This window comes from Aeromonas sp. 603404, assembly GCF_049171775.1.
GTDB lineage: Bacteria > Pseudomonadota > Gammaproteobacteria > Enterobacterales > Aeromonadaceae > Aeromonas > Aeromonas veronii_A.
The window spans coordinates 56,827-114,497 of the sequence record NZ_JAAKPE010000016.1 but is presented as its reverse complement, the minus strand read 5'-3'; the positions used below and the strand labels follow the sequence as shown (position 1 = coordinate 114,497).

52 protein-coding genes (1 of these 52 running past the window's edge) are annotated in these 57,671 nt (G+C 59.2%); 21 read left to right on the top strand and 31 right to left on the bottom strand.

Features of this window, described 5'->3' with window-relative positions; translation table 11 throughout:
- A protein-coding gene (gene orn, locus G5306_RS18290; protein WP_216980192.1) for an oligoribonuclease crosses the window boundary here: on the bottom strand, positions 1-463 show its 5' portion. It extends 83 nt beyond the left edge of the window; only the first 463 of its 546 coding nucleotides appear in the window; the start codon lies at positions 461-463; the stop codon falls past the left edge of the window.
- A gap of 91 nt (positions 464-554) precedes the next feature.
- Here orn and rsgA point away from each other — a divergent pair, with 91 nt between their 5' ends.
- Genes rsgA through G5306_RS18265 form a run of 5 tightly spaced genes read left to right on the top strand, consistent with a single transcriptional unit; the run spans position 555 to position 3,388 of the window.
- Positions 555-1,589, top strand: coding sequence for a small ribosomal subunit biogenesis GTPase RsgA (gene rsgA / locus G5306_RS18285; protein ID WP_421313384.1), 1,035 nt, complete (start codon positions 555-557; stop codon positions 1,587-1,589).
- A gap of 28 nt (positions 1,590-1,617) precedes the next feature.
- Positions 1,618-2,490 carry an archaetidylserine decarboxylase gene (gene asd, locus G5306_RS18280; protein ID WP_064341070.1) on the top strand — a complete coding sequence of 291 codons (873 nt, stop codon included), beginning with the start codon at positions 1,618-1,620 and terminating at the stop codon, positions 2,488-2,490.
- Positions 2,487-2,756 carry a VF530 family DNA-binding protein gene (locus G5306_RS18275; protein ID WP_005349372.1) on the top strand — a complete coding sequence of 90 codons (270 nt, stop codon included), beginning with the start codon at positions 2,487-2,489 and terminating at the stop codon, positions 2,754-2,756. The genes asd and G5306_RS18275 overlap by 4 nt, the downstream gene beginning before the upstream one ends.
- A complete protein-coding gene (locus G5306_RS18270) occupies positions 2,746-2,997 on the top strand; it encodes a DUF2960 domain-containing protein (protein WP_421313382.1) in 252 nt (83 codons plus the stop codon). The genes G5306_RS18275 and G5306_RS18270 overlap by 11 nt, the downstream gene beginning before the upstream one ends.
- Position 2,998: 1 nt before the next feature.
- Positions 2,999-3,388, top strand: a complete 390-nt coding sequence (locus G5306_RS18265; RefSeq protein WP_421313380.1) for a hypothetical protein — start codon at positions 2,999-3,001, stop codon at positions 3,386-3,388.
- A 97-nt stretch (positions 3,389-3,485) separates the two neighbouring features.
- On the opposite strand, the gene G5306_RS18260 is transcribed toward G5306_RS18265, so the two are convergent.
- The 5 genes from G5306_RS18260 to gpt all read right to left on the bottom strand — a co-directional run bounded on the left by G5306_RS18260 (position 3,486) and on the right by gpt (position 8,382).
- Positions 3,486-4,739 carry a glutamate-5-semialdehyde dehydrogenase gene (locus tag G5306_RS18260; protein ID WP_421313378.1) on the bottom strand — a complete coding sequence of 418 codons (1,254 nt, stop codon included), beginning with the start codon at positions 4,737-4,739 and terminating at the stop codon, positions 3,486-3,488.
- Positions 4,740-4,773: 34 nt separating this feature from the next.
- Positions 4,774-5,877 carry a glutamate 5-kinase gene (gene proB / locus G5306_RS18255; protein WP_005338991.1) on the bottom strand — a complete coding sequence of 368 codons (1,104 nt, stop codon included), beginning with the start codon at positions 5,875-5,877 and terminating at the stop codon, positions 4,774-4,776.
- A 144-nt stretch (positions 5,878-6,021) separates the two neighbouring features.
- Positions 6,022-6,414, bottom strand: a complete 393-nt coding sequence (gene crl, locus G5306_RS18250) for a sigma factor-binding protein Crl (RefSeq protein ID WP_216952944.1) — start codon at positions 6,412-6,414, stop codon at positions 6,022-6,024.
- A 59-nt stretch (positions 6,415-6,473) separates the two neighbouring features.
- On the bottom strand, positions 6,474-7,742 hold the full coding sequence (frsA, locus tag G5306_RS18245) for an esterase FrsA (RefSeq protein ID WP_421313376.1): 1,269 nt from the start codon (positions 7,740-7,742) through the stop codon (positions 6,474-6,476).
- Between the two features lie 172 nt (positions 7,743-7,914).
- Positions 7,915-8,382, bottom strand: a complete 468-nt coding sequence (gene gpt, locus G5306_RS18240; RefSeq protein WP_231719514.1) for a xanthine phosphoribosyltransferase — start codon at positions 8,380-8,382, stop codon at positions 7,915-7,917.
- A 966-nt stretch (positions 8,383-9,348) separates the two neighbouring features.
- Here gpt and G5306_RS18235 point away from each other — a divergent pair.
- Entirely contained in the window at positions 9,349-10,800 is a 1,452-nt protein-coding gene (locus G5306_RS18235; RefSeq protein ID WP_071914473.1) for an aminoacyl-histidine dipeptidase, read from the top strand.
- 83 nt (positions 10,801-10,883) lie between these two features.
- Here the strand turns inward: G5306_RS18235 and djlA are convergent, their stop codons facing one another.
- From djlA to G5306_RS18220, 3 genes are read right to left on the bottom strand one after another with little or no spacing between them, the layout of a single operon-like run.
- Positions 10,884-11,717: a co-chaperone DjlA gene (gene djlA / locus G5306_RS18230; protein WP_421313374.1), complete on the bottom strand. Its 834-nt coding sequence runs from the start codon at positions 11,715-11,717 to the stop codon at positions 10,884-10,886.
- Between the two features lie 19 nt (positions 11,718-11,736).
- A complete protein-coding gene (gene murU / locus G5306_RS18225) occupies positions 11,737-12,405 on the bottom strand; it encodes an N-acetylmuramate alpha-1-phosphate uridylyltransferase MurU (RefSeq protein ID WP_421313372.1) in 669 nt (222 codons plus the stop codon).
- Entirely contained in the window at positions 12,402-13,412 is a 1,011-nt protein-coding gene (locus G5306_RS18220; protein WP_421313370.1) for an aminoglycoside phosphotransferase family protein, read from the bottom strand. Before G5306_RS18220 ends, murU begins: the two co-directional genes overlap by 4 nt.
- 174 nt (positions 13,413-13,586) lie before the next feature.
- Between G5306_RS18220 and lptD the strand changes: the two genes are divergently transcribed.
- The 6 genes from lptD to G5306_RS18190 are packed head-to-tail and all read left to right on the top strand — an operon-like array spanning position 13,587 to position 20,348.
- Complete coding sequence (gene lptD, locus G5306_RS18215; RefSeq protein WP_421313368.1) at positions 13,587-16,031, top strand: LPS assembly protein LptD; 2,445 nt, start codon at positions 13,587-13,589, stop codon at positions 16,029-16,031.
- Between the two features lie 26 nt (positions 16,032-16,057).
- Positions 16,058-17,356, top strand: coding sequence for a peptidylprolyl isomerase SurA (gene surA / locus G5306_RS18210; protein WP_151285924.1), 1,299 nt, complete (start codon positions 16,058-16,060; stop codon positions 17,354-17,356).
- Complete coding sequence (gene pdxA / locus G5306_RS18205; RefSeq protein WP_151285925.1) at positions 17,356-18,351, top strand: 4-hydroxythreonine-4-phosphate dehydrogenase PdxA; 996 nt, start codon at positions 17,356-17,358, stop codon at positions 18,349-18,351. The genes surA and pdxA overlap by 1 nt, the downstream gene beginning before the upstream one ends.
- Positions 18,341-19,153, top strand: coding sequence for a 16S rRNA (adenine(1518)-N(6)/adenine(1519)-N(6))-dimethyltransferase RsmA (rsmA, locus tag G5306_RS18200; RefSeq protein ID WP_005339016.1), 813 nt, complete (start codon positions 18,341-18,343; stop codon positions 19,151-19,153). Before pdxA ends, rsmA begins: the two co-directional genes overlap by 11 nt.
- Positions 19,154-19,157: 4 nt before the next feature.
- On the top strand, positions 19,158-19,520 hold the full coding sequence (gene apaG / locus G5306_RS18195) for a Co2+/Mg2+ efflux protein ApaG (protein WP_421313365.1): 363 nt from the start codon (positions 19,158-19,160) through the stop codon (positions 19,518-19,520).
- Positions 19,521-19,526: 6 nt separating this feature from the next.
- On the top strand, positions 19,527-20,348 hold the full coding sequence (locus G5306_RS18190; RefSeq protein WP_421313363.1) for a symmetrical bis(5'-nucleosyl)-tetraphosphatase: 822 nt from the start codon (positions 19,527-19,529) through the stop codon (positions 20,346-20,348).
- A gap of 119 nt (positions 20,349-20,467) precedes the next feature.
- Here the strand turns inward: G5306_RS18190 and G5306_RS18185 are convergent, their stop codons facing one another.
- Positions 20,468-20,968, bottom strand: a complete 501-nt coding sequence (locus G5306_RS18185) for a 2TM domain-containing protein (RefSeq protein WP_021231934.1) — start codon at positions 20,966-20,968, stop codon at positions 20,468-20,470.
- A gap of 226 nt (positions 20,969-21,194) precedes the next feature.
- Positions 21,195-22,184 carry a luciferase-like monooxygenase gene (locus G5306_RS18180; protein ID WP_421313361.1) on the bottom strand — a complete coding sequence of 330 codons (990 nt, stop codon included), beginning with the start codon at positions 22,182-22,184 and terminating at the stop codon, positions 21,195-21,197.
- 210 nt (positions 22,185-22,394) lie between these two features.
- Here G5306_RS18180 and G5306_RS18175 point away from each other — a divergent pair, with 210 nt between their 5' ends.
- Together G5306_RS18175 and G5306_RS18170 are read left to right on the top strand one after the other, a co-directional pair.
- Positions 22,395-25,286, top strand: a complete 2,892-nt coding sequence (locus tag G5306_RS18175; RefSeq protein ID WP_421313360.1) for an HD domain-containing phosphohydrolase — start codon at positions 22,395-22,397, stop codon at positions 25,284-25,286.
- A gap of 131 nt (positions 25,287-25,417) precedes the next feature.
- Positions 25,418-25,756 (top strand): hypothetical protein, encoded by a 339-nt coding sequence (locus tag G5306_RS18170; RefSeq protein ID WP_421313358.1) that lies wholly within the window; start codon positions 25,418-25,420, stop codon positions 25,754-25,756.
- Positions 25,757-25,840: 84 nt separating this feature from the next.
- Here the strand turns inward: G5306_RS18170 and G5306_RS18165 are convergent, their stop codons facing one another.
- The 4 genes from G5306_RS18165 to rplU form a co-directional block, all read right to left on the bottom strand.
- Positions 25,841-27,211: a YjiH family protein gene (locus G5306_RS18165; protein ID WP_421313356.1), complete on the bottom strand. Its 1,371-nt coding sequence runs from the start codon at positions 27,209-27,211 to the stop codon at positions 25,841-25,843.
- Between the two features lie 372 nt (positions 27,212-27,583).
- The gene (gene cgtA, locus G5306_RS18160) at positions 27,584-28,786 is read right to left on the bottom strand and encodes an Obg family GTPase CgtA (RefSeq protein ID WP_216952928.1); all 1,203 of its coding nucleotides are present in this window, start codon (positions 28,784-28,786) and stop codon (positions 27,584-27,586) included.
- 190 nt (positions 28,787-28,976) lie between these two features.
- Positions 28,977-29,234 (bottom strand): 50S ribosomal protein L27, encoded by a 258-nt coding sequence (rpmA, locus tag G5306_RS18155; RefSeq protein WP_005304202.1) that lies wholly within the window; start codon positions 29,232-29,234, stop codon positions 28,977-28,979.
- A gap of 17 nt (positions 29,235-29,251) precedes the next feature.
- Positions 29,252-29,563 carry a 50S ribosomal protein L21 gene (gene rplU / locus G5306_RS18150; protein ID WP_005304210.1) on the bottom strand — a complete coding sequence of 104 codons (312 nt, stop codon included), beginning with the start codon at positions 29,561-29,563 and terminating at the stop codon, positions 29,252-29,254.
- 242 nt (positions 29,564-29,805) lie between these two features.
- On the opposite strand from rplU, the gene ispB reads away from it, so the two are divergent.
- Positions 29,806-30,777 carry an octaprenyl diphosphate synthase gene (gene ispB / locus G5306_RS18145; protein WP_319919775.1) on the top strand — a complete coding sequence of 324 codons (972 nt, stop codon included), beginning with the start codon at positions 29,806-29,808 and terminating at the stop codon, positions 30,775-30,777.
- Between the two features lie 80 nt (positions 30,778-30,857).
- Here ispB and G5306_RS18140 read toward each other — a convergent pair whose 3' ends face one another.
- The 10 genes from G5306_RS18140 to G5306_RS18095 all read right to left on the bottom strand — a co-directional run bounded on the left by G5306_RS18140 (position 30,858) and on the right by G5306_RS18095 (position 41,814).
- Positions 30,858-31,046 carry a DUF2065 domain-containing protein gene (locus G5306_RS18140; RefSeq protein ID WP_005339036.1) on the bottom strand — a complete coding sequence of 63 codons (189 nt, stop codon included), beginning with the start codon at positions 31,044-31,046 and terminating at the stop codon, positions 30,858-30,860.
- Positions 31,047-31,151: 105 nt separating this feature from the next.
- On the bottom strand, positions 31,152-32,036 hold the full coding sequence (gene hflC / locus G5306_RS18135) for a protease modulator HflC (protein ID WP_319919774.1): 885 nt from the start codon (positions 32,034-32,036) through the stop codon (positions 31,152-31,154).
- Positions 32,037-32,039: 3 nt separating this feature from the next.
- Positions 32,040-33,188 carry an FtsH protease activity modulator HflK gene (hflK, locus tag G5306_RS18130; protein WP_319919773.1) on the bottom strand — a complete coding sequence of 383 codons (1,149 nt, stop codon included), beginning with the start codon at positions 33,186-33,188 and terminating at the stop codon, positions 32,040-32,042.
- 48 nt (positions 33,189-33,236) lie between these two features.
- Positions 33,237-34,523 (bottom strand): ribosome rescue GTPase HflX, encoded by a 1,287-nt coding sequence (gene hflX, locus G5306_RS18125; protein ID WP_227341990.1) that lies wholly within the window; start codon positions 34,521-34,523, stop codon positions 33,237-33,239.
- A gap of 63 nt (positions 34,524-34,586) precedes the next feature.
- Entirely contained in the window at positions 34,587-34,850 is a 264-nt protein-coding gene (gene hfq / locus G5306_RS18120; RefSeq protein WP_005339045.1) for an RNA chaperone Hfq, read from the bottom strand.
- 72 nt (positions 34,851-34,922) lie between these two features.
- Positions 34,923-35,852: a tRNA (adenosine(37)-N6)-dimethylallyltransferase MiaA gene (gene miaA / locus G5306_RS18115; RefSeq protein WP_421313354.1), complete on the bottom strand. Its 930-nt coding sequence runs from the start codon at positions 35,850-35,852 to the stop codon at positions 34,923-34,925.
- Positions 35,842-37,713 (bottom strand): DNA mismatch repair endonuclease MutL, encoded by a 1,872-nt coding sequence (mutL, locus tag G5306_RS18110; RefSeq protein ID WP_088870084.1) that lies wholly within the window; start codon positions 37,711-37,713, stop codon positions 35,842-35,844. The genes miaA and mutL overlap by 11 nt, the downstream gene beginning before the upstream one ends.
- Before the next feature lie 390 nt (positions 37,714-38,103).
- On the bottom strand, positions 38,104-39,795 hold the full coding sequence (locus G5306_RS18105) for an N-acetylmuramoyl-L-alanine amidase (protein ID WP_227341988.1): 1,692 nt from the start codon (positions 39,793-39,795) through the stop codon (positions 38,104-38,106).
- A gap of 23 nt (positions 39,796-39,818) precedes the next feature.
- Positions 39,819-40,292: a tRNA (adenosine(37)-N6)-threonylcarbamoyltransferase complex ATPase subunit type 1 TsaE gene (gene tsaE / locus G5306_RS18100; RefSeq protein WP_227341987.1), complete on the bottom strand. Its 474-nt coding sequence runs from the start codon at positions 40,290-40,292 to the stop codon at positions 39,819-39,821.
- 10 nt (positions 40,293-40,302) lie between these two features.
- Complete coding sequence (locus G5306_RS18095; protein ID WP_227341986.1) at positions 40,303-41,814, bottom strand: NAD(P)H-hydrate dehydratase; 1,512 nt, start codon at positions 41,812-41,814, stop codon at positions 40,303-40,305.
- A 60-nt stretch (positions 41,815-41,874) separates the two neighbouring features.
- On the opposite strand from G5306_RS18095, the gene queG reads away from it, so the two are divergent.
- Both queG and ppgK read left to right on the top strand, forming a co-directional pair.
- Positions 41,875-43,029 (top strand): tRNA epoxyqueuosine(34) reductase QueG, encoded by a 1,155-nt coding sequence (queG, locus tag G5306_RS18090; protein WP_064338721.1) that lies wholly within the window; start codon positions 41,875-41,877, stop codon positions 43,027-43,029.
- A 111-nt stretch (positions 43,030-43,140) separates the two neighbouring features.
- Entirely contained in the window at positions 43,141-43,881 is a 741-nt protein-coding gene (gene ppgK, locus G5306_RS18085; protein ID WP_421313351.1) for a polyphosphate--glucose phosphotransferase, read from the top strand.
- Between the two features lie 105 nt (positions 43,882-43,986).
- Here the strand turns inward: ppgK and G5306_RS18080 are convergent, their stop codons facing one another.
- Positions 43,987-44,442 (bottom strand): hypothetical protein, encoded by a 456-nt coding sequence (locus G5306_RS18080; protein WP_043822996.1) that lies wholly within the window; start codon positions 44,440-44,442, stop codon positions 43,987-43,989.
- 505 nt (positions 44,443-44,947) lie between these two features.
- Between G5306_RS18080 and metN the strand changes: the two genes are divergently transcribed.
- The 4 genes from metN to rfaH all read left to right on the top strand — a co-directional run bounded on the left by metN (position 44,948) and on the right by rfaH (position 48,048).
- Positions 44,948-45,991 carry a methionine ABC transporter ATP-binding protein MetN gene (gene metN, locus G5306_RS18075; RefSeq protein WP_005341087.1) on the top strand — a complete coding sequence of 348 codons (1,044 nt, stop codon included), beginning with the start codon at positions 44,948-44,950 and terminating at the stop codon, positions 45,989-45,991.
- Complete coding sequence (locus tag G5306_RS18070) at positions 45,972-46,625, top strand: methionine ABC transporter permease (RefSeq protein WP_005339070.1); 654 nt, start codon at positions 45,972-45,974, stop codon at positions 46,623-46,625. The genes metN and G5306_RS18070 overlap by 20 nt, the downstream gene beginning before the upstream one ends.
- Positions 46,626-46,650: 25 nt before the next feature.
- On the top strand, positions 46,651-47,451 hold the full coding sequence (gene metQ / locus G5306_RS18065; protein ID WP_005339072.1) for a methionine ABC transporter substrate-binding lipoprotein MetQ: 801 nt from the start codon (positions 46,651-46,653) through the stop codon (positions 47,449-47,451).
- Between the two features lie 96 nt (positions 47,452-47,547).
- The gene (gene rfaH / locus G5306_RS18060; RefSeq protein ID WP_005339074.1) at positions 47,548-48,048 is read left to right on the top strand and encodes a transcription/translation regulatory transformer protein RfaH; all 501 of its coding nucleotides are present in this window, start codon (positions 47,548-47,550) and stop codon (positions 48,046-48,048) included.
- A gap of 53 nt (positions 48,049-48,101) precedes the next feature.
- Here the strand turns inward: rfaH and G5306_RS18055 are convergent, their stop codons facing one another.
- The 5 genes from G5306_RS18055 to dgt all read right to left on the bottom strand — a co-directional run bounded on the left by G5306_RS18055 (position 48,102) and on the right by dgt (position 57,665).
- On the bottom strand, positions 48,102-50,078 hold the full coding sequence (locus G5306_RS18055) for a HAMP domain-containing methyl-accepting chemotaxis protein (RefSeq protein WP_421313349.1): 1,977 nt from the start codon (positions 50,076-50,078) through the stop codon (positions 48,102-48,104).
- Between the two features lie 39 nt (positions 50,079-50,117).
- Positions 50,118-51,329, bottom strand: coding sequence for an EAL domain-containing response regulator (locus G5306_RS18050; RefSeq protein ID WP_421313347.1), 1,212 nt, complete (start codon positions 51,327-51,329; stop codon positions 50,118-50,120).
- Positions 51,310-55,560, bottom strand: coding sequence for an ATP-binding protein (locus G5306_RS18045; protein WP_421313345.1), 4,251 nt, complete (start codon positions 55,558-55,560; stop codon positions 51,310-51,312). The genes G5306_RS18050 and G5306_RS18045 overlap by 20 nt, the downstream gene beginning before the upstream one ends.
- 221 nt (positions 55,561-55,781) lie before the next feature.
- Positions 55,782-55,985, bottom strand: a complete 204-nt coding sequence (locus G5306_RS18040) for a hypothetical protein (protein WP_245133436.1) — start codon at positions 55,983-55,985, stop codon at positions 55,782-55,784.
- 315 nt (positions 55,986-56,300) lie between these two features.
- Positions 56,301-57,665 (bottom strand): dGTPase, encoded by a 1,365-nt coding sequence (gene dgt / locus G5306_RS18035; RefSeq protein ID WP_421313343.1) that lies wholly within the window; start codon positions 57,663-57,665, stop codon positions 56,301-56,303.
- Positions 57,666-57,671 lie beyond the last annotated feature (6 nt).

Genomic DNA, 57,671 nt, shown 5'->3' with positions numbered 1-57,671 from the left:
TCTTCTTGAACTGATCCAGCAACTCCGGCTGCCAGCGGCGTACCAGCTCCTTGATGGTGCTGACGTCGACGTTGCGGTAGTGGAAGAAGGCTTCCAGATCAGCCATGTGCTTGACCATGAAGCGGCGATCCTGACCGATGCTGTTGCCGCACAGCGGGCTGGTGCGCTCCGGCACCCACTGGCGAATGAACGCGAGGGTCTCGGCAACGGCTTTCGCCTCGTCATGCTGGCTCGCCTTGACCCGGGCCACCAGACCACTGTTGGTATGGGTGTTGACGTTCCACTCGTCCATCTTGGCCAGCTCTTCGTCGCTCTGGTGAATGGCGATGACCGGCCCTTCGGCCAGCACGTTCAGGTCCTTGTCGGTGACTATGGTGGCAATCTCCAGTACCACGTTCTCTTCGGGGTCGAGACCCGTCATCTCCATGTCGATCCATACCAGGTTCTGCGCGCTGACTGTCATGATTACTCTCTCTGTTGGGAGGAATGGCGGAATTTTGCCAATTTGCATGTATCATACTGGCTTTGGATCTGTTCATAAACTGGCGAATCGAGTGGCAAAGAAAGCAAAACTCAATCTGGGTCAACAAAGACGCGTCCAGGCCAACCGCGAGCGTCGGCTGCAAAAAGAGCACACCACAGAGGTGGATGACACCCTGTTTGGCCCGGCCATCGAAGGGGTGGTGATCAGCCGTTTCGGTCAACACGCGGACGTGGAAGCGAGCGATGGCACCATCCACCGCAGCAACCTGCGGCGCAGCAGCATCAGCAGTCTGGTCTGTGGCGACAAGGTGGTGTGGCGTCCCGGCCTCAATGCCGCGACAGCGGGCGTCATCGAGGCGGTGCATCCGCGCCACTCGGTACTGACCCGGCCGGACTTCTACGACGGGGTCAAACCCATCGCCGCCAACATCGACCAGATCATCATCGTCTCGGCGGTGATGCCCGAGTTCTCCACCAACATCGTCGACCGCTATCTGGTGGCCGCCGAGGATGTGGAGATCCGCCCCCTCATCGTGCTGAACAAGGTCGACATGCTCGATGATGCCGCCAGAGCGCGCATCGAGAGCCAGCTCGAAACCTATCGCAAACTCAATTACGAAGTGCTGCTGGTGAGCTGCGAGAGCGGCGAAGGGCTCGATGAGCTGAAAGCCGCACTGACCGACAAGATCAGCATCTTCGTCGGCCAGTCCGGGGTCGGCAAGTCGTCCCTCACCAATGCCCTGATGCCGGGGCTGGATGTGCTCACCGGCGAGATCTCCGAGAACTCGGGGCTCGGCCAGCACACCACCACCACGGCGCGGCTCTACCACTTCCCGAGCGGTGGCGATCTCATCGACTCCCCCGGGATCCGCGAGTTCGCCCTCTGGCATCTGGAGGCCGACCGCATCACCTGGTGCTTCGTCGAATTCCGCGACTATCTGGGTGGCTGCAAGTTCCGCGACTGTACCCACAAGGACGATCCCGGCTGTGCCCTGCGCGCCGCGGTCGACGCGGGCGCCATCAGCGCTGATCGCTTCCACAACTATCACCGCATCCTGGAAACCATGCAGGAAACCCGTCACGGTCGCCAACAGGCGCGCCTGTGACCCTAATAAACCTACGTTGATGATGAACATGAGCATTACTGACAACCTGAAAATTGCCGGTCAATACTGTCTGCCCAAGCACGCCCTCTCCCGTCTGATCGGCAAATTTGCCGCTGCCGAAGCGGGCAACATCACCACCAAAGTGATCGAGGCTTTTATCAAGCAGTACAAGGTCGACATGAGCGAGGCGCTGCACGAGAGCCCGGCCCACTACAAGAGCTTCAACGAGTTCTTCACCCGCGAGCTCAAGCCCGGTATCCGCCCCGTGGTAGAAGATGCCATGACTCTGGCGCTGCCGGTGGATGGTACCGTCAGCCAGCTCGGCCCCATCCAGCAGGGTCGCATCATTCAGGCCAAGGGCCACGACTACAGCGCCCGCGAGCTGCTGGGCGGTTATGAGGATCTGGTGGCACCGTTCAAGGATGGCGACTTCGCCACCATCTACCTGGCGCCCAAGGATTATCACCGCATCCACATGCCGCTGGACGGCGTACTGGAGAGCATGGTGTTCGTGCCGGGGGATCTCTTCTCCGTCAACCCGCTCACCGCCGAGAACGTGCCCAACCTGTTTGCCCGCAACGAGCGGGTGGTCGCCACCTTCCGCACTCCGCACGGCCCCATGGCGCTGGTGCTGGTCGGTGCCACTATCGTGGCCAGCATCGAAACCATCTGGGCCGGCAACATTGCGCCGACCAAAGAGAAGAAGGTGGTGCGCTGGGACTACACCGGCGACGAGGCCATCACCCTGCAAAAAGGCGCCGAGATGGGGCTGTTCAAGCTGGGCAGTACTGTCGTCTGCCTGTTTGGTCCGGGCATGCTGGCCGGTTTCGAGCCCCATCTGGCCAACGGGGTCACCACCCGCATGGGTCAGCCCTTTGCCAAGCTGGCGGAGCAGGCATGAGCGAGCAACCGAACGCCTCGCAGAAGAACAACCCGCTGCACGGGCTGACGCTGGAGGCCATCGTCACCGCGCTGGTCGAGCACTATGGCTGGGAAGAGCTGGGGCAGCAGATCAATATCCGCTGCTTCACCGATAATCCCAGCATCAAGTCCAGCCTGAAGTTCTTGCGCAAGACCCCCTGGGCTCGGGAGAAGGTCGAAAGCCTCTACCTCTACGTCCAGCGCAAGCAAGCCAAATCGAAGAAGGAAGGGCAAGATGGCCTTTAAGATTACGTACACCTATAAAAAACAGGCCAAAGAGCTCGGCTATGCCAACGACAAGTTCCGCAGCATCTACGACGCCATCGCCGCAGCCGAAGGGCTGGATCTCTCCAGTTTTCACGCCATGGAGGCCCAGCTGGCTCAGGTTTGTCGCCGCGACAAGAAAAGCGTGAAGGATTATCAGGAGAACTACTTCAAAGAGTTGGGATTCTCCAACATCGTCATCGAACGGGATCTGCAGGAGTAACATGCGCACATTGACTCTGATGGCCGCCTCTCTGCTGCTGGCGGCATGCAGTACACCGGAACAACATCTGGTGGGCGGCGATCGCGACAGCCACGGCTGTATCGGCAGTGCGGGCTATCAGTGGTCAGCGCTGACTGGCAAATGTGTGCGCCTGTTTGAAGAGGGTATCCGGCTCAATCCAACCGATGCCAGCCAGACCAGCAGCGCCTTCGTGCTGTTCAACGCCGATCAGACGCAGGCCGAACTGCATCTGCCAAGCGGCGAGCTGCTTGCGCTGACCCGTCAGGGTGCGGAGGGCAACTGGTCGTGGCAGGGCAGCGGCTACACCCTCTTTATCTGGAAGGGTTATGTGCTCAAGCAAGGTGACAAGGCGCTCTGTCACGGGGAATAACCCCGAGGAATAGCGCACGGCGTGGTATCGGTGCGATGCACGCGAACAAAAATGCCGACCCTGTGGTCGGCATTTTTGTTTTTGCAACAGCCTGTTATCAGGCTCGGCTGAGGTAATCGGCCTGCCCTACCCACTTGTAGCTGGTGAGCTCGGTCAGCCCCATGGGGCCGCGAGCGTGCAGCATCTGGGTCGAGACCGCCACCTCGGCCCCCAAACCAAACTGGCCACCATCAGTGAAACGGGTGGAGGCGTTGACATAGACCGCCGCCGAACCGGCCCCATTGACGAAACGCTCGGCATTGCCCAGATCATTGGTCAGGATGGCATCGGAGTGGCCGGCGTTGTGCTCGCGCATATGGGCCAGCGCCTCGTTCACATCCGCCACCAACTTGACCCCCAGGGTCAGCCCGAGCCACTCGGTATCGAAATCCTCCGGCCCCGCCTCGCACAGGTTGTCGGCGCCCGCCAGCAGCGTCATGGCGTTGGCCGCGCCGACCAGCGTCACCTTGCGCTCGTTCATCAGAGCGACCAGCTGCGGCAGGAAAGTCGAAGCGACTTTCTCGTGTACCAACAGGGTATCGAGGGCGTTGCAGGCGGAGGGGCGCTGCACCTTGGCGTTGTCGATAACCGCCAGAGAGCGCACCAGATCGGCACTCTCGTCGACGAAGATGTGGCTGATGCCGAAACCGCCGATGATGACCGGAATCGAGCTGTTCTCCTTGCACATCTTGTGCAGGCCGGCACCGCCACGGGGGATGATCATGTCCACATAGCGGTCGAGGCGCAGTAGCTCGGCCACCAGCGCCCGATCCGGGTTGTCGATGTACTGCACCGCCGCCTCGGGCAGGCCGGAAGCCGCCAAGGCATGCTGGATCACCCGCACCAGCTCCAGATTGGAGTGGAAGGTCTCGCGCCCGCCACGCAATATGCTGGCGTTGCCGGTCTTGAGGCAGAGGCTGGCGATGTCGATGGTGACGTTGGGGCGCGCCTCGTAGATGACGCCGATAACCCCGATGGGCACCCGACGACGGGAGAGCCGCAGGCCATTTTCCAGCACCCGGCTATCCATTTCGGCGCCGACCGGATCGTCCAGCGTGATCACTTTGCGCACATCTGCCACGATACCGGCCAGCCGGGCCGGATTAAGCAGCAGGCGATCCAGCATAGCTTCTGACAAGCCCGCCTCACGGCCGGCGGCGATATCTTTCGCATTGGCGGCGAGGATCTGCTCGCTGCGCGCCTCCAGCTCGTCGGCGATGGCGGCCAGCGCCCGATTCTTCTGCGCCGTGCTGATGGTAGCCAGCTGATAGGCGGCTTCACGGGCCGCCTGCCCCATTTTCTCCAGACTCATCTCAGTTCCCTTTGTTCATGCCGTGCCGCCTTGATTAGAGCAGCACCATGTCGTCTCGATGGATGGCCACAGAGCCGTAGCCATAGCCCAATACCTGTTCAATCTGATCAGAGTGGACGCCGCGCAGCTTATCCAGCTCCAGATGATCGTAACGGCAGATGCCACGGGCCAGCTCGGCGCCCTTGGGATCAAGAATGCGCACCACATCGCCCCGAATAAAGTCGCCCTTGACGGCGACAATCCCCTTGGGCAGCAGGCTGGAGCCTTTATCCTTCATGGCGGCGACAGCCCCCTGATCCACATGCACTTCGCCGTGAGGGGGCGGGCCTGCCAGGATCCAGCTCTTGCGCCCTTCCAGCGGGGAGGCCAGCGCCGGGAACAGGGTGCCAATACGCTCGCCCTTGGCAAGACGGCCGATCACCTCCGGCATCTGGCCAGTCGCGATCACCACGTTGACACCAGCTCGACGGGCCACATCGGCGGCCTGCAGCTTGGTGGCCATGCCGCCGGTGCCGAGGCCGCTGACACTGTCACCCGCCAGCGAGCGCAGGGTATCATCGATAGTCTGCACCTCTTCAATAAGCTGGGCATCGGGATTGGTGCGCGGATCGGCGGTAAAGAGCCCCTTCTGATCTGTCAGCAGGATCAGCAGATCCGCATCCGCCAGAATGGCGGCCCGCGCGGAGAGGTTGTCGTTGTCGCCGACCTTGATCTCGGCAGTCGCCACCGCATCGTTTTCGTTGATGACCGGAATAATGCGGTGATCGAGCAAGGTGCGCATGGTGTCGCGGGCGTTGAGGTAGCGCTCCCGATCTTCCAGATCGGCGCGGGTCAGCAGCATCTGGCCGATATGCAGACCGTAGAGGTTGAACAGATCCTGCCATACCCGAATAAGCTGGGTCTGACCAACCGCCGCCAGCATCTGCTTGTTGGGAAGGGTTGGCGCCAGTGGCGGGTGACCCAGATGTTCACGCCCGGCGGCGATAGCTCCTGATGTGACAACCACGACCCGATGGCCGTGACGGTGCAAGGCCGCACACTGTCTGACCAGCTCGACCATATGGGCACGATTGAGCTGGGAAGACCCCCCTGTGAGCACGCTGGTGCCCAACTTGACGACTATGGTTCTGTTTTCCATGGGAGCATAAAGGCTAAAAAATAAGGAATATCTTTATACCCACGGCCATGGGGCCCTGCAAGGCAATTCCATAAAGGGTGATGAAAGGATGGGGCAAGAGTCTCCCTGCGAGCTCGTCACAACCTCTCGCAGGGCATCAGAGGCTCAGGCAGCCGTTACACTCAACTCGTTGGTCACCTGTTCGGCAGGCACTAGCTGACACTCGAGCGAGGCCAGTTTGTCACTGATCAATTTGTAGAAACGGTTGAGGGTCCGTTCCACCTCGACCTGGTGCTTCTTGGGGATCGGCTTGTCGAGCCACTCGCCATCGGCATTGTACAATCCGAACTGGTAATGGTAGCGGAACAGATGATCCTCCTGCTCCAGCACCAGCCACCAACCCCAGAACTCCCGCTTGTCTGGCGCCGGTTTGGCACTGACACAAACGGAAAGACTGTCGAAACGGTAACGCCCCTCTTCACAGAGATCCTCACGCAAATAGGGGCCAATGGCAGCAAACTGTCTCAGCAGTCGCTTGTAAGTCACTCTTTCAGACATGTTAACCTCCCTGTTAAACAAGCCGCGCCACCTCGGGATGGCGTCAGTCCTTCAGCGCATCAGATACATAGATGCTGTTTCAGCCACTCGACGATTTCGTCCAGCGCCTTGTCATACACCTCAAGCAAGGGCTGCTTGTCGAAGACGATGGCCTTGCCGTTACGACTGGCCGCCGCCAATGCCCGTACATCCTGCTCGGGACAGATGAAATCTCGTTTGTGTCCAATACTCAATATCGGCACAGAGGTGCGAGTCCCCAGTAATCCCTGCGTTTTCAGTGAAAATACCTGACACTTGGTACGCATGGTATCCCAATGAGCCGCATCAGCGCCCAACCGGTTGGCCAGGCTGTCCCGCATCATGCGCGGACACTTGGCAAACAGCTCCTGATTGGTAAACACCTGATTGACACCGGCGCCGACACAGACCACGGTGCGCAGCTTAAAGGGTTCGATAAAGGCCAGTCTGGCTGCGATATTACCCGCCAGACGCATTCCCACCATAGCGATACGCTGATGATCGACCCAGGCCACTTCGGAGAGATAGTGCAGCACAGCCTGATGAAGGCGGCTGGTATCCTGTACCAATGGCCAATGCTCGGCATAGCCGATGCCCGGCATGTCGAGGGAGAGCATACCGATGCCGTTGGGCTCGAGTCGCTTGAGATAGAAGTTGAGGAAATCGAGCTGCAGAGAGTCGATCCCCCCGCTGATGATCACCAGAGGCACCGGTTTGTCGGTGGTCGGCAGGTGGAGATAACCCTGAATATGCTTGCCGCGAAAGGGCACCTGGATCTCTTTGAGCGGCACCTTGAACAACCGGCCCGCCTCGCGATAGGCCATATTGCCAAGCAGCTGGGCCTGATCCGCCAGTTCATCATCCTTGAGATGGGGGTAGCTGGCGATGGAATAGTAGCGCACCGCCTTGAGCAGCTGTTTCAAGGCGCCAGCTGCATCCCCCTGCTCACGCAGTTCGCGCCCAAGCTTGAAGTAGTTACCAGCCACCTGGCTCCACTCATAGATCCAGTTGCCAGGCACATAGCCCTTGATGGTATCGAGATAGCAGTCATGGGTGCGTTCACCGGTCGCCATGGCGATGCGGGCCAGAGTCTGCTCAACCTCGACCGGGTCGGCCCCCTGCCAGGCCCAGGAGGGGCGGCGCAGCAGGCGATACCAGCTCTTTGACATGGAGCCGTCGATAAACATCTCGTCTGACTCTGCTTCGGCAATGTCCGCCGGGCTGGAGTTGGAGATCTCGGAAGTTTCCAGCACCTTCTTGACCCGGGTAAACAGCTTTTCGGTCAGATTGAGGTCGTCGTTCAAGTCCAAGATTGTGTCCTATTCATATCAGGCAATAGCTCATCTTAACCACTTTTACTGCCCATCAGCCACCCTGCAACAGATTGATACACAAAAAAACAGGGCTCCATCAAGGAGCCCTGTGAAACCATTCTTGCCGCGTGCGGCCAATTGACGCTCTGAACGTCACATCCCGATCCCGTTACTTTTCGTCGCAGATCGGTGTGGCGAACTCCAGCGCCATATCCCACGGTTGCTCGATCCAGGTGTCCTGCGGGATGGCAACTTCGAAATCATCCAGCAGCGGCTCACCCATCGGCTTGGCAAAAATGGCGATGAACTTGGCTTTCGGGTAGAGATCACGGATGGCCTTGGCAGTTGTGCCGGTGTCCACCAGATCTTCCACTACCAACCAGCCTTCGCCGTCACCGGCAGTGGTCGCACCCTTGACAACCACCAGCTCGCGCTGGTTGTCATGGTCATAGCTGGAGATGCAGAGGGTCTCTACGTTGCGGATGCCGAGTTCACGGGCCATCAGGGCTGCGGGTACCAGACCGCCGCGGCTGACCGCGATGATCCCTTTCCACTGGTTGGCAGGCAGTTGACGACGAGCCAGACGGCGAGCTTCACGTTGCAGGTTGTCCCACGACACATAAAACTTTTTCGGCATATTATCGATCTCGAATAGTTGTACAAAAACAATCACTTAAAATAATGGCATCCGAAAGTATCCCCTCGAATGCCAATAAATGGCGGCTCTTGTCCGGCTGAATTCAGATTGCACTTGTTCTGCCTGAGGGATGACCTCGGCAGCAAATCTGATAGCAGTGGAAGCAAGATGGACATATCCGGCGCTTGGGTCGATAAGAGTGCCAAAACCGCGGACAGGCTGTTGGGCCGATATGATAGCACCCTTTGCAGAGAAAATGCCTGGCAAACGTATGCCAAATTCAGGAAAAATTGGCCTCTTCATCTTCAAATGACCCAGCCAGAGAGTCGAATGGCCAATCTTGCGCCCCTCTCGTCAGCGACAATTGGCGCTCTTCGGCAAACGACAGATAAAAAAATAGCAGGGGGAGGATTTACCTCGCGCACCTGCTGCTTTGTTGTCTGCACCCAATCGGGTGACTTGCCCCTCAGGACAAGCTCGTCTTAGCGACGGCTGACGAAGGGGTTAGGGTAGCTGAACCCCTGGGTATAGAGAGATGGGGCGAACCAATAGGTAGAGTTGCTGCCTGGCATCTTGAATCTCCTGATTGCTTAACAAGTTACGTACCTTTATGCGGGCTCAAATCCTTGAACGAACACTCGGTTCCATGGAGGCGCACTTGCTTTGCTTCGGTTCCCTGGAGGCTTTCATCGTCATCCTGACGGGTGGCGAACCACGGGAGCTAATTTACCAGCCGGCACCGTAAATTCAATCTTTTTGTGAAGCCCGTCACATAAATTTCGTTTCTGCCAAACAGTGTCACCCGAGCCTGACAATTGCACTGCCCTGGTAGCCACCGGCAGCACAACCGCCCTGCGATTTGCGCTAACCGCTCACATTTTTCTGCGATTGACTGTATTATCGTTATCCACTTTCCAGGCCCACTGACGGGGCCTCTCTCATTCCGTGCTGGTAAGGAGTCCTGACGTGGCACAACTAAGTTCCTTGTCCCCCCAACTGATTTGGCATTTCTTCGAACAGATCTGCTCCATTCCCCACCCTTCCAAGCATGAAGCCAAGCTGAGTGCCTGGATCGTCCAGTGGGCGCAAGGGGAAGGTCTGGCGGTCAAACAGGATAACGTCGGCAACATCATCATCAAAAAACCGGCTACCCCGGGGATGGAAAACCGCAAGGGCGTGGTGTTGCAGGCCCACATCGACATGGTGCCGCAGGCCAACGCCGACACCAAACACGACTTCGCGACCGATCCCATCGATGCCTATGTTGATGGCGAATGGGTCACTGCCCGTGGCACTACTCTGGGTGCCGACAACGGCATCGGTATGGCCGGTTGCCTGGCTGTGCTGGCGGACAAGACCATCAAGCACGGCCCGCTGGAAGTGCTGCTGACCACCGACGAAGAGACCGGCATGACCGGCGCCTTCGGTCTGGAGGCGGGCTGGCTGGAAGGCGAGATCCTGCTCAACACCGACTCCGAAGAGGATGGCGAGGTCTATATGGGCTGCGCCGGTGGGGTAGATGCCAATATCCGTTTCCCGCTCGAGCTGGCTGATGCTGCGGAAGGCGAAGCCCTCGAGCTGGCCGTCAAAGGGCTGCGTGGCGGTCACTCCGGTTGCGACATCCATCGCGGTCGTGGCAACGCCAACAAGCTGCTGGTGCGTCTGCTCAAAGCAGCCGAGCCGCTCGGTATCCGTCTGGCCGAGATCCACGGCGGCACCCTGCGCAACGCCATCCCGCGCGAAGCCCGTGCCACCCTGCTGGTACCCGCTGCCAGCGTAAACGAGTTCAAGGCGCTGGTTGACCGCTATACCGGTATCTACCAGACCGAGCTGGCCGCCACCGAGCCGAACCTGACTCTGCTGGTCAACAGCGCCGCCAAACCGGCCAAGCTGATGAGCGTCTCCCTGCAGCAGCGCCTGCTGGATGCCCTGATGGCCTGCCCGAACGGCGTGATGCGCATGAGCGATGCCATGCCCGGCGTAACCGAAACCTCTACCAACCTGGGGGTCATCAAGACTCAGGATGGCGAAGTGTATGTCCAGTGCCTGATCCGCTCCCTGATCGACTCCGGTCGCGAGAGCATCGAGCAGATGACCCGCTCCCTGTTCACCCTGGCGGGTGCCAGCTGCGAATTCACCGGTGCCTATCCGGGTTGGGCGCCGAACGTGGACTCCCCCGTCATGGCGCTGGTGCGCAACAGCTACCAGACTCTGTTTGGCACCATGCCCAACGTGATGGTGATCCACGCCGGTCTCGAGTGCGGTCTGTTCAAGAGCGCCTATCCGGAGTGGGACATGGTCTCCTTCGGCCCGACCATCCGTGGTGCCCACTCCCCTGACGAGAAGGTACACATCCCGGCAGTCGAGCGTTTCTGGCAGCTGCTGGTGCACGTACTGGAAGCCATTCCGGCCAAGTAAGACGGCCCGGATAAAACAGGCAAAACAAAAGCCCCGCACTGCTGCGGGGCTTTTTATTGTCTGTTCCAGCCTGACTTTGGCGCTTAACGGATACCGCGGGCCTCGCGGATCCACTCCCAGGCTTGCTGGATCTCCTGGGTCTTCTCCTTGGCCATCTCCATCATCTCCGGCGGCAACCCCTTGGCGGCCAGCTTGTCCGGGTGATGCTTGCTCATCTCCTTGCGGTAGGCACGCTTGATATCCTGATCGCTGTCGCTCTCGCTCACCCCCAGCAGCTGGTAGGCATTCTTGAGGCGATCCGCCGAGGGAGGCGCCTGCCGATACTGCTGGCCACCCGCACCGCACCCCTGATACTGGCCATGGGCCTGATTGAAAAAGTTCATCTGCGCCTCGGCCATCGCCAGAATGCGGGCCAGCTCGATGCGACTGAAACCCAGCTCGTCAGCAATGGTGTGCAGGATGGCGCGTTCACCATCCTCTACCCGACCATCGGCAAAGGCGGCCTGCAGTTGTACTTCCAGAAAGAAGCGCAGGATATCGCGCTGGCCCTGGCTGGCTCGACGAAACTCGGCCAGGGTCTCGCGCAGCGGGAAACCGGCCTCCTTGCCCTGCCGAAACGAATCCTGCGCGCGGCTGCGCTGCTCGCCGGAGAGACGCATCCGATCCATCAGATTGGAGGCGACCCGGATCTCCTGCTCAGTCACCTGACCGCTCGATTTGGCGATATGGCCCATCACCGAGAAGGTGGCATGGAAGAAGACAGCCTGTTGCTCCTGAGTCGGGGTACGGCGAAACGCCCCCTGCAGCCCCATGCCGCGATCGAAACGGTGGCCAATCCAGAGACCAATCAGGGCACCGATGATGTTGCCGAGCAGAAAACCGAAGAAGGCGCCCAGCACCTTACCCCAAATACGCATGGTTCAAGACCTCTTGATGTTATTGAGCGCGGCGCTGAAGCTGTTCGTCCAGCTCGCGCAGACGGTCGACAGTGCCGATATCGCGCCACTCGCCAGCCAGCAGGCTGCCACCTACCAGACCCTGCGCCATCCACTCCCGCAGCAGGGGAGCCAATTTGCGGGCACCGGCAGGCAGACCGGCAAAGGCTGCGGGCTGATAGAGGCCGACGCCGCTGAACGTGAAGGCGGGGGTGTCTACGACCTTGCCAGCCTGCAGGGCGAAGTCCCCGGCCGGATGCTGGGGAGGGTTGGGCGCCAGCCAGAGGTGGGCCAAATGTTCACCCAGGGGCTGCTCAACCAGAGAGCGATAGTCGAGATCGAGCCAGGTATCGCCGTTGATCACCAGAAATGGCTCATCCCCCAACAGTGGCAGCGCCTGAATGATGCCGCCGGCCGTCTCCAGCGCACTCTCCTCGGCCGACCAGTGAATGGTCACACCAAACGCACTGCCATTCCCCAGGGTCTCGACCAGCTTGTGGCCGAGCCAGGCGTGGTTGATCACCAACTCGGTGACTCCGGCTGCTTTGAGCTTTTCGATATGGTGGACGATGAGCGGCTTGCCCCCGACAGCCAACAACGGCTTGGGTAGCAGGTCAGTCAGCGGGCGCATCCGCTCGCCACGGCCAGCGGCCAGGATCATCGCCTTCATGGTTTCACCCCGGCGTTGGCAATCCCCGGCAACACCACCTGCTCGAGCCACTGACCAAAACGGGCCAGTACCGGATAGGCGCTACCATGGCTGCGACAGACATCCACCACGTAGCCGAGGGTACGGGGAATATCCTTGAGATAGCCGGACTTGCCGTCGCGATGATAGAGCCGGGTGAAGATTCCCGCCGCTTTCAGATGGCGCTGCATCCCGGTCAGGTCGGTATCGCGGCGGAAACTGGCGTAGTCGCGCTCGCCAAGTAGTCCCGCCTGCTGCAGGGTGGCAAAGCCATGCTGCATCCCCTGCTCGATCACCGCGTCCGGCCAGCGCACATAGCAATCTTTCAGCAGGGAAACGAGGTCATAGGTGAGCGGCCCGATGACCATATCCTGAAAATCGATGATGGCGAGTTCGCTGGTATCAGGAGTGTCTCCGCCGCACACCATCAGGTTGCGACTGTGGAAATCTCTATGCATCACCCCCTGCGGCTGGGCCAGATTGCAGGCAGTGAGGCAAGCGAAGGTCTCGTCCAGCAGTTGCTGCTCTTCATGGCTCAGGCTCAGTTGCAGATGATGGCCCAGCAGCCACTCGGGGAAAATGCTGTTCTCCCGCGCCATAAATGCCGCATCGAAGGGTTCAAGCGCCAGTTCAACCGCCCCCAGGCGGGGCAGCAAATCAATCGCCTTGCCATACCAGGCCAGTACGTTGTGTTCGTTCAGGCAGCTGATCAGCTGAGTATCGCCCAGGTCACTCACCGCCAGCAGACCCTGTTCGTAGTCCACCGCCTTGACCTCTGGCGCCAACAGCTGACGCGCCTGCAAGGCCGCCGCGTTACGAACAAACTCATGATTTTTTTCGGTTTTCGGATTGGCATCCACCCAAACCAGACCACCACCGCGATAGTAGCGACGGAAGCTGGCATCACCGGAAATGAGGGTCAACTGAAGATTGGCATCACCGGAAATACGGCGTGCCCACTGCAATAGCAGGGAATCGCGATCGTGCATAAGTAGAGGACCAAGGTGGAAAGCAGCACTTGGCTGTTAGCCCTGGCCGCAATAATGCTTTATCATTGCCGGCTAACATAAAGCAATGACATGCAATGTCAACTCGATGAAACCTGTCGTAAAATGCATGCCTTGGATCAACCGTATCTATCACGGATTGCACGAGTCTTTCACATGACCAAATGGACACTGGGGTACCGCTATCCCATCGCCCTGACTATCAGCCTGGCCCCCGCACTCACCCCTATGATGGTGCAGGCGGCCCCGTTCGAAGCGCCGCCAGCCACCGGCATTCTTGATAGTCTCTGCTATGACTATGTTCCCAAGATAGAAAAGCCTTCATCGGATCAGGATGCCAATGCGCAGCCGGTCGAGGTTGATGCTGACCGTCTCGAGGCCAAACAGGGCGGCACCGCCGTCTATGAAGGGGACGTCAAGGTTCGTCAGGGTGTTCGCAAGTTTGACTCCGATTATGCACAGCTCGATCAGAAGAGCCGGGATGTCATCGCCATCGGCAACATCTATTACAACGACGGTCAGGTGACCGTCACCAGCGACAAGACCCTCAAATCCAACCTGGATACCAAAAACTCCGAGCTGGAGGAGGGCAAGTATCAGGTGCATGGCTCACCGGTGCGCGGCTTTGCCAAACGCGTGGTGATGACCAACAACAACCAGAACATCACCATGGAGGGGGCCCAGTACACCACCTGTCCCCCCGGTCAGGAAGTGTGGACCCTCAAGGCGGGCAGCATCGACATCGACCAGAAAGAGGTGTTCGGCGAAGCCTGGAACGCCAGCCTCTGGCTCTATGACTACCCGGTGTTCTACTTCCCCTATATCAACTTCCCCATCAAGGATGAGCGGAAGACCGGTCTGCTCTACCCGGGCTACAAGCAAAGCTCCAGCAACGGCATGGATATCACCCAGCCCTTCTACTGGAACATAGCTCCCAACTACGATGCCACCATCACCTCCCGTTTTATGGATAAACGCGGCCTGATGGAACAGGTGGAGTTCCGCTACATGCCGGACCCTGCCCACACCGGCACCCTCTATTTTGAAAATCTGGCGGATGACAAGCAGTACAGCCCGAGCAATCCGAGTCTGGCGGGCCTGTCCGATGGCCATCGCTACCTGATGAACGTCCGTCACGGCTCCGCCCTGATGGATGGCAGCCTGCGTTTTGGTATCGACTACACCCAGGTGCGCGACAAGGATTACAACTACTTCAACGACTTCAGCCCGCAAGTGGGCACTCAGGTCGACAGCCAGTTGCAGCAATCCTTTACCGCCGGCTATTACCAGCCTAACTGGAACCTCACCTCCGAGGTGCGCCGCTACCAGATCCTGAGCCCATATGCACTGCTGCCCCACGAGATGCTGCCGCGTATCGACTACAACTACTATCAGCAAGGCAAGTGGTTCGATCTGGCCTGGAACAGTGAACTAACCAAGTTTGGCTATGACAGTGGCAGTGCCGCCACTCTGCAAGCAGGTGAGCGCTATACCACCACCCGCCTGCATCTGGCGCCAACCCTGACCGTGCCCCTGGTGGATGCACCGGGTTACTACCTGACCAGTCAGTACAAGCTGATGTTTACCTCCTACAACCAGGAGGTACCCGATAATCTGGTTAGCCAGGACCGCAGCCGCTTCACCGATGCAGACAGCAAACAGCTGACCCTGAAAGAGGGCACCATTACCCGTACTCTGCCCTCCTTCCGCCTCAAGGGGGGCGTCAACTTCGATCGGCCGCTCGACTGGTATGATGGCAAGGGCACCCAGACCCTGGAGCCCGAGTTCCAGTACCTCTATATCCCTTACAAAAATCAGGACGAGATCGGGATCTACGACTCCACTACCACCCGTCAGGATTACTACAGCCTGTTCAGTGATCGCCGCTTTGCCGGTCTCGACCGCATTAGCGATGCCAACCGGGTCACCGTTGGCCTGACCAGCCGGGTCTATGACAATGTGGGGGATGAACGGTTGCGTCTGGCGGTGGCCCAGGCCTTCGAAATGACACCACCCAAGGTGCGCCTCTACCCTTCAAATCCGGAAAGCACCAACGCCCGCTCCCTGCTCTCGTTCGAGGGGGATGCCCGGATCACCGATGAGTGGTTTGCCCATGCAGGAACCCAGTACGATACCTCCGAGGGTGAATTTACGGCTGGCAACGGTGCAGTCGAGTACCGGACCGGCAAGCTGACCACTCAGGTCAACTACCGCTACATCAAGGATGGCAACCTGGACTATCGCTATCCGACCAACACGGCGCTGGCAGAAGATCTGAGCCAGGCGGGTCTGGTGATGATGGCGCCGATCGCCGATCAGTGGCAGATGTATGGCGGTTACTACCGTGACATCAAGCAGGATGTGAACATTGACCGCAAGATCGGTGTCAAATACGACTCCTGCTGCTGGAGCATCAACATGAGCCTGGAGTGGCACAATCAGCCGGACAACGTCACCCTGAAACCCACTTCGGAAAAAGTCATTGGTCTGCAGTTTGAAATGAAGGGACTTGGCAGCGTGGGTACAGGTGGCCGCAGCGTCACCCTGGATACCGAGCTGTTGCCCTATGTTCGCCCGTTTAATCTGAAAGGCCAGCAATGATGCTGGTCCAGCCTTGAGAGATGGATATGAAAAAGACCCTGATTGCCCTGCTGACCGCGGGAATGTTCGGTGCCATGAGCCAGGCCGCACTGGCTGCGCCCGAGCTGATGGACAAGGTGCTGGCCGTGGTCAACAAGGACGTGGTGCTGTCCAGCCAACAGGACGCACTGGTCAACAAGGTAAAACTCTCCGCCCAGGAGAGCGGCCAGTCCCTGCCTGACGATGCCACCCTGCGCAAACAGGCGCTGGATCGCCTGATTCAGGAGAGCCTGCAGTTGCAACTGGCGGAGCGCCAGGGGCTGAAGATCAGCGACACCCAGCTGGAACAGGCTATTCAGGGCATCGCTGCCGACAACAAGATGACCCTGGATCAGCTGCGGGCCCAGCTCGCCCGTGAAGGGATGACCTATGCCCAATATCGGGAAGAGGTTCGCCGCGAGATCCTGATGAACGAGGTGCGCCGCAACCAGGTGCGCCGCCGTATCAACATCTCCGAGCAGGAGGTGAAGCAGGTGGTGGAGATCCTGAAGAAACAGGGTCAACAGCAGAACGAATACCACGTCGGCCATATCCAGATTGCCCTGCCGGACAACCCCACTGCCGCCCAGCTGGATGCCGCCAAGAGCAAGATCGAGCGCATTCTGGCTGCCCTCAAGCAAGGTGCCGACTTCCGCAAACTGGCCATTGCCGAGAGTAACGGTCCCAAGGCGCTGGAAGGGGGCGACTGGGGCTGGATGAGCCCGCAAGAGATGCCGACCCTGATGGCGGAAGCGGTACAGGGCACCAAGAAGGGCGACATCGTCGGCCCGCTGCGCTCCGGCGCCGGCCTGCACATCGTCAAGGTGTTCGACACCAAGGGTCAGCAGCAAGTGATGCAGACCGAGGTGAAGGCCCGTCATATCCTGATCAAGCCCTCCATTATCCTGAGCGAAGAGAAAGCCAAGGGAATGCTGGATGGCATTCTGCACGACATCAAGAGCGGCAAGGCAAGCTTCGCCAGCATGGCGGAGAAGTACTCCGAAGATCCGGGCTCTGCGGTGCAGGGTGGCGAACTGGGCTGGTCTGATCCCAACGTCTATGTCCCCGAGTTCCGCGACATGGTCAACCGTCTGCAACCGGGCCAGATCAGTGCCCCGTTCCGTACCAGCCATGGCTGGCACATCGTGCAGGTGGAAGATCGCCGCAGCCAGGATGCGACCGACAAGGCTCAGGAACAGCGCGCCTACCAGCTGATCTACAATCGCCGCTTCGTGGAAGAGTCCCAGGCGTGGCTGGATGAGCTGCGTGACGAGGCCTACATCCAGATCGAAGGCGCCGGTAGCTGATGAGCTGCCGTCGCCTTGCCGTTACCCCGGGCGAACCGGCCGGGATCGGCCCGGATCTGGTGCTGCAGATTGCCCAGCAGGATTGGCCCCACCAGTTGGTGGTGATCGCCGATCCGGCGCTGCTGCGCGAGCGAGCGGCCCTACTGGGGCTGCCCATCGAGCTTGAGCCCTATGATGCCAGTCAACCGGCACAACCGCAGCGAGCCGGCACCCTGACGGTATGTTCTGTCTCTCTCGGCGCCCCCGTGGTGCCGGGCGAGCTGAACGAAGGCAATGGCGCCTATGTGCTGGCGACCCTGCAGCGTGCCTGCGATGGCAACATGAGCGGCGAATTTGCCGCCGTGGTGACCGGACCGGTGCACAAGGGGATCATCAACCAGGCCGGGGTCTCGTTCAGCGGCCACACCGAGTTCTTTGCCCAGCAATCCAACACCGCCGATGTGGTAATGATGCTGGCAACCGAGGGGCTGCGGGTCGCACTGGCGACTACCCATATTCCGCTGGCCTATGTAGCGATGGCCATCACCGAGGATCGCCTCGGCAAGGTGATCCGGATCCTCAACGAGGATCTCGCCACCAAGTTTGGCATCGCCAAACCCCGTATTTACGTCTGCGGCCTCAACCCCCACGCTGGGGAAGGTGGCCATCTCGGACGTGAAGAGATTGACGTGATCGAACCCGCCCTGGCCACCCTGCGCCAAGAAGGGATCGATCTGGTCGGCCCGTTGCCGGCCGACACCCTGTTCCAGGAGAAATACCTCAAGGATGCGGATGCGGTACTCGCCATGTACCACGACCAGGGGCTGCCTGTGCTCAAATACAAGGGCTTCGGCAGTTCGGTCAATATCACCCTGGGGCTTCCCTTCATCCGCACTTCGGTGGATCACGGCACCGCGCTGGATCTGGCAGGCAAGGACCTGGCCGATCCGGGCAGCCTTGTCACCGCGATTAACCACGCCATCAAGATGGTAGAGAAAAAAAGATATGAGCAGTAAGGTGCACATGGGCCACACGGCCCGTAAGCGTTTCGGTCAGAACTTCTTGCACGACCGGTATGTGATCGATCAAATCGTCGCCGCCATCAACCCGCAGCCGGGTCAGAATCTGGTAGAGATCGGTCCGGGTCTGGCCGCGCTGACCGAGCCGGTTGCCGCCCAGATGGACAAAATGACCGTGGTCGAGCTTGACCGGGACCTGGCAGCTCGCCTGCGCGAGCACCCGACACTCAAAGACAAGCTGACCGTCATCGAAGCGGACGCCATGCGTTTCGACTTCGGCACCCTGATGGGTGAAGGCAAGGGGCCGCTGCGTATCTTCGGCAACCTGCCCTACAACATCTCCACCCCGCTTATCTTCCACCTGTGCGAATTTGCCGACCGGGTTGAAGACATGCACTTCATGCTGCAAAAGGAAGTGGTGTTGCGTCTGGCCGCTGGCCCCGGCAGCAAAGCTTATGGCCGTCTGAGCGTGATGACCCAGTACTACTGCCAGGTGGTGCCTGTGCTGGAAGTGGGCCCGGGTGCCTTCAAACCAGCGCCAAAGGTGGACTCTGCCGTAGTTCGCCTGATCCCGCACAAGAACCCGACCATAGTCGCGAAAGACATTCGTTGTCTGAATCGCGTCTGTACCGAGGGCTTTGGCCAGCGTCGCAAGACCATCCGCAACAGCTTCTCCAACTTCATCACTGACGCCCAGCTGACCGAGCTTGGTATCGATGGCAACCTGCGCCCGGAGAATCTCTCCCTCGAGCAGTTTGTCATGATCGCCAACTGGCTGGCGGATCAGCAACAGGCCTGATCCTGTGGCACTCCCGCACATCGAGATCCGCCCATACCCCGTGTATGTGGCGGGCACCAAAGACCCTTACCAGTTTCACTATCTGATCGAGATTGAGAATCTGGGGCCCGGCCCGGTGCAACTGCTGCATCGGCGCTGGCTCATCACCGATGCCAATGGCAAGATGCTGGAAGTGGCAGGCTCGGGCGTGGTCGGGGAACAACCCGTCATTGCCGAAGGTGAGACCTACCGCTACCAGAGCGGCGTGCCGCTGGCGACCCCGCTCGGGGTGATGGAAGGGAGCTATACCCTGCAAGATGGCTCTGGTCAGCAGTTCGAGGCGCCTATCGCCCCCTTCACGCTGGCCATCCCCAATATTATCAACTGAGGTTTCATGGCGAACTGTTTTGTCGGTGACATCCAGGGCTGTTACGACGACTTGCGCCGTCTGCTGGATCTTGCCGCGTTCGATCCCGAAAATGACGTGCTCTGGCTCTGCGGCGATCTGGTCGCCCGCGGCCCGGACTCCCTCAATACCCTGCGTTTTGTCAAAGGGCTGGGCAACCGCGCCGTCACCGTGCTCGGCAACCACGACCTGCACCTGCTGGCGGTCGCCAATGGCGTTGCCCCACTCAAGAAGAAGGACAAGCTGCAGAGCCTGATGGATGCGCCGGATCGGGATGAACTGCTGGAGTGGCTGCGCCACCGCCCGCTGCTGGCGGAGCATCCGGATCTGCCCATCATGATGGTGCATGCCGGTATCTCCCCGGCGTGGGATGCCCGCACCGCCCGCAACTGTGCCCGCGAGGTAGAGAGCCTGTTGCGCGGCGATCAGTACCAGTGGCTGCTGCACAACATGTATGGCGACCAACCCGATGGCTGGAAAGATGATCTGGTCGGGATTGACCGCTACCGCTACATCATCAACACCTTCACCCGGATGCGCTTCTGCTACTTTGATGGCCGGCTCGACTTCAAATGCAAGAAGGGGCCCAAGGAGTCGACCCCGGGGCTGCGCCCCTGGTTCGAGCAGCGTGAACACCATGTGGATGACCCCATTCTGGTGTTCGGCCACTGGGCAGCCCTGATGGGCAACACCGGAAAAAGCGATATCAAGGGTCTGGATACCGGCTGCGTCTGGGGCAACAGCCTCACCCTGTGGCGCTACGAGGATGATGCTCTGATCGCCACCCCCTGCCCGGTTCACGCCAGCTAGGGAGTACGCAGCAATCAGGCGGTCGCAGTTGCACCGATTGCCACAACCCGCTCCAATAACAAAGCCCGGCAATCTGCCGGGCTTACTATTTTGTGTGCCCTGTTTTCCGGCGAATGAAGTTACAACTTGCGCCCCAGCCGCTTCTCAATCTGGCGCCGCTCCCACTCGGGGCCAAACAGCTTGAAGGGCTGAAACACCCGAACAGCATGGGAGGCAAGTCCCAGCCCCCAACCCAGGGTTGGCCACCAGGCCCAGATGTACTCCGGATTGCTCAGGTAGTTGATGACAAACAGCCCGCAGATCACCACCACGTAGCTGGCGACATGGTGATAGAAGCCCTTGAGCTCCTCCACATAGCGCATTGCCGCCCGCTCCTCTGCCGATACCTGCACCGCATCCTGACCCATAGTGTCACTTCCTCTCATCTCGCGCTCCTGTTGCTCTGATCCATCCAGTTGAGCCACATCGAGTTCAAAGACGGCGGCCAGGGCCTTGAGAGATTCCAGTCCGGGTTGCTGCCCCTGCTCGATCCGCTGGATAGTGCGGACACTCAAACCAGTCAACGTTGCCAACTGATCCTGAGACCAACCCCGCTGCAATCTCAACTTCCTGACGATCATCTCGAACTCCTTGTGGTAATTGACAGGGCCAGCATAGGGGCCGGAGGGTGGCAGGTGACACGACAACGGCCTGACACCAACCTGACTTTCCTTTTAATTCAGTACATTAGATAAAAGATAGATATCCGAGATCCAGTTCCCCAACAGTCTCTTTGCGAAAACCAGACAGCAGGGTGACACCAGACTCTCTCTGCAAGATAGCGCCTTTGTATCCGGGGAGGCGAGCTTATAGATCCCGCATCACCCCTGCAGCAATTTCGAAAGAGCGCAAGCGAGCCTGATGATCGACGATGGGGCCATTGAACATCAGCTCATCGGCACGGGTTTCCGCCAGCAGCGCCTTGAGGCCATGGCGGATCTGCTCCGGATCGCCCACTAGCGAGCGAGCCAGGGTCTGCTCCATCGCCATCAGCTCCCGGGGTGCCCACTCGTCGCCAAGCTGGACGACCGGCGCGGGCAGCTTGCCCGCATCACCGCGATGAAGGCGCAAGAACTGCTGCTGCACGGTAGTGAACTGGAAGCGGGCCTCCCGCTCGCTGTCGGCGGCGATCATGTTGATGCAGACCACAGCATGGGGCTTGGGCCAGCGAGCGGAGGGGCGATACTGGCTACGGTAGATCTCCAGCGCCTGCAGCAACATGGCGGGCGCGAAATGGGAGGCAAACCCGAACGGCAAGCCCATCGCCGCTGCAAGTTGCGCGCTGTAGAGGCTGGAGCCCAGCAGCCAGATAGGAAGATGTAACCCTTGACCTGGCACCGCCTGCACCGCGCCGATCTCGTCGCCAAAGTAGCTCATCAGCTCGCGCACATCGGCCGGAAAATCATCCACCTCACTGCTGCGTTGGCGCCTGAGCGCCCGCATGGTGCGCTGATCGGTACCAGGTGCCCGACCAAGGCCCAAATCGATGCGATCCGGATAGAGCGAAGCCAAGGTGCCAAACTGCTCGGCAATCACCAGTGGCGAGTGGTTCGGCAGCATGATGCCACCCGCCCCAATCCGCAAAGTGGTGGTGGCTTCGGCCAGATGGCCGATCAGCACCGAGGTGGCGGCACTGGCAATGCCCGGCATGTTGTGGTGTTCGGCCAGCCAGTAGCGCTGGTAACCCCAGCCCTCGGCATGGCGGGCTAGATCCCGCGAACGGCGAAATGACTCGGCAGGTACGGAACCTTCGGCAACAGGCACCAGATCGAGCACGGAATAGGGGATGGCAGACATGGGTCACTCCATTGATTTACATACCAGTAACAAGTGGGGCAATGTAGCACGGGATACCTGAATGAATCACTATCTCCTGCCAAGCTCTGCCTGGCAGTGGGCAACCATGGAAAAGCACAGATATCAGGCCATTATTGTCATTTCTGTTATCGTATTGACACACTGCTGACAGATCGTCTCCGCAAGCATCACTGTGACAAGGAAATGTCCATGATCACTGCCAGATCCGGGCGCAAGCCCTTCTATGTTCACATTGCCACCCTATTTACCCTGCTGTTCAGTGTGCTGGGCATGCTGCTGATTCTGCTGCAGTTCCAGCAGGGCTCTCGCCAGATGCTGGAACATGAGCGCCACAACTTCAAACAGTACCGGGAACAGCTGGCCCTCGCTCTGCAACTGAACGAGCAGCCAGCCCGCATGTCCCTCAGCCTGCTAGCCAGCAGCCGACTGGCCGACATGAGCGATCTGGCAAGCCGACTGGAGTATCTGCCGCTGTTGGCAGAGATCCTGGCTAATCGCGACAGCTATGGTGCCGTCTACATCGGCTATGAGAGTGGCGATTTCTTTCTGGTACGAAAACTCACGGAACGTGCCCGGGCCCAGGTGCAGGCTGTGCCTGAAGGCAGCCAGTTGCTGGTTCAGAGCCTGAGTAGCGGGCGGGGAGAGTTCCTCTATTTTGATGAGCAGCTGCAACTTTTGGGGCGGCGAGCCATGGCGGATTATCGATTCGATCCCCGCAGCCGCGACTGGTACCGGCTGGCTCGCGGTTCATCAAAGATTGTCGCCACCACCCCCTATCTCTTTTTTACCACCAGGGAGCCGGGCATGACGCTGGCTGTCACCAGCCATAGCCAACGCGCCGTGATCGGGCTGGATGCCAGTGTCGAAGGGCTCTCGGCCTTGATTGGCGAGCTGCAGTTGCCGCTCCAAAGCCAGGTAGTGTTGTTCGATCGCTCCGCGACCCTACTGGCGGCCGATCCTGTACATCTGCCAGCCTATGATCAGCTAACCCAGCTGCCAGCGATCACGGCTCTGGGCGGCCCAGTCATGGCCGAGCTGAAAACTAGGCTAGAGAGGACGCCTGTGCTGCTGGATGGTTCTCCCCGGGAGCTGACCCTGACCACAGGGGAAAAACAAGAGTGGCTGGTCAATATCTCCCCCCTCGGCAAGGACACTCCTTTTTACATCGCCCTGCTGGCCTCGGCAGATCTGCTCTATCAGCAGGCACGCAATGAAGCACTGATCAATATGGCATGGGCGCTGACCAGCCTGTTGTTGCTGCTGCCAGTGATCTGGATGGTCTCCCGCCGTACCGCTACCCCGCTGCTGGCCCTGACCCGCGAGGCCGAGCGGATCCAGCGTTTCGACTTTGGCGAGGGGCAGGTTCCAGAATCGGCCATCCGGGAGATAGATGACCTTGCCCGCACCATGTCCGGCATGCGCCAAACCCTCGGCAACTTCATGAGCATGGGTAGAGCACTGGCTGCAGAGCACCGCTTCGACTCCCTGCTAAGCCGCATCCTGCATGAAACCATCGCCGCGGTACAGGCAAAAGGGGGGAGCCTCTACCTGGCCCAACAGCAAAAGATGCAGCCGGTCCAGGCCCGCTGGCAGCAAACCGAGCTGCCCCTTGGGCAGGTTCCCTGGCCACAACCATTGCTATCCGGCATGGCCACTTCCCAGCGCATCTCCCTCAGCCTGGATGAGGCGACATGGAGGCAACACCTGGACAGTTGGGGTTCCTTTCCCGACCCATGCCAGCTGGTGGCTGAGCCGCTCTGCGGCCATCGTCAGGAGCTGATCGGATACCTCCTGCTGATCCTGCCACGCTGCAGCGAACAGGAGCTGGCATCGCGCATCAGCCTCATCGAAGCGCTGGCGGGCACTTCCGCCTCCGCCATCGAGAACCAGCGCTTGCTGGAAGAGCAGAAACAGCTGCTCGAATCCTTTATCGAGCTGATGGCCGGCGCCATCGACGCCAAGAGCCCCTACACCGGCGGTCACTGCCAGCGGGTGCCGGAGCTGACCCGGATGCTGACCGAGGCGGCCTGCGCCCAGCGACAGGGCCCCTTTGCCGATTTCACTCTCAACGAGGAGGAGTGGGAAGCCATTCATATCGCCAGCTGGCTACATGACTGTGGCAAGGTGACCACCCCGGAGTTCGTGGTCGACAAGGCCACCAAACTGGAGACCCTCTACGACCGGATCCACGAGATCCGCACCCGTTTTGAAGTACTCAAGCGGGATGTCTATATCGAGTGCCTCGCTGCCCGCTTGTCATCAGAGATCAGAAGTGCCTGCCGGGAAGAGGCAGCCCCGCGCTGGGCCGAGCTGGATCAGGAGTTTGCCTTCATCGCCGAGTGCAATCTGGGTGGCGAGTGGATGGCCCCCGAGAAGATTGAACGGCTCGACGCCATCGCCAGCCGCACCTGGCTGCGCACCCTGGACGATCAGCTCGGCATCAGCCGGGAGGAGATCAAGCTGCGTCAGAAAGAACCATCTCCCGAGTTGCCCTGCCTCGAGCCACTGCTGGCCGACAAGTGCTGGCACCTTGTGCCTCGTCCGGATGGAGATCGGTTCGACGAGCACAATCCCTGGGGCTTCAAGGTCAAGGTACCGCACCATCTCTACAACCGGGGGGAGAGATACAACCTTGCCATCAGCAGGGGAACCCTCACCGAGGAGGAGCGCTACAAGATCAACGAGCACATCATCCAGACCATACGCATGCTGGAGCACCTCCCCTTCCCCCGTCATCTTCGCTGCGTGCCGGAGATTGCCGGCGGCCATCACGAGCGGATGGATGGCAAGGGTTACCCACGCCAGCTGACCGGATCACAGATGAGCGTACCGGCCCGCATCATGGCTATCGCCGATATTTTCGAGGCTCTGACCGCCAGTGATCGCCCCTACAAATCTGGCAAGACGGTCTCCCAGGCTCTTGCCATCATGCAGAGCATGGTACGTGAACAGCATATCGACCCGGATCTGTTCGTTCTGTTTGTCAGCAGCGGTATCTGGCGCGATTACGCCAGACGCTTCCTCGAGACCGCCCAACTGGATCCGGTGGATGAAACCGCACTGCTGGCCGCACAGGCCTAGCTGGGTCATATCTTCTTACATTTGCGGGCTGGCCTGAACGCCCCGGGCTGGTTATAACGGTGCCCCTATAGCGAAGGGGGAGCAATAGACTCCCCCTCACTCTTTGTCACACCACACTGTTCAGGTTATCTATGTCAAAACATCTCGTTCTGCTGGGCGCACTGACGCTCTCCGGTTGCGCCCTGTTGTCTCCCCCCGCACCTACCGTCACCCCGGTGCACCTTGCCGATCCCAGCCAGCGCGGCTTCTACATCGAGTGCAGCAGCATGAAAGCCTGCTTCCAGCAGGCCAACCAGACCTGCCCGCAAGGTTACAAGGAGACCGATCGTCACCAGCAGACGCTCTACAGCACCCAGTATCTGGGGGGAAGCTATGACAAGGAGAAGAAAATCTACCAAGCTGCCAAGCCCTATCGCATCGCCAACACGGTCCACTCCCTGACTATCCAGTGTCCCGTCACTAGAGGCTGAGCCAGCCTAAGGGCGATGCTCTCCCATTACCGCGGAAAAGAAAACGGTCAACCGAGGTTGACCGTTTTTCACTGCGCTGCGCCCTTAAAACAGCAGGTGTGCCACCCCGGCAATCACCGGCAGGGTAACCAGGGTGCGCATCAGGAAGATCACAAACAACTCCCACAGTTTGACCGGGATCTTGCTGCCAAGCAGCAGGGCCCCCACTTCGGACATATAGATCAGCTGGGTCACCGACATGGCGGCAATGACGAAGCGGGTCATCTCGCTATCGATGGTCGAAGCCAGCACAGCCGGAATAAACATATCGGCAAAACCGACCATGATAGTCTTGGATGCGGCTTCCGCCTCCGGCAGTTGCAGCAGTTCCAGCAAGGGGACGAAGGGGGCGCCAAGCCAGTTGAAGATGGGGGTGTGTTCGGCCAGCATCAGGGCACAGGTACCGATCGCCATGACCACCGGCAGCACGCCAAACACCATATCCAGTGCATTCTTCACCCCTTCCCGGGCGACGGCACCGAGACCGGTCATCTGCTCTGCCTTGGTCAATGCACGTTCGAGACCATAACTCATCACACTGTGCTGGTGGGGCACCGCCTCCTGCTTGCGACACAGGGGAGCGCCATCGATATAGATATCCTTCTTCCAGGATAGCGGCGGCAGACGTGGCACCACGATAGCGGCAACCACCCCAGCCAGACAGACAGTCAGATAGAAGGGAACGAACATGTGTTCCAGCTTCACCTGGGAGATCACTACCAGACAGAAGGTGATGGAGACGGCGGAGAAGGTGGTGCCAATAACGGCCGCTTCCCGCTGGGTATAGAACTTCCCTTCGTACTGCTTGCTGGTCAGCAGGATGCCGACACTGCCATCCCCCAGCCAGGAGGCAAAGCAGTCTACGGCAGAGCGACCCGGCAACCGGAATACCGGACGCATGATGCGAGTCATCATAGTGCCGACAAACTCCAGCAGCCCGAAATCGAGCAGCAACGGCAGCAGCAGGCCGGCAAAAATGAAGACTGAAAACAGCACCGGCAGCAGATCGTTGAGCACCAGGCCGCCGGTTGCGCCTGAATAAAGCACCTCTGGTCCCACCTGGAAGAAGGTCAGCAGCACGAAAATACCACCCACCACCCGCACGCAGGCCCAGAAAGGAGAGACGTTGAACAGGCTGTTGAGGAATGGTCTACGCACCAGAATCGCCGGTTTGAACAACCAGGTGATGATAGTCATCAGCATGGTGGTGGTGATCACCGCACTGACCATGGCAACCAGATAATCGGCAAAAACCCGCTGCACCAGCTTGGCCAGCACTGCGACGGGGATGGTGACGTTACCGTCATAGACGACCGGCGTCATGAACAGCAAGATACCGATCAGTGACGGTATTAGAAACATCAACAAGTTACGGCGGGTATTAACCGCAGATGCTTCAAGACTCTTTTCCAGCATGATAAGACTGCCCTAATGTTACTTTTCCATAGCCCGGCCTACCTGCGTATTCATGCATTAACCGGCAAAACGGGCGCAAGAATACTCCAAAAAAATGCACAAACAAGCCCATAATGCATAAATCTGCGCATAAAAATTTTTACAGGTAAACCTTCCATCAAAACAATCAGATACAGAAACGCATATCGATTCAATCGACATCGCCAGATGATTGTTTCATTACTGTTAATTTTGATGGGCAGTATAAACAGTTATCAACGGCAGGCAATAAGTGGCATCACAAACATACCTAATGAGCCACTACTCGACAGGCATAAAAAAACCGGAGCCTGTTCAGGCTCCGGTTATCAATGAAATGGACAGACAAGGGTATCAGTCACGGACGTAGATCACTTCCACACCATCATCATCTTCGTCATCCCAATCATCATCGTCGAGACTTTCGTCAAAGGCCATGGAGGCGGCAAGCGCTTCCGCTTCGGCTTTAGCCAGCTGGTTCTTGTGGTAGTCGTCCCACTTGAACTCCACTTTCTCGATCGCCTCTTTGGCATCCTGCTCCAGCTGACGGGGCATGGTATCCAGCAGATCCAGGATGTCGTAGCAGACCTTCTTGGTCCCTTCCTTGCTGATGGCAGTGATGGCGTAGACCGGCCCTTCGTGGTTGAGGGCGGCTTTCACGCGATCCATCACTTCCTGAGCCTCTTCTTCCAGGATCAGATCCATCTTGTTGAACACCAGCCAGCGCGGCTTGCCAGCCAGTTCCGGGCTGTACTTCTCCAGCTCACGCACGATGGTCACGGCATTTTCAGCCGGATCGGAGCCATCAATGGGGCAAATATCCACCAGATGGATCAACACGCGGCAGCGTTCGAGGTGCTTGAGGAAACGGATACCAAGACCTGCGCCTTCGGCTGCCCCCTCAATCAGGCCCGGAATATCGGCGATCACGAAGGAGCGGGAGTTCTCACCACGCACCACACCGAGGTTCGGCACCAGGGTGGTAAAGGGATAATCAGCGACTTTCGGGCGGGCGGCAGAAACAGCGCGAATAAAGGTAGATTTACCGGCGTTGGGCAGACCCAGCATACCGACGTCAGCCAGCAACAGCAGCTCCAGCTTCAGGGTACGCACTTCGCCCGGTGTGCCGTTGCTCTTCTGGCGTGGAGCCCGGTTGACCGAACTCTTGAAGCGGGTATTGCCCAAACCGTGGAAACCGCCCTTGGCAACCAGCAACTTCTGCTCGTGGTGAGTCAAGTCGCCCAGCAACTCGCCGGTATCGTCATCGGTTGCACGGGTACCGACCGGCACGCGCAGGATCTTGTCCTTGCCACGACGACCGGTACAGTTGGCACTCTGGCCATTCTCGCCACGCTCGGCAGCATGGAAACGCTCAAAACGGTAGTCGATCAGGGTGTTGAGGTTCTCATCGGCAACCAGATAGACGTCACCACCGTCACCACCGTCACCACCATCCGGACCACCGTTGGGAATATATTTTTCACGGCGAAAACTTACACAACCGTTACCACCGTCACCGGCATCGACTCGAATCTGGACTTCATCAACAAACTTCATAGGTAACCGTCACCTTAATTCGAAAAACCGATACGCAATTATAGTGGTACAGACCCCTGCGGGCGATACGCATCTTGCCTCTCCGGGCAATCTCGGTACCCGGGTCATCTGCGTTCCGTTTTTTCGTCATTATTTCGGAAAAACAAAAGCCCCGCCTGTTGGCGGGGCTTCGGATCCTTGCGGTCCGTAATTACTCAGCAACGATGCTAACGTACTTACGATTCAGCGGACCTTTAACTTCGAACTGCACCTTGCCGTTCGCGGTAGCGAACAGGGTGTGGTCCTTGCCCAGACCAACGTTCTCACCAGCGTGGAACTTGGTACCGCGCTGACGAACGATGATGCTGCCAGCCAGAACTGTTTCGCCGCCGAAACGCTTCACGCCCAGGCGTTTAGCTTCAGAATCGCGACCGTTGCGGGATGAACCGCCAGCTTTTTTGTGTGCCATCTATCGGACTCCTCTAATTAAGCGCTGATGCCAGTGATTTTGACTTCAGTGAACCACTGACGGTGGCCCGCTTGCTTACGGTGGTGCTTACGACGACGGAACTTGACGATAGTCACTTTCTCGCCACGGCCGTGAGCCACAACTTCAGCTACAACCTTGCCACCTTCAACGAAAGGAGCACCTACTTTAAAAGTGTCGCCTGCAGCAACCATCAGCACTTCGTTGAAGTCGATGGTAGCGCCAGTCTCAACGTTCAGCTTTTCCAGACGAACGATTTGACCTTCGGCCACACGGTGTTGTTTTCCGCCGCTTTGGAATACCGCGTACATTTGATTAACTCCGTAAAGGCATGTCTTTTGCTCAAGGCTAGACATGCGCAAAAACCTATAACAATGGGCGGGCATTCTACGCAAATCGATCTGCTCAGGCAAGGCCAATTTAGCAAAAAGTTTATTTTGTGCGCATATCTGCCGCCGTGGATAAACGCCTAACTGTAACCCATTGTGAAATCGTGTAGAATCCCTGCCATTACTAAAATCGCAGTTATTGCTGCTGTCACGTTACGAGACTTATGGACCAACAGACTATCCGTGCGCTCTGTGCCGCCGACATGACGGCGGTCAATGAACTGATCCTGGCCCGACTCCAGTCCGACGTTAGTCTGATTAATCAGCTGGGTTTCTACATTGTCAGCGCCGGCGGGAAACGGATGCGCCCCATGCTGACCGTGATGGCTGCGCGTGCGCTGGGCTATGAGGGTGAGGATCACCTGAAACTGGCCGCCATCATCGAATTCATTCACACCTCTACCCTGCTGCACGACGACGTGGTCGACGAATCCGACCTGCGCCGCGGCCGGGAGACCGCCAACGCCATGTTTGGCAATGCTGCCAGCGTGCTGGTCGGTGACTACCTCTATAGCCGCTCCTTCCAGATGATGGCCGAACTCTCCAACCTGCGGGTGATGGAGATCCTCTCGGATGCAACCAACACCATCGCCGAAGGGGAAGTGTTGCAGCTGATGAACTGCAACGACCCGGATACCACCGAAGAGAGCTACATGACGGTCATCTACTGCAAGACCGCCAAGCTGTTCGAGGCCGCTACCCGACTCGCCGCCGTGCTGACCCATCAGCCCGAGCCCGTCGAACAGGCCATGACCGATTACGGCAAGTATCTGGGCACCGCGTTCCAGATCATTGATGACGTGATGGACTACTGCTCCCAGAGCGAAGAGATGGGCAAGAACGTCGGCGACGATCTGGCCGAAGGCAAACCAACCCTGCCGCTGCTGCGTGCCATGGATGTGGGCACGCCGGAAGAACGCCAGCTGGTGCGCGATGCCATCGAGCACCGCAACGGTATGGAACATCTTGAGCAGATCCTCGGGATTCTCGACCGTACCGGCGCGCTGGAGTACTCCCGCATGCGGGCCCGGGAAGAGGCCGACAAGGCCATTGCCGCCCTCGCCATCCTGCCGGACTCCCCGCACAAACAGGCGCTGGAAACACTGGCCCACATGGCCGTACAGCGCAGTGCCTGAGTAAACGACATGCATGAAAAAGAGGCCTTCGGCCTCTTTTTTATTGTCCGCTATCTGCTGGACAGTGCGTTGCGCCAGACTCAGCGACTCAGCATCCAGAGGATTACGCTACCCGCAACCACTAACGAGCCGCCGATACGGCGCAACTGCTCCGGTGGCTGATCGCTCAGCAGCCGTAACATCTGCTGCCATGCCCTGGGCATCAACAACGGGCCGAGCCCCTCGAACAACAACAGCAATCCCAACCCCATCAGCATGGATGTCAGCATCCGACCTCCTTCAATGCAACCAGCCCCTCGGGTCAACGGCTGGCATTGGCACCAAAAACAAAAGGGTCTGACAATGCAGACCCTTTGAATGTGACCTCGTGGCGATTACTGCTTGGTGCCTTCAGGAGACTTGAAGTAACGGAAAAACTCGCTATCCGGCTTGAGCACCATCAGGTCATTGCCACCGGCGAAGCTCTTGCGATAGGCCTCCATACTGCGCACGAAGCTGAAAAACTCGGGGTCTTTCTTGTAGCTGTCAGCATAGATTTTGGCGGCTTCCGCATCCCCTTCACCGCGCAGTTGACGAGCGTTACTCTCTGCATCAGCGATCATCACGGTCACTTTGCGATCGATATCGGCCCGCAGGATCTCGGCCTGCTCACGCCCCTGGGAGCGATGCTCACGGGCCACGGCAGTACGCTCGGCCCGCATCCGCTGGTAAATGGAGTTGGACACTTCCACCGGCAGGTTGATCTGCTTGATCCGCACATCCACCACCTTGATGCCGAGCTCGGAGGAGCGCGCCATCTTCATCAGAGCATCTTCCATCACGGTACTGCGTTCACCGGAGACGATATCCTTGATGGTACGATTACCGATCTCGGAGCGCAGACCGTTGTTGATTTTGCGCTTGAGCAGATCCTCGGCCTGCAACTTGTTGCCACCACCGGTTGCCAAGTAGTACTTGGAGAAGTCCTCGATCTTCCATTTCACATAGGAATCGATGATCAGGTCTTTCTTCTCGGAGGTGACAAAACGGTCAGCCTGGCTGTCGATGGTCTGGATGCGTGCATCCATTTTGCGAACCTGGTCGATGAGCGGCACCTTGAAGTGCAGGCCCGGTTCATAGAGGCGGGGTTCACCGGAGTCAACCCGCTTCACCTTGCCGAACTGCACCACAATCCCCTTCTGGCCTTCATCAACGATAAAGACAGAGGAGAAGCAGACCATGGCCGCGACAGCGATTGCACCAATAGCTAGCTTTTTCATCTATCAGTTTCTCCCTGAGCTGAAGCGGTCACCGCTACGCAGCGGCGTCGGAGTGGAGTTGGCGCCCTCGTTGGAAGCTGGCGTGGACTCGATGGTCGGCGCAGCAGCTGGACGCCCCTGCTGGACGCTCGCCTGCTTGCCAGCCAACTTGTCGAGCGGCAGATAGATCATGCTGTTGTTGCCAGCCGGCATGTCGACCACCACTTTATTGGCCTGCTGATAGAGCTCTTCCATGGTCTCCAGGTAGATACGATTGCGTGTCAGATCGGGCGCAGCTTGATACTGGGGCAGCAGCTCGTTGAAGCGGGCCACTTCACCCTGGGCTTTCAGCACAATCTGGGACTTGTAGGCTTCCGCCTCCTGCTCCAGACGCTTGACCTGACCACGGGCCTTCGGCTCGACTTCACGGGCATAGGCTTCGGCCTCGCGGATGAAGCGTTGCTCATCTTCCTGAGCGGCAATGGCGTCATCAAACGCATCCTTCACCTCTTCCGGCGGACGAGCCGGCAAGAAGTTGACGTCGACGATCTGCAGACCCATCTGGTAAGGCTCGATGATGCCATCGATCACCTGCCAGGTCTCCTGACGCACCTTCTCACGACCGGTGGTCAGCACGTCGTCCATCTTGGTGTGGCCCACAACATAACGCAGGGCACTGTCGGTGGCCTGACTCAGGCTCTCGTCAGCATTCGTTACGCTAAACAGATACTGCTCGGGGTTGACGACACGGTACTGCACGTCCATCTCGACCCGCACCACGTTTTCATCCTGAGTCAGCATGAAACCGGAAGCAGGCAGCGAGCGCACGGACTCGACATCCACAGGGATCACCTTGTCGATAAAGGTGGGATTCCAGCGCAGACCCGGCTCGACAATATGGGAAAACTTGCCAAACCGCAGCACTGCACCACGTTCCGCTTCACGAATGGTGTAGAAGCCGCTGACAACCCACACCACCACAGCGATCACCAGTGCGATGGAGATACCAAAGCGACCGACATCACCACCGGATGTGCCACCACCAAACAGGCCCCCGAAGCGACGGCTCATCTTGCGCAGCATTTCGTCCAGATCAGGGGGTCCCTGATTCTTGCCGTTGTTCCCCCAAGGGTCACGGTCTTTGCCGTTGTTACCAGGCTCATTCCAAGCCATCAGCGTCTCCATTAATACTTGCGGATGGATATCACCTCTATCAGAACATCAATGTCTGATAAAGCGTTGTAAACTCTCACCTTCCTGCTTTACGAGGCGGTTCCAGTCGGCCACTTGCAAGCGGACTTCCAGCACGAAATCTCCCTCCTCGCTAAAGCCTTCCTGCTCAATGCCCTTCAACTGATAAAGCGCACTGCGCAATCTTGCTGCCGAGGGTGGCAACTGCAGGGTGTGGTGCACCATGGAGCCGGCCAGCAGTTCAGTCAGCGCCGTAAACAGATGCTCACAACCTTCACCAGTCTGAGCCGACAGCCAGACGCGCACTGGGCGCCCCTCGTCATCTCGCTCCAGACCAGCAGGACGATCCGCCAGCTTGTCGATCTTGTTGCAGATCATCAGCTGAGGCCTGTCGTCAGCTTCAATTTCGGCCAGCACCTGCTGCACGGAGTCGATATTCTCCTGCATCTGCTCATCGGCACAGTCCACCACATGCAGCAGCAGATCCGCTTCGCGGGTCTCCTGCAGGGTCGCTTTGAAAGCCGCGACCAGATCATGAGGCAAGTGCCGAATAAATCCAACCGTGTCAGCCAAAATCACATCACCCACATCCCGGATCACCAGTTTTCGCAGGGTCGGGTCCAGTGTTGCGAACAACTGGTCGGCAGCATACACGCTGGCAGCTGTAAGTTGGTTGAACAAAGTGGATTTTCCGGCGTTTGTGTAACCAACCAGAGAAACTGTCGGTACTTCGTTGCGGTTGCGGGCACGACGTCCCTGCTCCCGCTGCTTGGCTACCTTGTCGAGCCGGCGCAAAATCGCCTTGATGCGTTCCCGCAGCAGACGTCGGTCAGTTTCAAGCTGGGTTTCACCCGGACCACGCAGACCGATCCCGCCCTTTTGACGCTCAAGGTGGGTCCAGCCTCGCACCAGGCGAGTGGAAAGGTGGCGTAACTGGGCCAGTTCGACCTGCAGTTTACCTTCATGGGTTCGGGCGCGCTGGGCGAAGATGTCGAGGATCAGACCGGTTCTGTCCACCACCCGGCACTGGAACAGACGTTCCAGATTTCGTTCCTGGGCAGGAGTCAGGGCATGGTTGAAGATCACCACATCCGCATCCAGCATCTGGACCTGGGACGCGATCTCTTCAGCCTTGCCGCTGCCGACAAAAAATTTGGCACTGGGCGCACTACGACTGGTGGTGATGACCGCCAGCGCATTTACACCGGCAGAACTCACCAACATCTTGAGCTCTTCCAGATCCTCCCGCTCACCCTCATCACTGAAGTTGACATGCACCAGAACGGCCTGTTCGCCAGCTTCATAACGGTCAAACAAGCGCTTGCTCCTTAACAGGAATCATGATGAATCTGAGTTGGCGAGTCGACTCGCCCAGGGATATCACGCCTCGGCATCACCCTGTTCATCAGCCGCGCCACCCGGAGTGGGCTGGTGATGATTGACGGCACGGGCCGGTACGACAGTCGAGATGGCGTGCTTGTAAACCATCTGGCTCACGGTGTTTTTCAGCAGGATAACAAACTGGTCAAAAGACTCGATCTGACCTTGCAGTTTGATGCCGTTCACCAAATAGATAGAAACAGGAATCCGCTCACGGCGCAGCGCATTCAAAAACGGGTCTTGGAGAGATTGCCCCTTAGCCATTTTTCTTTTCCTTATAGTTTGTTGTTTTTAAACACCGAATATCAATATAACAACCTGATTATACAGGGAGTGTCAAGCCGCACCAGCGCGAGCAAGCACGAGGTCAAGATTGCCAGACTCACCAGATTCCAACCAGGTCACGTCGGGCCAGCCGCGCAACCAGGTCATCTGTCGTTTTGCCAATTGGCGTGTGGCAACAATGCCACGATAACGCATCTCATCATACCCCACTTCACCGCACAGGTAGTCCCACATTTGGCGATAACCCACACAGCGAATGGAGGGGAGATCCGGGGTCAGATCGCCGCGTGCCATCAGCGCACGGACCTCCTGTTCAAAGCCACCTTGCAGCATCTTGTCAAAGCGCTGTTCGATACGCTGATGCAGCAAGGCACGATCGCTCGGGGCGATGGCAAACTGCAGCACCCGATAGGGCAAGCCCTCCCCCTGCACCTGCGTCAGCTCGGTAAGGGTCTTGCCGCTGATGCGGTAGACCTCCAGCGCCCGAGAGAGTCGCTGCGGGTCATTAGGGTGGATCCGCGCCCCAGCCACCGGGTCGATGCGCACCAGCTCATCGTGCAGCGCCTGCCAACCGAGGCGGGCAGCCTCTTCCTCAATCCCGGCTCGAATGGCGGGATCGGCGGAGGGCAGCGGGGACAATCCCTCCAGCAGCGCCTTGAAATAGAGCATGGTGCCGCCCACCAGCAGCGGAATGCGGCCACGGTCGGCGATCTCTTTCATCTCCCGCAGGGCATCCTTGCAAAAATCGGCTGCCGAATAGCTCATGGCGGGGTCAAGAATGTCGATCAGCCGGTGCGGGGCACGTGCCAGTTCATCGGCGGTCGGCTTGGCCGTACCTATATCCATGCCGCGATAGATCAGCGCCGAATCGACGCTGATGATGTCGCAGGGCAGCGCCTGGCACAGTTCAATGGCGAGATCCGTCTTGCCGGAGGCCGTCGGCCCCATCAGAAAAATTGCGGTCGGCAAGTCACTCGCCATGTTCAAACTCCTCCAGCACGGTCGCCAGCGAAAGGGGGCGCACCATGCGAATGTCTGCCAGTTGGTCACTGAAATCAGTCACAAGCTCCGTCAGCAGACGACTGGCAGTTGAAAAATCGTATATCTTCTCGCGGCTTATCCCCTGCTCCACCAGCCATTGGCATAATACTTCAGCCTGCTGACCAGCATCACTGTCAGATCCGCCCTCGATAATTTGCAGCAATTCGGGTAACAGACGCACCAGATCAGTCTGGCGCAGCAGAGCCGGCACCCGAGTCAGGATCATGGTGTCGCGCCCCCCGCTTTTCAACTCCAGCCCCATCCGTTTCAGCAAACGTTCCTGCTCGGTCACCAGCGCGATCAAATTCTTCGGCAATTTGAAGGAGACCGGCAGCAACAGTGGCTGGGCCGCCAGTCCCTGGCCCCAGGTCTCCAGCAGCCAGTGGCGCAGCAGCACCCGCTCGGCGCGCACCAGCGAGAGCAGCGCCAGCTGATTATCCCGCTCGATCAACAGGTAGGCCTGATCCACCAGTGTCAGGGCACGACATCCCCCCTGTTTGGGTGACGGCACTGTGTCGGTGGACTGTGCGGGAGCAGCCTCAGCCGCAGTTGCGATAGGCAGCGTAGTGAGCAGAGCGCCCATGCCGCGCATCGCCTCCCGGCTTGGGGGCTCGGGCGGTTGATAATTGCTGGCTCGGCCAGCCCCACCGCCCCCCTCCCGCACCTGTGCAGGTGCCCGGTAGCTGTGCTCGGCACCGTACCATTCGGGACGTGGCGCCTGACCGGGATATTCAATCTGCGGACTGACCGGCAACTCGACCAGGGTTTCGGCCAGCGGCGCGTCCTGATGAGCGGCGCTGACTCCTTCGCGGCGCAGCGCAGTAAACAGCGCCTGAAAGATAAAGTCGTGGATCAGCCGCGCCTGATGGAAGCGCACCTCATGCTTGGCCGGATGAACGTTGACATCCACCTGACGGGGATCCAGCTCGATATAGAGCACATAAGCAGCGAAGCGATCGGGAGGCAGCAACTCGTCATAGGCCTGACGGATGGCGTGGTTGATGAGCTTGTCGCGCATCATCCGGCCGTTGACATAGGTGTATTGCAGGTCGTTCTGCGGTCTTGCCCCCTCCGGGGTCGCCAGCCAGCCCCACAACCGCACGTCGCTATGCTCGCTCTCCACCGCCAGCGCATGGTGCATGAAGGGGGTGCCGCAAACGGCGGCGAGACGTCGCTCCTGCTCCGGCACGGTATTGGCGGCCTTGTACTGGCGCACCACCTTGCCATTGTGGCGCAGGATCAGGGTGGCATCGAAGCGGGAGAGCGCGATGCGGCGCACCAGCTCGTCAATATGGGCAAACTCGGTCTTTTCGCTGCGCATGAATTTGCGCCGCGCGGGTGTATTAAAGAAGAGATCCACGACCTCCACCGTGGTGCCCACCGGATGGGCCGCAGGCTTGATGGTGACGCTCATCTCGCGCCCTTCCGCCTGGGCTTGCCAGGCTTCGGACTGCTCGGCGGTGCGGGAGGTGAAGGTGAGACGGGAGACAGAGCTGATGGAGGCGAGCGCCTCGCCACGAAAACCGAGGCTGTTGATCCCTTCCAGATCATCCAGCGTGGCCACCTTGGAGGTTGCATGACGCGACAGCGCAAGTACCAGCTCATCTTTGGCGACACCGCAGCCGTTGTCACGGATGCGGATCAGCTTGGCGCCCCCCTTGTCGATGTCGATCTCGACCCGGTCGGCCCCCGCATCCAGGCTGTTTTCCACCAGCTCTTTCACCACAGAAGAGGGCCGCTCCACCACCTCTCCGGCTGCAATCTGGTTGGCCAGAATGGGTGGCAAAATACGGATCGGCATCATTTACTCCTGAATTTCAATCTTGCGGATAGAGAGCCGTTCCACCACCTCTCCACCAACCGGAATCTGGTTGGCCAAGATAGGGGGCAATATACGGATCGGCATCACTTACTCCTGAATTTCAATCTTGTGGATAGAGAGCCGCTCCACCACCTCTCCACCAACCGGAATCTGGTTGGCCAGAATCGGGGGGTAATATACGGATCGGCATCACTTGCTCCTGAATTTCAATCTTGCGGATAGAGAGCCGCTCCACCACCTCTCCACCAACCGGAATCTGGTTGGCCAGAATCGGGGGGTAATATACGGATCGGCATCACTTGCTCCTGAATTTCAATCTTGCTGATGGTATTGGCTAACAGCGAGAGCGGTATCACCCGCTCCCGCGCGTCAGTTTTGCGGAATGTAGAGCACCTGCCCTACCTGAATATTCCGCGATTTGAGCTTGTTGATCTCTACCAGTCGCGCCTGACTCACCCCATGCTTCTCGGCAAGGCGGGAGAGACTCTCCCCCCGCTTGACCACATGGCGGATCATCTGCGACTTGTCATCACTGCGAACGGGGGCGGCAGCGCGGCTCTGCCCCTGCTGGGGAATATAGATGGTCTGACCAATCTGAATATCCCGGCTGCGCAGCTGGTTGATCTCTACCAAAGTGGATTGACTCACTCCATGCTTCTCGGCAAGGCGAGAGAGACTCTCGCCACGTTTGACCACATGGCGGAGCATCCGAGATTTGTCATAGTCGCCCACATTGCTAACCGGCGCACCAGAATCTTGCGCAGCCTCCGAATAGGGCTTGATCACCCCGGCACCTGAACCGGTCGCAGCCGCGCCGTCACGTACTGTCGCTGGCATCTTATTGGTCACCACCGGCTGCGACTGCACTGGCTTGGGCTGGCTCACCGGCTGCGAAGCTACCGGTGCAGAGCGAGTGGTCGCGGCAGGCCTGCTCGCCTGTCCCTTGCCGGTCAACATGGCTCCCTTGGTCGGGTGGGCGCGGTAGTAGTTGCGGATCCCCTCGAAAATGGCGCGGGCCAGCTGATCCTGATAGCTTGAGGTAGCCAGCAGCTTCTCTTCCGCATGGTTGGAGATAAAGCCGGTTTCGACCAGCACCGAGGGAATATCCGGCGCCTTCAGCACAGCCAGACTGGCATGCTCCGGGGCCTTCTTGTGCAGTCGGGCAACCTTGCCCAATGAGCGCAGGATCTGACGGCTGACGTCGTAGCCTTCGGCACGGGACTTGTCCATGGAAAGGTCTAGGAAAGTTTGCGCCAGATAGGGATTGGGATCGGATTCCGCCAACACCTTGCCGACCCCGCCCAGCAGCTCGCCCTGCTTCTCCTGCTTCTCCAGCCAGCTGCCCATCTCGCGGTTGGCACGGTTGGTCGAGAGGACCCAGACAGAGGCGCCGCGCGGAGTGGAGTTATGGAAGCTGTCCGCATGGACCGACACCAGCAGATCCGCCTTGGCCTTGCGGGCAATCTCGGAACGCTTGTTGAGGTCGACGAAATAGTCGCCACGACGGGTCAGCACGGCGCGCATCCCCGGCTCGCGGTCGATCAGCGCCGCCAGCTTCTGGGAGACTGCCAGCGTAACTCGCTTCTCATAGGTACGACGCGGACCGATGGAGCCCGGGTCTTCCCCACCGTGGCCCGGGTCGATGGCAATCACCACCCCCCTGCCCTTGCCACCGACGGGCGTGGATTGCACCGCAGCCGCCGAGCGCTTCTCTTCATAAGGCAGATCGATCACCAGACGGTGACCATAGGGCCCGGCTGGTGCCAGCGGAAAGACCACCGGCTTGATGGAGGAGCTGAGATCAAGCACCAGCCGCAGGCCCCCCTTCTCCAGCGGAGTGCTCTCACGTATCTTGCGCACCAGCTCGCTGTTGTTCTCGACCCGGGCCAGATTGGTGGCATTGCTCGCCCCTTTCAGATCGATCACCAATCTATCGGGGCCAGCCAGGGTGAAGTAGTTGTAGTTGGGGGCACTGCTCATATCGAGCACCACCCGGGTGTTATCCGGTGATGGCCAGATTCGCACACTCTTGAGCTGATTCGCCCAGGAGGGTAACGCCATCAAAGAGAGAGCAATAACAAGGATCAAGCGCACGTAGATGACAACCGTTCCAGAATGGCTTCGCCAATAGCAGTGCGGGCCTCTATCAGAGCCTCGCGCTGCTCGCCTACATAAGTAAGGGTAATTTCAAGGTCAGGAGCCGGTAACCAGCCCTCGCCCTTCTCGGACCACTCCACCAGACAGAGAGTATTGGCGGCAAAATAGTCCCGAATGCCCATGAACTCCAGCTCTTCCGGATCAGCCAGACGATAGAGATCGAAGTGATAGACCTGCCAGCCATCGAGCTCATAGGGCTCGACCAGGGTATAGGTCGGGCTTTTTACCTTGCCCTGATGGCCAAGGCCCTGCACCCAGCCGCGGGTCAGAGTGGTTTTACCAGCACCAAGCGTGCCATGCAAAAACACTGTGGTCGCCTGCTGGCAGGCCTGTGCCAGACGGCCACCCAGTGCCACGGTTGCTGCCTCGTCCGGCAGTGTCATCATCAACTGTTTTGCCATGTTCTTCTTTTTAACTTGTAATGGTGTCGGGATTAACCAGTTTGCGGATCAGCGGCAGCAGATCTGACGCCAGCATGCCCCGCTCGCCGTCAGCGGCGGCCTGATCTGCAGCCTCGCCGTGGATCACGGCGCCCAGCCAGCTTGCCATGGTGGCAGACCAGCCCTGGGCCAAAAGGGCGGCGATTATACCAGATAACAGATCGCCCATGCCGCCACTTGCCATGCCGGGATTGCCTTCACAACAGAGAGCGACCCGCTCGCCGTCATAAATAAGTGTTCCCGCCCCTTTTAACAACACCACACCGCCATAACGCCGCTGCAGCGCCTGCACGGCGGCAAACCGGTCGGTTTCAATCTCGGCAATGGTGCATCCCAGCAGGCGCGCCGCTTCGCCGGGATGGGGCGTGAGCACCCAATTATCCTGATGGCGGGGAGATTGCGCCAGCCAATTCAATCCATCGGCGTCCAAAACCAGTGGCAACCGACCGGTGAGATAACGGGTGATTTGCGCGCTTCCCCACTCATCCTGACCGAGGCCGGGGCCGATGACCCGCACCGACGCCCACCCCTCGTCATCAGCGCTGGTGAGACTCATCAGTTCGGGTTGATAGAGGCTGACCGGCGGATGTTCCGGATGCTGACACACCCGCACCAGCCCGGCCCCCGCCCGCAGGCAGGCGCGGGCCGCCAGCACGATGGCCCCCTGCATGCCGCGATTGCCCCCCACCAGCAGCACCTTGCCATAAGAGCCCTTGTGGGAAGCACGAGGGCGCGGGGTCAGCTGCGTGCTCAGCTGCGGATAATCGATACGCCAGGCGGCGGGCAACATAACGTCATCCGGCGTGACGCCAAGGGGATCACAGTCGAGCAGGCCAACGCAATCCACCCCGTCGCCGGTGAGCATCCCCTGCTTGATACCGATAAAGGTGAGGGTGTGAGTGGCCTGCACCACGGCCCCCATGGCACGGCCGGTATCGCCGTTGAGGCCGGAGGGGAGATCCACCGCCAGCACGGGCACAGCCAAGCCATTGATTGTTGCGACGATCTTTGTCAGTAGTGGCGAGAGGGGCATGTTGACGCCGGTGCCAAGCAGGGCATCGACCACCAGATCCGGGGTGGAGTGCTGGTCCCCATCAAACCGCTCGGCCAGCCAGACCCTGCCACCGGCCGCCAACCACTCATCGGCGGCCTGTTTGGCATCCCCCTTCAGCTGGTCGGGTGCTCTGGCGGCAATCACCACCACCTCGATGCCAATCTGGCGGGCAAGGCGGGCCAGCACATAGCCATCACCGCCGTTATTACCGGGGCCGACGAAAATCCACCAGCAGCGACTGTCGGGCCAATGCAGGGTGGCATAGGTGCGCAGCGCAGCACCGGCTCGCTCCATCAGAGCATAGAGAGGTTGCCCCTCACGCGCGGCCCAGTTGCGCTCCAGTGCGCGGATCTGTTCAGTCTGCCACAGCCCCTGTGGTAAACTGCCCCCCTCTTTTGTGCCCAACGCGCCCCTGATGATCTCTACCATGACGGCTCCCGCCTCTTATCAATCGACCCACGCCAGCAAACGCCGGCCAGGCCAAGCCGCATGAGCGCACCTGACTTCCACCAGCTGGCCCACGATATCAAGCTCTGGGCACGGGAGCTAGGTTTTGACCAGGCGGGCATCACCGACACCGACCTGCGTATCGAAGAGCCGAGATTGCAGGCTTGGCTGGATGCGGGCTATCACGGCAGCATGGATTACATGGCGCGCCACGGCATGATGCGCGCGCGCGCCCACGAGCTGCTGCCGGGCACGGTGCGAGTGTTGTCGGTGCGGATGAACTACCTGCCGTTCGAGGCGGGTTTTGCCGCCACCCTGCGCGATCCGACCCTCGGCTATATCAGCCGCTATGCTCTCGGTCGCGACTACCACAAGGTGCTGCGCAACAGGCTCAAACAGCTGGGTGATCGCATCGAAGCGCGCTGTGCCGAGCTGTTTCAAGGCACTGAAGAGACCTTGGGTGAGTGGCGCCCCTTCGTCGACTCCGCCCCCATCCTCGAGCGGCCACTGGCAGCCAAGGCGGGCCTAGGCTGGGTTGGCAAACACTCACTGCTGCTCAACGAATCAGCCGGCTCCTTCTTCTTTCTCGGTGAGCTGTTGCTCAACCTGCCGCTGCCGCTCGACCAGCCAGTGGAGAAGGAGCAGTGTGGCAAGTGCGTCGCCTGCATCAACATCTGCCCGACCGGCGCCATTGTCGCCCCCTATGTGGTGGATGGCCGCCGCTGCATCTCCTATCTCACCATTGAGAATGACGGCCCAATTCCGGAAGAGTTCAGGCCCTTGATGGGCAACCGCATCTACGGCTGCGACGACTGCCAGCTTATCTGCCCCTGGAATCGCTACGCCGATGCCAGCCCGGAACCCGATTTTAGCCCCCGCCCCAGCCTGCACCGACCGCCCCTGCTGGCGCTGTGGTGCTGGAGCGAGAGCGATTTCCTCAAACAAACCGAGGGGAGCCCGATCCGCCGCATCGGCTATCAACGCTGGCGCCGCAATCTGGCAGTCGCCCTGGGCAATGGCCCGGCGACCCCCGAGGTGATCGCAGCCCTGCAACTGGGGCTGACCACAGCCGAGCCCATGGTAGCCGAACATATCGAATGGGCGCTGACCACCCTTGCCCGGCGTCAGGATGAAGAGAACAAGAAGACCCGTTTGCTGATCCGCTGCATCGAAAAAGGTCTGTCGGATCACGCATAAGTGATCTGCCCCTTGCCGGATTGCAGCACTTTTTTCATGCTCTGCCGACCTGCAGTGCCCATAACAGCGTGGTCACTGCAAACTGGTCGGCACACAACAAGGACAACACAGATGCAAATGTTGGGAGTGGATATTGGAGGCTCAGGGATCAAGGGCTGTCTGGTCGATACCAAAACCGGCGAATTGATTGGCGAGCGCCATCGCATTGCCACACCGCAACCGGCCACCCCAGCCGCCATCGCCCATACCCTCAAGGCGCTGGTCGAACACTTCGACTGGAAAGGACCGGTGGGCTGCGGCTTTCCCGCCACCATCCACAACGGGGTTGCCAAGAGTGCCGCCAACATCGACAAGAGCTGGATCGAATCCGATGCCGAACATCTGTTTTCCGATGTCACCGGCAAGCCCTGCTATGTGCTGAATGATGCCGATGCCGCCGGTCTGGCCGAGATGCGCTTTGGCGCTGGCAAGGATCGCAAGGGGGTCATCATCCTCATCACGGTCGGCACCGGCATCGGCACCGCCATCTTCGTCAACGGCCATCTGCTGCCCAACACCGAGCTGGGCCATCTGATGCTGGAAGGGATGGTCGCCGAGCACTACTGCTCCGATGCGGCGCGCAAACGGGAAGATCTCTCCTGGAACCGCTGGGGCAAGCGCTTCAACAAGTATCTGGCGCGCCTCGAGTTTCTCTTCTCCCCCGATCTCTTCATTCTGGGGGGCGGCAGCGCAGCCAAGCTGGATAAGTTTGTCGATCGTATCGAGACCCGGGCGCCGCTTATTCCGGCGGCCAGCCTCAATCAGGCAGGCATTATCGGGGCCGCCCTCTACGCGGCCGAGCAGCAGGGCTGACTCAGGCTCACTGCAAATCAGCAGATATCCAATGGAAAGGGCTCGGCACTGCTGCCGGGCCCTTTTGTTTTGCGGCCATCTTGCGTGTTTGGTGCTTATCACCCGCTACATGTCGTCGAGTCGATGCACCCCGTGCACCAGCCGAGTCAGGCGGGTCTGCTCCAGCCCGGCCAGATTCTCGAGCAAAGCGGTGGTGGCCGGAGTCGGGCACTCCCGGGCCAGATGACTCAGCTCGCCCACCAGCTGCTCTTCCCAGCGGCATACCTGAGTGACGATATCCTGAGTCTGGACTGATGCCGGCAGCTCGAAGCGGGTAATGGCAGGCAGCATATCCTCGCTGAAACTCTGGTTCAGCCAGGTCTCCCTGACCGCTTCTCCCAGCTGAGCGGCATATTCGTGCAGATGGGCACTGGCCGCATCCTCACGCCCTTGCAGATAGACCAGCAACATCCGGCTGCGTTCGCTGTCCACCTGACTGGTCAAACGCCCGTAACAAAGCCCGAGCTGGTGATGAACCTGTTCAAGATAGTGCAGCAACTCTTTGATCTGTTGGAATCTCATCGCACTGCCCTCCATGCTTGTCGACATCATCAGTATAAAAAACCGGCGCCACCGACCCAATCCCTATCCGAGCCCCCCTTGCGCTGCATCAAGGTTGACGCCGACAAAGTGGCGATCAGGTGAGCCTGTCACGAATAGGGAACGATTTGTGCAGCAATTTGTGCAACGATGGAGGAACATTAAGCTCGACAGCAGATGTGAACAGAAACGGGCTGGCACACTAATAAAACCAGCATATACCCGATATAAACCATCTTTAATTCGGTTATCTGCCGCAGGGACGAAACAGGATCTGGCAGAGCAACACTACCATCCTGATTGTTATCCGCCTGACAGAAATCCTTATCAGTTTTTTAGACGTCTAGACGTAAAAACATGCGTTGACATGGCCATCCAGACATCTTAGCATCATCCTCCATGATGACAGAGTAACCCAGTGGAACCTCTGCCCAATTTCCCCGCCTGTAGCGCCCTGTGCTTTAAGGCTGTTAGCACGGAAGAATCCATGATTAAGTTGATCGGTCTCAACAAAGTCTACGGTACAGGCAGTGACGCCGTGCACGCCCTGCGTGATGTGAGTCTGCATGTACCCCAAGGCAAAATTTTCGGGGTGATCGGTGCCTCAGGTGCCGGCAAGAGTACCCTCATTCGTTGTGTCAACCTGCTGGAGCGCCCGACAGAGGGTCAAGTCATCGTTGATGGCCAGGATCTGGTCGCCCTGAGCGAACGGGATCTGACCCAGGCTCGCCGCCAGATCGGGATGATTTTCCAGCACTTCAACCTGCTTGCCTCCCGCACCGTGTTTGCCAACATCGCCTTTCCGCTGGAGCTGGCAGGCTGGAGCAAAGAGAAGATCCAGCAACGGGTTGCCGAGCTGCTGGCGCTGGTCGGGCTGGAAGCCCGTGCCCAGGCCTATCCGTCCGAGCTTTCCGGCGGTCAGAAACAGCGCGTCGCGATTGCCCGCGCACTGGCACCGGCCCCCAAGGTACTGCTTTGTGACGAGGCCACCTCAGCCCTCGACCCACAGACCACCCGCTCGATCCTGACCCTGCTCAAGGAGATCAACGTCAAGCTGGGGCTCACCATCCTGCTCATCACCCACGAGATGGATGTGGTGAAGGGGATCTGTGACGAAGTGGCCATCATCAGCGACGGCCGTCTGATCGAACAGGGCGAAGTGGCCTGGTTCTTCAGCAATGCCAAGACCCAGCTGGCTCGTGACTTCATCCACTCCACCATCCATCTGGAGGTACCGCAGGAGTATCAGGATCGGATGAGTGCGGAGCGGGTGCCGGGCAGCTACCCGCTGGTGAAGCTCGGCTTTACCGGCAGCACGGTCGATACGCCGCTGATTTCCGAGGCGAGCCGCCGTTTCAATATCGACATCAGCATTCTGAGCGCAGACATCGAATACGCCGGTGGCGTCAAATTCGGTTTCCTGCTGGCCGAGCTGTTCGGGGATGAAGCCCAGTGCGAGGCGACCCAGCAGTTTCTCATCGACAACCACATTCAGCTGGAGGTAATGGGTTATGTCCGAAGCCATGATTAATCTGCTCATCACGGCCCTGGGCGACACCCTGATCATGGTGTTTGCCTCCGCTCTGTTCGGCTGCCTGCTGGGTCTGCCGCTCGGCGTAGCACTGCATGTGACCAAGGCTGGCCAGATCCTGGCCAACCCCTTGCTCAACCGTACTCTGGGTATGGTAGTCAACGTGGGTCGCTCGGTGCCCTTTATCATCCTGCTGGTCGCCATCATTCCGCTAACCCGGCTGATTGTCGGCACCAGTATCGGCACCATCGCCGCCATCGTGCCGCTGACTGTCGGCTGCATCCCTTTCATTGCTCGTCTGGTGGAAGGGGCCCTGATGGAGGTGCCGGACGGCCTGCTGGAAGCGGCCAAGGCGATGGGCGCCAAGCCGCTGCAAATTATCACCAAGGTGCTGCTGCCCGAGGCTCTGCCCGGCATCCTCAACAGCGTCACCATTACCCTCGTCACTCTGGTGAACTACTCGGCCATGGCCGGGGCCATCGGTGGCGGTGGTCTGGGGGATGTGGGTATTCGTTATGGTTATCAGCGCTTTGACCCAACCGTCATGCTGGTGACCGTGGTTATCCTGGTAGTACTGGTTCAACTTATCCAGAGCGCGGGTGAGCGCCTGGTCAACAAATGTGATCATCGTTAATCGTCGATTTCTGACAGGAGGTTTTATGAAATTTGGCATCAAATCCGTTGCGGCTGCCCTGCTGGCTGGTCTGGTTCTGGCCGGTTGCGGTCAAAAAGAAGAGAGCAAGGTTCTGAAAGTGGGCGCTATTGCCGGCCCCGAGACCGAACTGGTTGAAGTGGCTGCCAAGGTAGCCAAAGAGAAATACGGTCTGACAGTCGAGGTGGTCAACTTCTCCGACTACGTCACCCCGAACGTAGCGCTGAACGATGGCAGCATCGACGTCAACGCCTTCCAGCACAAACCCTATCTGGATGCACAGGTGCGTGATCGCGGCTTCAAGCTGGTGCCGGTTGGCAACACCTTCGTCTACCCGATTGCCGGTTACTCGAAGAAGATCAAGGCGCTGAGCGAACTGCAAGATGGCGCCCAGATCGCGGTACCGAACGATCCGACCAACCTGGGTCGCTCCCTGATCCTGCTGGCCAAACAGGGTCTGATCACCCTGAAGGATGGTGCCGGTCTGGAAGCGACCGTACTGGATATCGCCAGCAACCCGCGTAACTTCAAGATTGTGGAACTGGAAGCAGCCCAACTGCCGCGCTCGCTGGAAGATGTGGATCTCGCTATCATCAACAACACCTTCGCCGGTCAGATTGGTCTGACACCGACCGAGAACGGCCTGTTTGTTGAGGACAAAGAGTCCCCCTACGTCAACCTGATCGTCGCCCGCGACAACAACAAGGATGACGAGAAGGTCAAACAGTTCGTACAAGCTTTCCAGACCGATGATGTCTACAAGAAAGGTCTCGAGCTGTTCAAAGGCGGCTTAGTAAAAGGTTGGTAATTGCTCACTCGGCAAAAAAGGCCACGCAATGCGTGGCCTTTTTTATTGGCGCCGCTATCATATCCGCGAGCACGGCAACACGAACATACTCATAACATGAAAAAATGGTATCTGGCCTACTGCAAGCCAAAAGAAGAGGCCCGCGCCCGCGCCCACCTCGATGCCCAGGGTATCGAATCCTATTACCCCATGGTGGAGATTGAGAAGCTGCGCCGGGGCAAGCGAGTTCCGGTACGGGAACCCATGTTCCCCAACTACCTGTTTATCTTTGTCGATTTGGAAGAGGTGACACCGGTCACCCTGAAATCGACCCGCGGCATCAGCAGAATCATCCACTTTGGCAGTGAATGGACCCCCATCAGCAGCAAGCTGGTCTATCAGCTGATGAGCCGCGATGACAGCGACGAGGCGAGAGCCAGCTACGCCAGCCTGCCCTGCTCGGGCGACAAGGTGCTGATTGAAGAGGGGCCGCTTGCCGGCTTCGAAGCCATCTATATGGAGCCGGATGGAGAGAAACGTGCGATTTTGCTGGTCAGCCTGCTCAACCGGGAGACCACCAGCAGCTTCGACAACCACACCTTCAGACGTCTGGACTAAATCCACGGGCCAGACGGCACGATAAATCGCAATGGCGGGATGATCCCGCCATCTCACGCGTCAAGATCAAAGCGGGCGATGACCGCCTTCAGCTTGCCGGTATCGCCAGCCAGTCTGGCTACGATCTCCTCCCCCTGCTGACTGCGCAGACAGGATTGCCGACTGAGCGCAGCAATGTCATCGACCGTTCCGGCTACCTCGGCGGCCACCCGCGACTGCTGCTCGGTTGCCACCGAAATGGCCTGCAGCTGGCCCGACAGCGAGTGCACCAGCTCGTTCATGGCACTCAGGGTATCGGTCACCAATCCAACGGCATCCCGCCCCTGCTCCACCAGCCGGGTGCCGCTGCTGACGGTACTCACCGTCTGGCGAGTCTGCCGAGAGATGGCTGCAATAGTCTGGCTGATCTCGGCGGTTGATTGATGGGTGCGGGTCGCCAGCTGGCGCACCTCGTCGGCCACCACCGCAAAACCTCGCCCCTGCTCGCCTGCCCGCGCCGCTTCTATCGCCGCATTGAGTGCCAGCAGATTGGTCTGCTCGGCTATAGTGGCGATCACCTCGGTGATCTGCCCCACCTGTTCACTCTGATGCTCCAGCAGCCCCATGGCCTCGTTGGCCTGTCCAATCATGGCGGCAATCTGCTGCATGGTATCGCTCATTCGTGCCAGCGCGGCCTCTCCCTGACGGGTCTGCTGCCGCACCTGATGGGCACCATCCGCCACACCGGCAATGTTACCAGCCACATCACGAGCACTCACCGACATCTGATCGATAGCCGCAGCCACCGCATCTACCCGCTGATCCTGTTCCGTCAGATCCGCCACTATGGCTCTGGTAGTGCTGCCCACATCGAGACAGGCCACCTCGACCTGCCCCACAGCCCCCTGCAACTCCCCGACCAGATGATGTAACTGGGCAGACATCCGGTTGATGGAACCGGTCAAGTCTCCCAACTCATCCTGCCCTGTGATTGGCAAGGGCTCGGCCGCCAGCCGGCCATCCGCAACCTGCCCCGCCCGGGTCACCAGACAGGCAATGTCACGGGTCAGACGACGACTAAAGAGCCAGGCGACTACCATGCCAAGCACGATGGCGCTGCCGGTGGCCAACAGCAGTGTCTGGTTGATGGCCCTCCCGGCTCCGGTCATCTGCGCCGAAATCTGATCCACCTCGGCGCGGGTTTTATTCACCTGCTGGACCAGCTGCTCGCTGAGGCTGGACTGCATCGGCTCGATGTCGGTGGCCATCAGGTAGTTGGCCTGATCCCAATCCGGCGCCTGGCGCTTCTCGATCACCTGCCCCACCAGCTCGGAGAAGGGGGTAGCCATCTCTTCAAACAGCTGCCAGAGACTGCGCTGGGTCTCGGTAAAGAGCGCGGCTTGCTGTTTCACCTCAGCCACTCGCTGCTGGTGAAACTGGTAGTAATCCTGATATTTGCTGCGGTATTCGGGATCGCCTGAGATAAGAAAATCCCGCAGGGCGGAGAGGGAATTGGCGAGGCTGTTGTAGGCATCTCCCACCTGTTTGAGCAACATGCGGCGATCGCCCGCGAGTTGATCCTGCGGAGTGCCAACTTCTTCATTGGCAAAGGATTGCAGCTGATCGAGCGCCGCCTCTGCCAGCGGACCCGCCTCCTGCAACATCAGGGTATGAGCGGGCAGATTCTCTTCGCTCTGGGCTATGGTCCACACCTTCTCCTGATGGCTTTTGAAGGTCTCGAGAGACTTGGCGAGCGCCGGGCTGAAGGCCTGATGGGCGATGGCCTGCCAGGCCGACTCCCACTCCAGCTTGAGGCGGGAAGCCTGAGCCGGATCCTTGCCGAGGATCAGATAGCCACGCAGGGCAGAAACGGTGGCCACCAGTGCTTTCTGGCTCGCCTCATCCCGCTGCAGAGCGGGCAGCGCCTGCTCCAACAGGGTGTGTTGGGCCTGATTGATCTGGGTCAGCCGGTAATAGACCAGCGCGGAGGAGAGCAGGATCAGCAGGTTGATAAAACCGAAGCTGAGCAGCAACTTGCTTGAGATTTTCATGAACATCCTTGTTCAAACGGAGGGATCAAGCCAACAGAATCAGATAGATATCAGTGTAGGCAATCTATCTTGCCAAGCCCGGTGCCACTCTTGCAACTCGCTGCGTGGCATCGGTCTGGCAGAGAAGAACCCCTGACAAACATCGCAGCCCAACTTTGCCAGCAACCGCCAGGTCTGCTCATCCTCTACCCCTTCAGCCACCGACTTGAGGCCCAACTTGCGCGCCAGCTCGATACTGGACTCGATAATGGCCAGACGGGATGGGTCTTCAAAACAGCGGTCGACAAAGGAGCGATCCAGCTTCAGTTCGGTAAAGGGCAGCAGCGCCAGTTGCTGCATGGAGGAGTAGCCGGTACCGAAGTCATCAATGGCGAGGCCAAAGCCGTGCATCCGCAGCCGGGTCAGCACCTCCAGCGACTTGCCCAGATCCTGTACAAAGGCGCTCTCGGTCACCTCCAGGGTGATAAGCTCGGGGTTGATGCTCCAGCGTTGACACTGATTGATCAGGGAGTTGCACAGATCGCCCTCGATCAGCGAGGTAGTGGAGAGGTTCATCGACAGATTGAGCGAGAGTCCAGTCTCTTCCCACAAGTGACCATCACTAAGGGATTTGCCGATGATCACTTCAGTCAACTGATCGATCAGTCCGTTGCGCTCCGCCAGTGGAATAAAACGCCCCGGAGAGATCAGGCCGTACTCCGGGTGCTGCCAGCGGGCCAGCGCCTCCATCCCGACCCACTCGCCGGAGGCAAAGCTCACCTTGGGCTGATACCAGGGCAGCAACTGATCCTGCTCGAGTGCACTGCACAACTCATCCAGGCCGATCCTGTGCCCCTCCTCCTCCCTGGCAGGCTCCTCCCGGGGTGACCAGGCATCGATCAGCAGCTTGAGCTGCTGCTGGGTAGAGGGTTTCTCTATGCGGCCGAGCACCTGCAAGCCATAGGCGGCACTCATCCGCAACACGGCCTCCACCACATCGTCTTCAAGGGCGCTGGAGAGGATAATCCCCCCGCGAAAACCGCCCAATGACAGGCAGCGCAGCAGCGCCATGCCATCCATGCCCGGCATCCGCAGGTCGCAAAACAGGATATCGACGGCGTGTTGCTGGCTCAGCACCAGCGCCTCGGCACCATCGGCCGCCTCCAGCAGATTCTGGTAACCCAGGCTGCGGACCTGGTGCAGCAGCGCCTTGCGCTGAAATCCATGGTCTTCCACGACCATAATGACCAACTCATGTTGTGCTTTTTTCATCGAGCCATAATCCAATGTCGTGGGCGATCGCCGTCATCAATAGCTGCACCTTGCCGGTCAGCTCATCCAGTTCCTCAAGCTGCTTCAATCTGGCAGCCGACTCCAGCCTGGCAGCCTGTGTGGCCAGCTCCTGCAGCCCGACCATGCGGGCTGCCCCCTTGATCCGGTGGGCAGTTTCTACCAGTACGTTGAAATCATGGCAAGCCAGCGCAGCCATCATATGAGCCCCATCCTGACGATTGGAGTCGAGATATTCCGCCGCCATCGCCCGCGCCGTCGGCTCATCGCCAAACAGGGTCAACCAGCGTTCAGCCTGAACGGCCAGCACATCATCGACCGCCGTCACCGCTGTACCGCCCGCCGGTACCGACTCAGCGAGCCAGTGTGCCAGCAGCTGGCGCAGGGTATCCAGCGGGTAGGGCTTGAACAGCATGTCACTCATTCCCGCTTCCACCATACGGGCATGGGCCTCTTCCGAGGTATCCGCTGTCACCCCAATAATGGGCGCCGTCACGCCCGCAGCCCGCAGCGCCTTGGTCAGGGCATAGCCGTCCATCACCGGCATGTGGCAATCGGTCAGCAACAGGGAGAATGGCTGCCCCTGCCAGGCCCGCAACGCCTTTTCGCCATCTTCCACTACCTGGGATTCAATTCCGAGGATAGCCAGTTGTCGTGCCAGCAGGGCGCGATTGACCGGATGATCATCGGCCACCAGCACCCGTCCTCCCAGCTTGTCGGCCAGCGCAGGCAAAACCGGGGCGACCCGTTCCTGCAGCAGTTCGAGACAACTCTCCAGCAGCAGGTCCGGGTAGAGAGGAGAGAGCCCCAATCGCCACCACAACTGACCGCCGATCCGGCCGCGAAGGGCCTCGTTCGGTGACGCTATGATCCCTCTCAATGAGACATGCTGCAACCATCCCTGCCACTCACCGCCGAGGGCCTGCTCCAACCACAGCTGATCAGCCAGCAGCAACCCTTCCAGTGAGCGGTTGAGCTGGCTGGCATCCAGATGCCTTAGCTTGGCGCCCAACCGCCGCATGGCCGCCTCGAGGCTGGCATCGGCGCTGAAAAACCACCATTCGGTGCCAGCCAGCGGGGGCGCATCCCATTGAGGGTTGGTCAGCGGCACGGTAAAGCGGAAACGGGATCCCTCTCCCGCCTTGCTGGTCAGGGTGAGTTCGCCCCCCATTTTGCGCACCAGCTGATCACAGATTGCCAGCCCCAGCCCGGTACCACCAAAGCGGCGATTGATGTCGGACTCCACCTGCTCAAACGGAGTGAACAACAATGCCTGTTTCTCCTCGGCAATCCCGATACCGGTATCGCGGATACTGATAGCAAGCTGATCGCGCAGGTAGCTGACCCGGATGGAGACCTCCCCCTGTTCGGTGAACTTTACCGCATTGTTGAGCAGATTGGAGATCACCTGACCGACCCGTACCCCGTCGATATCGGCCCAATCAGGTACATGCTGGCCCCACTCCAGCGTCACGTTGAGCCCTTTGCTATGGGCCAGGGTAGCGTGGCCACGGATCGCATCGCAGATCACCGTCTGCAACCGGCTGACCTGACAATGCAGTTGCAACTGACCCGCCTCGATCTTGGAGAAATCGAGTATGTCGTTGACCAGATAGAGCAGGTTGTTGGTCGAGGTGACCACATTACGCACCATGTAACGTTGATCGTCGTTGAGCTCGCTCATTTGCAACAACTCGAGCATGCCGTGCATGCCGGAGATGGGGGTGCGTAACTCGTGGCTCATGGTGGCCAGAAAGCGGCTGCGCGCCTGCATCGCCTGCTCGGCATAAGCACGTGCCTCGCGCAGCTCATGCTCCTGCTGCTTGAGGGCCGTGATGTCCTGAATCACCCCGTTGAGTATCAGCGCCTGCTGCTCCTGACGGACAAAATTGCCGCGTACCTGCAGATAGCGATCCCCGTCAGGGCGCTCCACCTTGACCTCCAGATCGAGGGGGGCCAGGGTCTCGGCATGGTTGGCCACCTTGCTGACAAACTCCTGCAGGGCCTGTTCGGTAAAGCCAAATACCTCACCACCCGATTCAGCGTTAAATAAATCCTGATGAGATACCCCCAGGATCTCGTTGGCCCCCTGAGAGGCATAAAGAAAGCGTCCCTTGCCCGGCCCCAGCCACAGATACTGGTAGACTACGCCGGGCATGCTGTCGGTGATCTGGGTCAGGCGAGTTTCAGCCTGACGAGCACGCTCCTCGGCTTCCTTGATACGGCTGACATCGGTCAGCACTGTCAGCACACCCCGCATGTTGCCATCGGGGTCCCGGTAAGGGCGCTTGGCATAGATAACATGAAAAGGGGTGCCATCGGCACGCAAGCTATTGCCGGCCCCCTCCAGCTCCTGGCCGCTTTGCCATATCCGGCGCTCCTCTTCCAGCACGCTCGCACGCAGGGGCTCGGGGATGCTTTGCAGGTCGTCAAGCGCCTCGCCATTGACATCAACGAGAAAGGCATCGCGATAAGCCCGGTTGCAGAGGGTTATACGCTGCTCGCTGTCGCGCAATGCCACCATGGTCGGCAATGAGTTGAGCAGGGTCTGTACAAACAGCAACTGTTCGTTGAGTTTGCTCTCTGCGATTTTCCGCTGCGCAATCTGGCGACGCAGGCTGCGGGCCCAGAACATCACCAGCAGACCGCAGGTCAACAAGGCCACTCCGCCCAGCGCCAGCCACTTGTAGAACTGGCTGTAATCGGATTCGACATTTACCGAAACATTGAGCCAGCGCCGCTCCAGCAGTTGCCACTCCTCATCCGTGATGGTCAGCAACAGCTTGTCCATGATCCGCAGCAGCTCGGGCTGCCTGATATCAACGGCCATGCTGATGGGCACGGAAAACTCGGGGGAGCTCAGCACCACCTGATACTTTTCGTTGAAGCCCTTCATGGCCTGCTGCCCCAGATTGGTCATGGTCAACAGCACATACTCGGCTTTCCCCGTATCAAGCAGGGTAAGCAGCTCGGTATCCTTGCCCACTTCAATGACGTTGCCACCATGGGCGCTGATAAGAGAAGCTTCATAAGAACCGGTCACGCCACCAATCAGGCGCCCTTTCAGCTCCGCCAGCGACTTCAACGGGCGCGCGCCGCGCCGGGATACCACATAGCTGTCGAATTTAAGGTAGGAGGAGCTGAAGGAGGCAAATGCCTCGCGATCCCTGAGCGGTGTCATCAGGGGGATCAGATCCACCTTGTGCTGTTTCAGCAGAGCCAGAGACTCTTGCCAGGTGCTGGTCGGCTCAAGTTCAAAGCGGATCCCCGAGCGCAGACTCAACAACTTCATCAAATCTGCCGCATAGCCGTGCAACACCCCTTCGTCATCAATCTCGCTGATACCGGCAAACGACGGCGCAACGGCAAACCTGACCACCTTGCTCTTCTTCTTTAACCAGGCTACCTCGTCTGGTTCCAGCAACAAACCCGCCTTGAAACGGCTGTCTTCCTGATTCAGCCGCAACCGGGCATCAGCCACCGGGATCCGCTGGTAGGCCTGCCAGATGCGATCCGTCAGCGCCGGGTCATGGGTACTGGTTGCAATGGTCAATGCACTACCGGGGATCCAGTCCGGGATCACAATCCCCATCGACTCAGGCAACCGCTCCATCTCCATGGCAATGATCGGCCCCAGAGCCAGATAAGCATCGGCCGCCCCCAGTTTGACCATATAGGTCGCCTCGTCACGGCTCTCCAGCTCGGTCACATGAGGCATCCCCAGTCGCGCCAGCTCATTGCAACTGCCAAAACCGCGAATACAGACCCAGCGAAGCTTGCGCGCCTGTTCCAGGGTCAAACGTTGATCCGGATGGCGCATCAAGATGGCGCGGGCGTAGGAGCCCAGATAGCCAATATGATTCATCCCCTCCAGCTCGAGCGCATCGAGCTCGACCCCGATCAAGGCATCAACTTGGCGTCTGTTCAGCGCACCACGGGCATCCACATAGGAGTTGTAGGAGACATAGCGCAGGGAGACCCCCATTTCTGCCGCAATACGCGAGGCCAGCTCCTTGAGCGGACCGGCATAGCGCTGATTGGGCAGTTCATAGAGGAACGGAGGATAACCACCACGGGGCACCCCGACCACCAACTCTTCATCAACCGCACTCTGGTGGTCCGCCACTGCCTTTTCCAACTGGGGAACAGCAACAGCAGGCAGGCCGGAAAACAGCAGCAACAGGGGGAGAAAAAGCTGACGAAAGAGTGACATGAAGTCTTGTCCTGATGAGTAAAACAGATAGGCCACCATATCTAATCTTGCCGATCCTGGCGGAACAAGGCGAGAAAACATACGCATCTGTCACAAACGGGGCAGAGAGGATAGTGCCGGGGCACAGAAAAGTGAATAAAAAATCAACCTGCAAACACAAAAATGGCAGGCATTACGCCTGCCACGTCACCACGGGGAGAGCGTTTACCCTCCCCTATGGATCAGGTTATTCGATTCCCGAGCCGAAAGCCGGTTTGATACTCGCTTTCGCGGATATGGGCGATCTGTCCCTCAAACCCTTCCAGACCAATATCTTTCAGCAGGGCAGGTGACAGATTGACCACGGCGAGACGACGCTCGACCCGGGCAATCCTTCTCTGGACCAGGGATTCAACACTGCGCAGTAAAACCAGTTCGATAGACATGACATTCTCCAGTTGAACATGCGGTTCTCCCGGAGAAAGTGGATATCACCCTGCGGGACGAACCGCGGGTGATAAAAAGACAGGGGTTACCTGTTTACGCCACGCGGTAAAAGAGCACGAGATTTCACGCCGCACGCAGTGCCGCGAGAGAATGCAATATTGAGCATCAGATGTTGCATTTTCGTCTCCTTACCGGGTAAAAGTTGAACAGATTGCAGAAGTCTAAAAAATATCCGAATTTAAAACAAGCCTCTTGCGACTCCTTTTTAAACGTTTTTACGGCATTTTATGCTGCCCGACAGGGAGCCTGGGGCATCAGATCCCCGAGAGTAGCCGGTACTCTTCCAGTACATAGGTATCCGTCATGCCGCTGACATAATCGAGCAGCAGCCGCACCCGGTAATACCACTCCTGCTCGTTCTGGCAGGCAAAGCGCGGATCCGGGGTGGCGATCGCCAATCGATAGGCCTTGAGATGGCGGGCCGAGAGACGGTGATAGAGGCGGCGCGCAAAGAAAAGCGTCTGACTCCCCTCCCCGGCCAGCAGACGGGCAAACTGTGGCGCTGGCAGCGACAACAGGCAGGCATAACTGGTCAGCACCCCGCGCAGCGCCGCATACCCCTCCAGCTCAAGCGCTTCCACCTCGGGGCGCATAAAGACCAGCTCACGGGCCACCCGCTTGAGGATATCGAGCACCCGCGCCGCCGGCGCCTGACCGTGCAGCAGCGCTTGCGGATAGGATCCCTGCAAAATGGCCTGATGTTCGCTGACATAGCTCTGCGCCGCCAACGCCACCAGATCCCGGGTCAGCTGCTGGCGAAAATGGGGGAAAAAGCCCCGACCAGAAGCCAGCGCCTCATCCAGCAAGGTGCCCATGTAGTCACTCTGGTCAGCAGCTCGCAGCGCCGCCAGCAGTTCACCCTGAGTCAGGATCCGCCGATCTACCGCATCTTCCAGATCGGCGATGCAGTAGGAGATGTCATCGGCCGCCTCCATGATGTAAACCAGCGGATGACGGCAGCCGGGGGCCAGACCCAGGCTCTGACCGAGGGCGCGGTAGAGCGGCTGCTCACTGAAGAAGATGCCCCGCTTGCTGCTCCAGCCATGATGCTGGCCATAGCTCACCCCGGGTTGCGGCTGCTGCGGGTATTTGCAGAGCGCCGCCAGTTGTCCGAGTGTCAGGTTGAGCTCGTGCAAGCTGTGCACCAGCCGCAAGCTCTGGGCGTTGCCATCAAACAGTTGCAGATCCTGACGCAGCTCAGCCCACTGGGTCGAGGGGGGCTGCGCCAGCGCCTGCTGATAGAGGGGATCGAGCATCTCGCCGAGCCACTGGCTCATCACCTGCTCGCCAAAGTGGCCAAACGGCGGGTTGCCCACGTCATGAAGCAGGCAGGACATCTCCACCAGATTGATAAAGGCCCCTTCGCAGACCATCCCGGCTGGCAAGGCGGCCAGAATACGGCGGCTGATCTGGCGACCGGTCTCCTGCACCTCCAGCGAGTGGGTGAGGCGACTGCGCACCGAGGCCTTCACATCGAGCGGAAAGACCTGGGTCTTCTGCTGCAACCGGCGCACCGGCGCCGCCTGCACGATACGGGCGCGATCCTGCTCGGTCGCCTCCAGCAAATCCTCGTCCCCCCAAGGGTGGATGCGCGCAGGGGTAATCAAACGGCTATACATCTTGCA

Excerpts from the sequence above, each read along its gene's own strand:
- miaA (WP_421313354.1), bottom strand. The coding sequence starts at position 35,852 with ATGGCGAGTGACTTGCCGACCGCAATTTTTCTGATGGGGCCGACGGCC.
- proB (WP_005338991.1), bottom strand. The coding sequence starts at position 5,877 with ATGGAAAACAGAACCATAGTCGTCAAGTTGGGCACCAGCGTGCTCACA.
- ppgK (WP_421313351.1), top strand. The coding sequence starts at position 43,141 with ATGCAAATGTTGGGAGTGGATATTGGAGGCTCAGGGATCAAGGGCTGT.
- G5306_RS18080 (WP_043822996.1), bottom strand. The coding sequence starts at position 44,442 with ATGAGATTCCAACAGATCAAAGAGTTGCTGCACTATCTTGAACAGGTT.
- cgtA (WP_216952928.1), bottom strand. The coding sequence starts at position 28,786 with ATGAAGTTTGTTGATGAAGTCCAGATTCGAGTCGATGCCGGTGACGGT.
- G5306_RS18270 (WP_421313382.1), top strand. The coding sequence starts at position 2,746 with ATGGCCTTTAAGATTACGTACACCTATAAAAAACAGGCCAAAGAGCTC.
- crl (WP_216952944.1), bottom strand. The coding sequence starts at position 6,414 with ATGTCTGAAAGAGTGACTTACAAGCGACTGCTGAGACAGTTTGCTGCC.
- G5306_RS18105 (WP_227341988.1), bottom strand. The coding sequence starts at position 39,795 with ATGGCGTTACCCTCCTGGGCGAATCAGCTCAAGAGTGTGCGAATCTGG.
- G5306_RS18050 (WP_421313347.1), bottom strand. The coding sequence starts at position 51,329 with ATGAAAAAAGCACAACATGAGTTGGTCATTATGGTCGTGGAAGACCAT.
- G5306_RS18170 (WP_421313358.1), top strand. The coding sequence starts at position 25,418 with ATGTCAAAACATCTCGTTCTGCTGGGCGCACTGACGCTCTCCGGTTGC.
- gpt (WP_231719514.1), bottom strand. The coding sequence starts at position 8,382 with ATGCCGAAAAAGTTTTATGTGTCGTGGGACAACCTGCAACGTGAAGCT.
- G5306_RS18140 (WP_005339036.1), bottom strand. The coding sequence starts at position 31,046 with ATGCTGACATCCATGCTGATGGGGTTGGGATTGCTGTTGTTGTTCGAG.
- queG (WP_064338721.1), top strand. The coding sequence starts at position 41,875 with ATGAGCGCACCTGACTTCCACCAGCTGGCCCACGATATCAAGCTCTGG.
- dgt (WP_421313343.1), bottom strand. The coding sequence starts at position 57,665 with ATGTATAGCCGTTTGATTACCCCTGCGCGCATCCACCCTTGGGGGGAC.
- G5306_RS18275 (WP_005349372.1), top strand. The coding sequence starts at position 2,487 with ATGAGCGAGCAACCGAACGCCTCGCAGAAGAACAACCCGCTGCACGGG.
- djlA (WP_421313374.1), bottom strand. The coding sequence starts at position 11,717 with ATGCGTATTTGGGGTAAGGTGCTGGGCGCCTTCTTCGGTTTTCTGCTC.
- hflC (WP_319919774.1), bottom strand. The coding sequence starts at position 32,036 with ATGAAAAAGCTAGCTATTGGTGCAATCGCTGTCGCGGCCATGGTCTGC.
- murU (WP_421313372.1), bottom strand. The coding sequence starts at position 12,405 with ATGAAGGCGATGATCCTGGCCGCTGGCCGTGGCGAGCGGATGCGCCCG.
- G5306_RS18265 (WP_421313380.1), top strand. The coding sequence starts at position 2,999 with ATGCGCACATTGACTCTGATGGCCGCCTCTCTGCTGCTGGCGGCATGC.
- G5306_RS18070 (WP_005339070.1), top strand. The coding sequence starts at position 45,972 with ATGTCCGAAGCCATGATTAATCTGCTCATCACGGCCCTGGGCGACACC.
- asd (WP_064341070.1), top strand. The coding sequence starts at position 1,618 with ATGAGCATTACTGACAACCTGAAAATTGCCGGTCAATACTGTCTGCCC.
- G5306_RS18055 (WP_421313349.1), bottom strand. The coding sequence starts at position 50,078 with ATGAAAATCTCAAGCAAGTTGCTGCTCAGCTTCGGTTTTATCAACCTG.
- hflK (WP_319919773.1), bottom strand. The coding sequence starts at position 33,188 with ATGGCTTGGAATGAGCCTGGTAACAACGGCAAAGACCGTGACCCTTGG.
- hfq (WP_005339045.1), bottom strand. The coding sequence starts at position 34,850 with ATGGCTAAGGGGCAATCTCTCCAAGACCCGTTTTTGAATGCGCTGCGC.
- G5306_RS18180 (WP_421313361.1), bottom strand. The coding sequence starts at position 22,184 with ATGTCTGCCATCCCCTATTCCGTGCTCGATCTGGTGCCTGTTGCCGAA.
- rpmA (WP_005304202.1), bottom strand. The coding sequence starts at position 29,234 with ATGGCACACAAAAAAGCTGGCGGTTCATCCCGCAACGGTCGCGATTCT.
- G5306_RS18190 (WP_421313363.1), top strand. The coding sequence starts at position 19,527 with ATGGCGAACTGTTTTGTCGGTGACATCCAGGGCTGTTACGACGACTTG.
- G5306_RS18095 (WP_227341986.1), bottom strand. The coding sequence starts at position 41,814 with ATGGTAGAGATCATCAGGGGCGCGTTGGGCACAAAAGAGGGGGGCAGT.
- ispB (WP_319919775.1), top strand. The coding sequence starts at position 29,806 with ATGGACCAACAGACTATCCGTGCGCTCTGTGCCGCCGACATGACGGCG.
- G5306_RS18175 (WP_421313360.1), top strand. The coding sequence starts at position 22,395 with ATGATCACTGCCAGATCCGGGCGCAAGCCCTTCTATGTTCACATTGCC.
- lptD (WP_421313368.1), top strand. The coding sequence starts at position 13,587 with ATGACCAAATGGACACTGGGGTACCGCTATCCCATCGCCCTGACTATC.
- rplU (WP_005304210.1), bottom strand. The coding sequence starts at position 29,563 with ATGTACGCGGTATTCCAAAGCGGCGGAAAACAACACCGTGTGGCCGAA.
- pdxA (WP_151285925.1), top strand. The coding sequence starts at position 17,356 with ATGAGCTGCCGTCGCCTTGCCGTTACCCCGGGCGAACCGGCCGGGATC.
- G5306_RS18040 (WP_245133436.1), bottom strand. The coding sequence starts at position 55,985 with ATGTCTATCGAACTGGTTTTACTGCGCAGTGTTGAATCCCTGGTCCAG.
- mutL (WP_088870084.1), bottom strand. The coding sequence starts at position 37,713 with ATGCCGATCCGTATTTTGCCACCCATTCTGGCCAACCAGATTGCAGCC.
- rfaH (WP_005339074.1), top strand. The coding sequence starts at position 47,548 with ATGAAAAAATGGTATCTGGCCTACTGCAAGCCAAAAGAAGAGGCCCGC.
- G5306_RS18045 (WP_421313345.1), bottom strand. The coding sequence starts at position 55,560 with ATGTCACTCTTTCGTCAGCTTTTTCTCCCCCTGTTGCTGCTGTTTTCC.
- G5306_RS18165 (WP_421313356.1), bottom strand. The coding sequence starts at position 27,211 with ATGCTGGAAAAGAGTCTTGAAGCATCTGCGGTTAATACCCGCCGTAAC.
- surA (WP_151285924.1), top strand. The coding sequence starts at position 16,058 with ATGAAAAAGACCCTGATTGCCCTGCTGACCGCGGGAATGTTCGGTGCC.
- tsaE (WP_227341987.1), bottom strand. The coding sequence starts at position 40,292 with ATGGCAAAACAGTTGATGATGACACTGCCGGACGAGGCAGCAACCGTG.
- metN (WP_005341087.1), top strand. The coding sequence starts at position 44,948 with ATGATTAAGTTGATCGGTCTCAACAAAGTCTACGGTACAGGCAGTGAC.
- G5306_RS18260 (WP_421313378.1), bottom strand. The coding sequence starts at position 4,739 with ATGAGTCTGGAGAAAATGGGGCAGGCGGCCCGTGAAGCCGCCTATCAG.
- G5306_RS18220 (WP_421313370.1), bottom strand. The coding sequence starts at position 13,412 with ATGCACGATCGCGATTCCCTGCTATTGCAGTGGGCACGCCGTATTTCC.
- G5306_RS18185 (WP_021231934.1), bottom strand. The coding sequence starts at position 20,968 with ATGATCGTCAGGAAGTTGAGATTGCAGCGGGGTTGGTCTCAGGATCAG.
- metQ (WP_005339072.1), top strand. The coding sequence starts at position 46,651 with ATGAAATTTGGCATCAAATCCGTTGCGGCTGCCCTGCTGGCTGGTCTG.
- rsmA (WP_005339016.1), top strand. The coding sequence starts at position 18,341 with ATGAGCAGTAAGGTGCACATGGGCCACACGGCCCGTAAGCGTTTCGGT.